This is a genomic window from Synechococcus lacustris str. Tous, assembly GCF_003011125.1.
GTDB lineage: Bacteria > Cyanobacteriota > Cyanobacteriia > PCC-6307 > Cyanobiaceae > Synechococcus_D > Synechococcus_D lacustris.
On the sequence record NZ_PXVC01000011.1, the window covers coordinates 1 to 57,671 of the forward strand.

General features: G+C 53.5%; 60 protein-coding genes, 2 tRNA genes and 1 pseudogene. 34 read left to right on the forward strand and 29 right to left on the reverse strand.

All coding sequences use genetic code 11. From position 1 onward, the window contains the following. The 4 genes from acsF to fmt all read left to right on the forward strand — a co-directional run. On the forward strand, positions 1-567 hold a 567-nt coding region (gene acsF, locus C7K08_RS04085; RefSeq protein ID WP_106499381.1), incomplete at its 5' end, for a magnesium-protoporphyrin IX monomethyl ester (oxidative) cyclase. 6 nt (positions 568-573) lie between these two features. Beyond that, positions 574-1,989, forward strand: coding sequence for a TldD/PmbA family protein (locus C7K08_RS04090; RefSeq protein ID WP_106499382.1), 1,416 nt, complete (start codon positions 574-576; stop codon positions 1,987-1,989). Between the two features lies 1 nt (position 1,990). Continuing rightward, positions 1,991-3,343, forward strand: a complete 1,353-nt coding sequence (locus C7K08_RS04095) for a TldD/PmbA family protein (RefSeq protein ID WP_106499383.1) — start codon at positions 1,991-1,993, stop codon at positions 3,341-3,343. Between the two features lie 33 nt (positions 3,344-3,376). Then, positions 3,377-4,345, forward strand: a complete 969-nt coding sequence (fmt, locus tag C7K08_RS04100) for a methionyl-tRNA formyltransferase (RefSeq protein WP_106499384.1) — start codon at positions 3,377-3,379, stop codon at positions 4,343-4,345. A 110-nt stretch (positions 4,346-4,455) separates the two neighbouring features. On the opposite strand, the gene C7K08_RS04105 is transcribed toward fmt, so the two are convergent. Next, positions 4,456-5,244: a TerC family protein gene (locus C7K08_RS04105; RefSeq protein ID WP_106499385.1), complete on the reverse strand. Its 789-nt coding sequence runs from the start codon at positions 5,242-5,244 to the stop codon at positions 4,456-4,458. Between the two features lie 55 nt (positions 5,245-5,299). On the opposite strand from C7K08_RS04105, the gene C7K08_RS04110 reads away from it, so the two are divergent. Genes C7K08_RS04110 through C7K08_RS15855 form a run of 3 tightly spaced genes read left to right on the forward strand, consistent with a single transcriptional unit; the run spans position 5,300 to position 9,793 of the window. After that, positions 5,300-5,992: a hypothetical protein gene (locus C7K08_RS04110; protein ID WP_106499444.1), complete on the forward strand. Its 693-nt coding sequence runs from the start codon at positions 5,300-5,302 to the stop codon at positions 5,990-5,992. A 39-nt stretch (positions 5,993-6,031) separates the two neighbouring features. Beyond that, positions 6,032-9,538, forward strand: a complete 3,507-nt coding sequence (gene mfd, locus C7K08_RS04115) for a transcription-repair coupling factor (RefSeq protein WP_106499445.1) — start codon at positions 6,032-6,034, stop codon at positions 9,536-9,538. Between the two features lie 51 nt (positions 9,539-9,589). Next, entirely contained in the window at positions 9,590-9,793 is a 204-nt protein-coding gene (locus C7K08_RS15855) for a hypothetical protein (protein ID WP_106499386.1), read from the forward strand. Positions 9,794-9,812: 19 nt separating this feature from the next. Here the strand turns inward: C7K08_RS15855 and C7K08_RS04125 are convergent, their stop codons facing one another. The 4 genes from C7K08_RS04125 to C7K08_RS04140 are packed head-to-tail and all read right to left on the reverse strand — an operon-like array spanning position 9,813 to position 13,403. Continuing rightward, the gene (locus C7K08_RS04125; RefSeq protein WP_106499387.1) at positions 9,813-11,171 is read right to left on the reverse strand and encodes a S41 family peptidase; all 1,359 of its coding nucleotides are present in this window, start codon (positions 11,169-11,171) and stop codon (positions 9,813-9,815) included. A 35-nt stretch (positions 11,172-11,206) separates the two neighbouring features. After that, complete coding sequence (gene ispG, locus C7K08_RS04130) at positions 11,207-12,406, reverse strand: (E)-4-hydroxy-3-methylbut-2-enyl-diphosphate synthase (RefSeq protein ID WP_106499388.1); 1,200 nt, start codon at positions 12,404-12,406, stop codon at positions 11,207-11,209. Further along, entirely contained in the window at positions 12,403-13,035 is a 633-nt protein-coding gene (locus C7K08_RS04135) for a uracil-DNA glycosylase (RefSeq protein ID WP_106499389.1), read from the reverse strand. Before C7K08_RS04135 ends, ispG begins: the two co-directional genes overlap by 4 nt. Further along, a complete protein-coding gene (locus C7K08_RS04140) occupies positions 13,032-13,403 on the reverse strand; it encodes a VOC family protein (RefSeq protein WP_106499390.1) in 372 nt (123 codons plus the stop codon). Before C7K08_RS04140 ends, C7K08_RS04135 begins: the two co-directional genes overlap by 4 nt. Before the next feature lie 29 nt (positions 13,404-13,432). Here C7K08_RS04140 and C7K08_RS04145 point away from each other — a divergent pair, with 29 nt between their 5' ends. Genes C7K08_RS04145 through C7K08_RS04165 form a run of 5 tightly spaced genes read left to right on the forward strand, consistent with a single transcriptional unit; the run spans position 13,433 to position 18,658 of the window. Continuing rightward, the gene (locus C7K08_RS04145) at positions 13,433-14,605 is read left to right on the forward strand and encodes a pyridoxal phosphate-dependent aminotransferase (RefSeq protein WP_106499391.1); all 1,173 of its coding nucleotides are present in this window, start codon (positions 13,433-13,435) and stop codon (positions 14,603-14,605) included. Between the two features lie 56 nt (positions 14,606-14,661). Beyond that, a complete protein-coding gene (locus C7K08_RS04150) occupies positions 14,662-15,528 on the forward strand; it encodes a putative selenate ABC transporter substrate-binding protein (protein WP_241537034.1) in 867 nt (288 codons plus the stop codon). After that, entirely contained in the window at positions 15,528-16,274 is a 747-nt protein-coding gene (locus C7K08_RS04155) for an ATP-binding cassette domain-containing protein (protein ID WP_106499392.1), read from the forward strand. Before C7K08_RS04150 ends, C7K08_RS04155 begins: the two co-directional genes overlap by 1 nt. Next, positions 16,274-17,848: a PhnE/PtxC family ABC transporter permease gene (locus C7K08_RS04160; protein WP_106499393.1), complete on the forward strand. Its 1,575-nt coding sequence runs from the start codon at positions 16,274-16,276 to the stop codon at positions 17,846-17,848. Before C7K08_RS04155 ends, C7K08_RS04160 begins: the two co-directional genes overlap by 1 nt. A 24-nt stretch (positions 17,849-17,872) precedes the next feature. Beyond that, positions 17,873-18,658 (forward strand): sigma-70 family RNA polymerase sigma factor, encoded by a 786-nt coding sequence (locus tag C7K08_RS04165; protein WP_106499394.1) that lies wholly within the window; start codon positions 17,873-17,875, stop codon positions 18,656-18,658. Here the strand turns inward: C7K08_RS04165 and C7K08_RS04170 are convergent. Then, on the reverse strand, positions 18,621-19,358 hold the full coding sequence (locus tag C7K08_RS04170; RefSeq protein ID WP_106499447.1) for a DUF92 domain-containing protein: 738 nt from the start codon (positions 19,356-19,358) through the stop codon (positions 18,621-18,623). The two genes, C7K08_RS04165 and C7K08_RS04170, sit on opposite strands and share 38 nt — an antisense overlap. Positions 19,359-19,396: 38 nt before the next feature. Between C7K08_RS04170 and C7K08_RS04175 the strand changes: the two genes are divergently transcribed. From C7K08_RS04175 to C7K08_RS04185, 3 genes are read left to right on the forward strand one after another with little or no spacing between them, the layout of a single operon-like run. Continuing rightward, positions 19,397-19,618, forward strand: coding sequence for a DUF3104 domain-containing protein (locus C7K08_RS04175; RefSeq protein ID WP_106499395.1), 222 nt, complete (start codon positions 19,397-19,399; stop codon positions 19,616-19,618). A gap of 55 nt (positions 19,619-19,673) precedes the next feature. Beyond that, the gene (locus C7K08_RS04180; protein WP_106499396.1) at positions 19,674-20,978 is read left to right on the forward strand and encodes a site-specific integrase; all 1,305 of its coding nucleotides are present in this window, start codon (positions 19,674-19,676) and stop codon (positions 20,976-20,978) included. Between the two features lie 57 nt (positions 20,979-21,035). Beyond that, entirely contained in the window at positions 21,036-21,428 is a 393-nt protein-coding gene (locus C7K08_RS04185; protein WP_106499397.1) for a hypothetical protein, read from the forward strand. Here the strand turns inward: C7K08_RS04185 and C7K08_RS04190 are convergent. Then, positions 21,387-22,175, reverse strand: coding sequence for an RsmE family RNA methyltransferase (locus tag C7K08_RS04190; protein WP_106499398.1), 789 nt, complete (start codon positions 22,173-22,175; stop codon positions 21,387-21,389). The genes C7K08_RS04185 and C7K08_RS04190 overlap by 42 nt on opposite strands. 11 nt (positions 22,176-22,186) lie before the next feature. After that, on the reverse strand, positions 22,187-22,630 hold the full coding sequence (locus tag C7K08_RS04195) for a DUF3531 family protein (RefSeq protein WP_106499399.1): 444 nt from the start codon (positions 22,628-22,630) through the stop codon (positions 22,187-22,189). Positions 22,631-22,669: 39 nt separating this feature from the next. On the opposite strand from C7K08_RS04195, the gene C7K08_RS04200 reads away from it, so the two are divergent. After that, on the forward strand, positions 22,670-23,320 hold the full coding sequence (locus C7K08_RS04200) for an ABC transporter ATP-binding protein (protein ID WP_106499400.1): 651 nt from the start codon (positions 22,670-22,672) through the stop codon (positions 23,318-23,320). Next, positions 23,313-24,209 carry an Hsp33 family molecular chaperone HslO gene (gene hslO, locus C7K08_RS04205; RefSeq protein WP_106499401.1) on the forward strand — a complete coding sequence of 299 codons (897 nt, stop codon included), beginning with the start codon at positions 23,313-23,315 and terminating at the stop codon, positions 24,207-24,209. Before C7K08_RS04200 ends, hslO begins: the two co-directional genes overlap by 8 nt. A 325-nt stretch (positions 24,210-24,534) precedes the next feature. On the opposite strand, the gene C7K08_RS04210 is transcribed toward hslO, so the two are convergent. Further along, positions 24,535-25,200, reverse strand: a complete 666-nt coding sequence (locus C7K08_RS04210) for a CPP1-like family protein (protein WP_106499402.1) — start codon at positions 25,198-25,200, stop codon at positions 24,535-24,537. A 332-nt stretch (positions 25,201-25,532) separates the two neighbouring features. Then, positions 25,533-26,989 (reverse strand): annotated as a pseudogene (locus C7K08_RS04220) (peptide chain release factor 3). Between the two features lie 70 nt (positions 26,990-27,059). Here C7K08_RS04220 and C7K08_RS04225 point away from each other — a divergent pair. Together C7K08_RS04225 and nrdJ are read left to right on the forward strand one after the other, a co-directional pair. Further along, positions 27,060-27,287: a hypothetical protein gene (locus C7K08_RS04225; protein ID WP_106499404.1), complete on the forward strand. Its 228-nt coding sequence runs from the start codon at positions 27,060-27,062 to the stop codon at positions 27,285-27,287. Positions 27,288-27,413: 126 nt separating this feature from the next. Then, positions 27,414-29,729: a ribonucleoside-triphosphate reductase, adenosylcobalamin-dependent gene (gene nrdJ / locus C7K08_RS04230; RefSeq protein WP_241537035.1), complete on the forward strand. Its 2,316-nt coding sequence runs from the start codon at positions 27,414-27,416 to the stop codon at positions 29,727-29,729. Between the two features lie 4 nt (positions 29,730-29,733). Here nrdJ and C7K08_RS15950 read toward each other — a convergent pair whose 3' ends face one another. Next, positions 29,734-29,907, reverse strand: a complete 174-nt coding sequence (locus C7K08_RS15950; protein ID WP_162842886.1) for a hypothetical protein — start codon at positions 29,905-29,907, stop codon at positions 29,734-29,736. Positions 29,908-30,046: 139 nt separating this feature from the next. On the opposite strand from C7K08_RS15950, the gene C7K08_RS04240 reads away from it, so the two are divergent. The 3 genes from C7K08_RS04240 (at position 30,047) to C7K08_RS04245 (ending at position 30,969) form a co-directional block, all read left to right on the forward strand. Continuing rightward, positions 30,047-30,131: transfer RNA gene (locus C7K08_RS04240), tRNA-Ser, on the forward strand. Positions 30,132-30,351: 220 nt separating this feature from the next. Beyond that, positions 30,352-30,525: a hypothetical protein gene (locus C7K08_RS15420; RefSeq protein ID WP_161955812.1), complete on the forward strand. Its 174-nt coding sequence runs from the start codon at positions 30,352-30,354 to the stop codon at positions 30,523-30,525. Between the two features lie 9 nt (positions 30,526-30,534). Continuing rightward, positions 30,535-30,969 carry an EamA family transporter gene (locus tag C7K08_RS04245; RefSeq protein WP_106499407.1) on the forward strand — a complete coding sequence of 145 codons (435 nt, stop codon included), beginning with the start codon at positions 30,535-30,537 and terminating at the stop codon, positions 30,967-30,969. 20 nt (positions 30,970-30,989) lie between these two features. Here the strand turns inward: C7K08_RS04245 and C7K08_RS04250 are convergent, their stop codons facing one another. From C7K08_RS04250 to C7K08_RS04260, 3 genes are read right to left on the reverse strand one after another with little or no spacing between them, the layout of a single operon-like run. Further along, positions 30,990-32,432, reverse strand: a complete 1,443-nt coding sequence (locus C7K08_RS04250; protein ID WP_133165154.1) for a glycosyltransferase family 39 protein — start codon at positions 32,430-32,432, stop codon at positions 30,990-30,992. After that, a complete protein-coding gene (locus C7K08_RS04255) occupies positions 32,429-33,700 on the reverse strand; it encodes an ATP-binding protein (protein ID WP_106499409.1) in 1,272 nt (423 codons plus the stop codon). The genes C7K08_RS04250 and C7K08_RS04255 overlap by 4 nt, the downstream gene beginning before the upstream one ends. A gap of 3 nt (positions 33,701-33,703) precedes the next feature. Continuing rightward, a complete protein-coding gene (locus tag C7K08_RS04260; protein ID WP_106499410.1) occupies positions 33,704-34,429 on the reverse strand; it encodes a response regulator in 726 nt (241 codons plus the stop codon). Between the two features lie 59 nt (positions 34,430-34,488). On the opposite strand from C7K08_RS04260, the gene C7K08_RS04265 reads away from it, so the two are divergent. Then, entirely contained in the window at positions 34,489-34,944 is a 456-nt protein-coding gene (locus C7K08_RS04265; RefSeq protein ID WP_161955813.1) for an EF-hand domain-containing protein, read from the forward strand. Here C7K08_RS04265 and C7K08_RS15360 read toward each other — a convergent pair. The 4 genes from C7K08_RS15360 to C7K08_RS04285 form a co-directional block, all read right to left on the reverse strand. Further along, positions 34,920-35,180 (reverse strand): hypothetical protein, encoded by a 261-nt coding sequence (locus tag C7K08_RS15360; protein WP_153062410.1) that lies wholly within the window; start codon positions 35,178-35,180, stop codon positions 34,920-34,922. The genes C7K08_RS04265 and C7K08_RS15360 overlap by 25 nt on opposite strands. 208 nt (positions 35,181-35,388) lie before the next feature. Then, the gene (locus tag C7K08_RS04275; protein ID WP_106499413.1) at positions 35,389-35,655 is read right to left on the reverse strand and encodes a hypothetical protein; all 267 of its coding nucleotides are present in this window, start codon (positions 35,653-35,655) and stop codon (positions 35,389-35,391) included. Next, on the reverse strand, positions 35,652-36,269 hold the full coding sequence (locus tag C7K08_RS04280) for a DUF4335 domain-containing protein (RefSeq protein WP_106499414.1): 618 nt from the start codon (positions 36,267-36,269) through the stop codon (positions 35,652-35,654). Before C7K08_RS04280 ends, C7K08_RS04275 begins: the two co-directional genes overlap by 4 nt. Then, the gene (locus C7K08_RS04285) at positions 36,266-36,805 is read right to left on the reverse strand and encodes a DUF3038 domain-containing protein (RefSeq protein WP_241537028.1); all 540 of its coding nucleotides are present in this window, start codon (positions 36,803-36,805) and stop codon (positions 36,266-36,268) included. The genes C7K08_RS04280 and C7K08_RS04285 overlap by 4 nt, the downstream gene beginning before the upstream one ends. A 66-nt stretch (positions 36,806-36,871) precedes the next feature. Between C7K08_RS04285 and C7K08_RS04290 the strand changes: the two genes are divergently transcribed. Continuing rightward, positions 36,872-37,405, forward strand: a complete 534-nt coding sequence (locus tag C7K08_RS04290) for an adenine phosphoribosyltransferase (RefSeq protein ID WP_106499448.1) — start codon at positions 36,872-36,874, stop codon at positions 37,403-37,405. A gap of 24 nt (positions 37,406-37,429) precedes the next feature. Here C7K08_RS04290 and C7K08_RS04295 read toward each other — a convergent pair whose 3' ends face one another. The 5 genes from C7K08_RS04295 to C7K08_RS04315 all read right to left on the reverse strand — a co-directional run bounded on the left by C7K08_RS04295 (position 37,430) and on the right by C7K08_RS04315 (position 44,513). Continuing rightward, a complete protein-coding gene (locus tag C7K08_RS04295; protein ID WP_106499416.1) occupies positions 37,430-37,639 on the reverse strand; it encodes a DUF2949 domain-containing protein in 210 nt (69 codons plus the stop codon). Positions 37,640-37,741: 102 nt separating this feature from the next. Further along, positions 37,742-38,875, reverse strand: a complete 1,134-nt coding sequence (locus tag C7K08_RS04300; protein ID WP_106499417.1) for an FAD-dependent monooxygenase — start codon at positions 38,873-38,875, stop codon at positions 37,742-37,744. A 66-nt stretch (positions 38,876-38,941) separates the two neighbouring features. Next, positions 38,942-39,205: a chlorophyll a/b-binding protein gene (locus C7K08_RS04305; protein ID WP_106499418.1), complete on the reverse strand. Its 264-nt coding sequence runs from the start codon at positions 39,203-39,205 to the stop codon at positions 38,942-38,944. A 68-nt stretch (positions 39,206-39,273) separates the two neighbouring features. Beyond that, complete coding sequence (locus C7K08_RS04310; protein ID WP_241537036.1) at positions 39,274-40,488, reverse strand: cation:proton antiporter domain-containing protein; 1,215 nt, start codon at positions 40,486-40,488, stop codon at positions 39,274-39,276. Positions 40,489-40,505: 17 nt separating this feature from the next. Further along, the gene (locus tag C7K08_RS04315; protein ID WP_106499420.1) at positions 40,506-44,513 is read right to left on the reverse strand and encodes a magnesium chelatase subunit H; all 4,008 of its coding nucleotides are present in this window, start codon (positions 44,511-44,513) and stop codon (positions 40,506-40,508) included. 68 nt (positions 44,514-44,581) lie between these two features. Between C7K08_RS04315 and dapB the strand changes: the two genes are divergently transcribed. Next, complete coding sequence (dapB, locus tag C7K08_RS04320) at positions 44,582-45,403, forward strand: 4-hydroxy-tetrahydrodipicolinate reductase (protein ID WP_106499421.1); 822 nt, start codon at positions 44,582-44,584, stop codon at positions 45,401-45,403. Between the two features lie 25 nt (positions 45,404-45,428). Beyond that, positions 45,429-46,073, forward strand: coding sequence for a hypothetical protein (locus C7K08_RS04325; protein WP_106499422.1), 645 nt, complete (start codon positions 45,429-45,431; stop codon positions 46,071-46,073). Here the strand turns inward: C7K08_RS04325 and folP are convergent. From folP to C7K08_RS04340, 3 genes are read right to left on the reverse strand one after another with little or no spacing between them, the layout of a single operon-like run. Then, a complete protein-coding gene (gene folP, locus C7K08_RS04330; protein ID WP_241537029.1) occupies positions 46,057-46,890 on the reverse strand; it encodes a dihydropteroate synthase in 834 nt (277 codons plus the stop codon). The genes C7K08_RS04325 and folP overlap by 17 nt on opposite strands. Continuing rightward, complete coding sequence (gene tpiA, locus C7K08_RS04335) at positions 46,887-47,639, reverse strand: triose-phosphate isomerase (RefSeq protein WP_106499424.1); 753 nt, start codon at positions 47,637-47,639, stop codon at positions 46,887-46,889. The genes folP and tpiA overlap by 4 nt, the downstream gene beginning before the upstream one ends. Positions 47,640-47,665: 26 nt before the next feature. Further along, positions 47,666-47,857, reverse strand: a complete 192-nt coding sequence (locus C7K08_RS04340; RefSeq protein ID WP_106499425.1) for an RNA-binding S4 domain-containing protein — start codon at positions 47,855-47,857, stop codon at positions 47,666-47,668. 39 nt (positions 47,858-47,896) lie between these two features. Between C7K08_RS04340 and C7K08_RS04345 the strand changes: the two genes are divergently transcribed. Genes C7K08_RS04345 through C7K08_RS04355 form a run of 3 tightly spaced genes read left to right on the forward strand, consistent with a single transcriptional unit; the run spans position 47,897 to position 50,209 of the window. After that, complete coding sequence (locus tag C7K08_RS04345) at positions 47,897-49,639, forward strand: ABC transporter ATP-binding protein (protein ID WP_106499426.1); 1,743 nt, start codon at positions 47,897-47,899, stop codon at positions 49,637-49,639. A 13-nt stretch (positions 49,640-49,652) separates the two neighbouring features. Then, on the forward strand, positions 49,653-49,961 hold the full coding sequence (locus tag C7K08_RS04350; protein WP_106499427.1) for a hypothetical protein: 309 nt from the start codon (positions 49,653-49,655) through the stop codon (positions 49,959-49,961). A gap of 20 nt (positions 49,962-49,981) precedes the next feature. Further along, entirely contained in the window at positions 49,982-50,209 is a 228-nt protein-coding gene (locus C7K08_RS04355) for a DUF6447 family protein (protein ID WP_106499428.1), read from the forward strand. A gap of 8 nt (positions 50,210-50,217) precedes the next feature. Here C7K08_RS04355 and C7K08_RS04360 read toward each other — a convergent pair whose 3' ends face one another. Together C7K08_RS04360 and carB are read right to left on the reverse strand one after the other, a co-directional pair. Further along, the gene (locus tag C7K08_RS04360) at positions 50,218-50,889 is read right to left on the reverse strand and encodes a DUF3386 domain-containing protein (RefSeq protein ID WP_106499429.1); all 672 of its coding nucleotides are present in this window, start codon (positions 50,887-50,889) and stop codon (positions 50,218-50,220) included. A gap of 2 nt (positions 50,890-50,891) precedes the next feature. Further along, a complete protein-coding gene (gene carB / locus C7K08_RS04365) occupies positions 50,892-54,188 on the reverse strand; it encodes a carbamoyl-phosphate synthase large subunit (RefSeq protein WP_106499430.1) in 3,297 nt (1,098 codons plus the stop codon). A 121-nt stretch (positions 54,189-54,309) separates the two neighbouring features. Here carB and C7K08_RS04370 point away from each other — a divergent pair, with 121 nt between their 5' ends. The 5 genes from C7K08_RS04370 to C7K08_RS04390 all read left to right on the forward strand — a co-directional run bounded on the left by C7K08_RS04370 (position 54,310) and on the right by C7K08_RS04390 (position 56,884). Beyond that, on the forward strand, positions 54,310-54,945 hold the full coding sequence (locus C7K08_RS04370; protein ID WP_106499431.1) for a DUF3318 domain-containing protein: 636 nt from the start codon (positions 54,310-54,312) through the stop codon (positions 54,943-54,945). Beyond that, positions 54,938-55,291, forward strand: a complete 354-nt coding sequence (rsfS, locus tag C7K08_RS04375) for a ribosome silencing factor (RefSeq protein ID WP_106499432.1) — start codon at positions 54,938-54,940, stop codon at positions 55,289-55,291. The genes C7K08_RS04370 and rsfS overlap by 8 nt, the downstream gene beginning before the upstream one ends. A gap of 3 nt (positions 55,292-55,294) precedes the next feature. Next, positions 55,295-55,786: a CGLD27 family protein gene (locus C7K08_RS04380; RefSeq protein ID WP_106499433.1), complete on the forward strand. Its 492-nt coding sequence runs from the start codon at positions 55,295-55,297 to the stop codon at positions 55,784-55,786. A 24-nt stretch (positions 55,787-55,810) separates the two neighbouring features. After that, positions 55,811-56,776, forward strand: coding sequence for an asparaginase (locus C7K08_RS04385; RefSeq protein ID WP_106499434.1), 966 nt, complete (start codon positions 55,811-55,813; stop codon positions 56,774-56,776). A gap of 31 nt (positions 56,777-56,807) precedes the next feature. Further along, positions 56,808-56,884, forward strand: a tRNA-Met gene (locus C7K08_RS04390). Positions 56,885-57,004: 120 nt separating this feature from the next. On the opposite strand, the gene C7K08_RS04395 is transcribed toward C7K08_RS04390, so the two are convergent. Beyond that, positions 57,005-57,241 (reverse strand): DUF2811 domain-containing protein, encoded by a 237-nt coding sequence (locus C7K08_RS04395; RefSeq protein ID WP_241537031.1) that lies wholly within the window; start codon positions 57,239-57,241, stop codon positions 57,005-57,007. Positions 57,242-57,671 lie beyond the last annotated feature (430 nt).

A 57,671-nucleotide genomic window follows, 5' to 3' on the forward strand; every position in this document is an offset into this window, starting at 1 on the left:
ACTTATTTATCTGAGAAAATCGGTTACTGGCGTTACATAGCAATCTATCGCCACCTTGAGCAAAATCCAGATAGTAAGATATTYCCAATCTTTAATTTCTTTGAAAATTGGTGCCAGGATGAAAATCGYCATGGTGATTTCTTTGATGCCCTGATGAAAGCCCAACCTGCCACTGTGCGGGGTTTTCAGGCAAAACTTTGGTGTCGTTTCTTTCTGCTGGCTGTTTTTGCCACCATGTATGTGCGGGATGTGGCCCGYAAAGATTTCTATGAAGCCCTTGGTTTAGATGCWAGGGAATACGACAAATATGTAATTGCTAAAACCAATGAAACCTCAGCTCGGGTTTTCCCTGTGGTGCTCAATGTGGAGCACCCGCGTTTCTACGAACGTTTAGAGCGCATCGTTCAACACAACCACGCCTTAGATGCAGCAGATCAGGCWAATGCCCTGCTGCCTTTGAAATTTGCCCGCAAGCTGCCCCATTGGCTTGGCAATGTATGGGAGATGGGCCGTCTTTTCTTTGCGGCACCGATCCCCAGCAATCGTTTTCAACCCGCCATTCGTTGAGCACCTGTGAGTTTTCTTGATTCCCAATGGCAGGGGCGCCTTGAGCTCCTGCTGGCCGCTGGCCGCAGTGCTGGCGCTGAGCTGGTTGAAATTTTTCTTGAGCGCTTTGATCGCCTCAGCGTTTTGGCTGAGCAGGAAAGGGTTACCAGTGTGAGCCCCTCTTTGGGTTGTGGTGCTGGCATCCGTGTATTCCACGGCGAAGCCAATGGTTTCAGGGATGGTTTTGTTAGCACCACCGACCTAAGCGAAGCCGGTTTATTCCAAGCCCTCGATCAAGCCCTTGGCATGCTYGGTTTAGAGCGTGGYGGCCAAAGCGGCCCTAGTTTTGCCGGCCTTGCCCCCCTAAGGGATTACGGCTCTGGCAAGCAGGAWTGGTTGGTCCAATGCCCTGGGGTGCAGGTGAGCGCCGATCGTTTGCTTGAAGGCACSGCCATGCTYRACAAGCACGGCCGTTGTTTGCAGGCACGCCGGGGTAGCTATTCCCGCGATTGGCAAGAGGTKTTGGTGGCTGCCAGCGATGGCACCTTCAGCCGCGACCTCCGTTTGCATCAAACCTTGGGCCTAAGTGTGCTGGCGGCCGATGGGGACCATCGCTCCAGTGTTGCCCGTCGRTTTGGCAGCTCCGATAACCCAAGCGATTTAAWCGAATGGGATGCCGATGCCGCCGCCCGCGACATCAGCGCCAGCAGYGCCACCATGCTTTATGCCGATTACATCGAAGCCGGTWCCTACCCGGTGGTGCTGGCAAATCGTTTTGGTGGTGTGATCTTCCATGAGGCCTGCGGCCATTTGTTGGAAACCACCCAAGTGGAGAGGGGYACCACCCCATTTGCCAACAAGATCGGTGARGCAATTGCCCACAGCTCTGTTACTGCTGTTGATGAAGGCCTTTCACCCCAATCCTTTGGCAGCCTTGCCATGGATGATGAGGGCCTTGAACCCCAGCGCACCACCTTGATTGAAAATGGCATCCTCAAGGCCTTTCTCTCAGATCGGGCTGGCGAAATGCGCACCGGCCATGCCCGCACCGGCAGTGGCCGCCGCCAAGGTCATTCCTTTGCTGCTGCMAGCCGCATGCGCAACACATTTATTGCCGCTGGTGCCCACACCCCTGCTGAATTGATTGGTTCCATTGATAAGGGTCTTTATTGCAAGGTGATGGGCGGCGGCAGTGTGGGCCCCACCGGTCAATTCAACTTCTCGGTGGAGGAGGGGTATTTGATCGAAAATGGCCAGCTTGGTAAACCAGTTAAGGGGGCAACTTTGATCGGTGATGCTGAAACAGTGATGCCACGCATCTCAATGTGCGGCAATGATCTCGATCTGGCCGCTGGCTTTTGTGGTTCCGTTAGCGGCAGTGTTTATGTAACTGTGGGCCAACCCCATATCAAGGTTGATTCMATCACTGTTGGGGGGCGTTGAGATGCTTAATCCCCARCAATTACATGACCAATTAACTGCCCTTGCTAAGCAAGAAGGTATTCAGCAGTGGGATATGGGTGCTGCCAGCGGCACCGATGTRTCGGTTCAGGTAGATCGAGGCGAGCCAAAACAACTCAAGGGTGCCCAACGCAGTGCCGTAACAGTTAGGGCCTGGACCAKTGATGGAAGGGTGGGGATCACAAGCAGCACTGATTTATCCGAGGAAGGTCTTGCCCAAGCCCTTAAGGGTGCAAAGGAAGCCAGTGCMTTTGGWGATTTGGAGGAGCCCCCTGGGCTTTCCTGCCGWTCCMTTGAGCCATTAACGCCCCTAGAGMGGCCKGTTTTGCCCCTTAGGCCGATCCAAAGCCTGTTGCAAACRTTGCTGCAGGCTGAAAAGGAGTTGTTGGATTTCCAYCCTGCGATTAACACCGTTCCCTACAACGGCCTTTCCGAGCGCAATGGCGAAAGTGTTTATCTAAATAGTCTTGGTGCCCAACGCCATCAAATCAGCAGCTCCTCCGCCTGCTACCTATACGCCAGAGCAGAGCAGGATGGCCGTAAACCCCGCAGCGCCGGTGCTGTGCGTTTGGCCTATGGATCTGAAGGCCTTGATGTGCAGGCATGTATTAAAGAAGCAGCTGAATTAACCATTAGCCATCTCGATTATTCCGCCATTGATACAGGCCATTACACCTGCATATTTAGCCCAGAGGCATTCCTTGATTTGATCGGTGCATTTAGCAATATTTTTAATGCAAGGGCCGTACTTGATGGCTTGAGTTTGTCTAACCGTGATTCCCTTGGTAAACCATTGGCGGTGCCATTCCTAAACCTTTGGGATGATCCGCTCCACAGCGCAAATCTTGGTGCTTCCAACTTYGATGGCGAGGGCACACCAACGGCACCATTAACTCTCATTGAAGCTGGTAATTTGGCCCATTTCCTGCACAGTGAAGGCACCGCCAGGCAGTTTGGTGTGGCCCCCACCGGCCATGCGGGCATGGGSGCCAAGGTGTCTGTTGGCCCAGATTGGTTTGTGGTTGCCCCCACCCCTGGTGCTGGCGTTGGTGATAGCCATCTAAATCGCCAYAAAGCCGATGGGGTGGTGTGGATCGATTCCCTATCTGCYCTCCATGCGGGYGTGAAGGCAAGCCAGGGTTCCTTTTCACTGCCCTTTGATGGTTGGCTTGTTAAAAATGGCGAGCGCCATTCGATTGAAGCAGCAACRGTGGCCGGTGATATTCGCACCGTTTTGAATTCAATCCTTGCCCTAGAGGGGGAACCATTRGTTACWCCGGGTGGAATCTGYCCCCATGTGTGGGTTGAAGGTTTATCGATAACTGGTGAAGCCTGATTTTTTAAGCAACTTGATGTTGCCTTTATTGCCGTGAAGGTGTTGTTTTGGGGCACCCCCGCCTACGCCATACCAACCCTTGAGGCCCTMTTTGATGGCGGCCATCAAATWGTTGGTGTGGTTACCCAACCCGATCGCCGCCGCGGCAGGGGTGGGGCATTGCAGGCATCAGCGGTAAAAACGCGGGCTTTGCAAYTGCAAACAACTGAGCCAATTCCWATCTTTAGCCCGGAACGGATTCGCAAGGAACCCCACACCCAGGCTGCCCTTGCTGCCCTTGGGGCAGACATAAACATCGTGGTGGCCTTTGGCCAGTTGTTGCCTCCGGAGGTGTTGGCTGCGCCCAGCTATGGCTCCTGGAATGGCCATGGTTCCTTRCTGCCCCGTTGGCGCGGGGCKGCKCCGATTCAATGGAGCTTGATGGCAGGCGACGGCGAAACCGGCGTGGGGATCATGGCGATGGAGGAGGGTTTAGATACGGGGCCAGTGCTTCTWGAGCGATCCCTTGRCATTGGTTTATTGGAAAATGCCAGCCAACTGGGGGAGCGCCTCAGCCGCCTCACAGCTGAATTAATGGTTGAAGCATTGCCGTTGATTAGCAGTGCCAATTTCAGCCTTAAGCCCCAAGCCGCTGAGGGCATAAGCCATGCCCGCCTGATTACCAAGGCTGATTATCAAATTGATTGGCAGCAACCGGCCCTGCAATTACATCGCCAGGTGATGGCTTTTTATCCTGGTGTGCATTGCGATTGGCGCGGCAAACGCATGAAATTGCTTGCTACTGAACCACTGGTGCAGCGCTTAGCTGGGCAGTTGAGCCCAGAGGCGGCTGAATTAACAAAACAGCAGTGGCCAAAAGAAACCCCTGGAACAGCGCTAAAGGCCATAAACGGCCTTGGCATGGTRATTGCCACAGGCGGTTGCCCCCTWTTGGTGCGCACTGCTCAATTGGAGGGTAAAACSCCAGCCAGTGGTTCAAATCTATTGCAGCAACTCAGCTGATCAGGCCCAGATCAACCGGCTCCAAGCCAAACAGCGGGCAATACTCACAACGCCTAGGCCAATGCAGATGGGGCAGTGCAATGGACCCATGAACTACCTCTCCAACCGCTTCAGCATAGTTTGCGGCGGTTGGTGAATCCCCATAGGAATAAAAGACCCACCAGGCTTAGTAGTAACCATTGCGGCAATTCGATAAAAGGCCAAAACACMCGCACTAATAATTGAATGCCAACCAAGCCAACGGCGATATAGCCTGCTGCTTCCAGCCTCGGGTAATTRTTTAATAGTTCAATAAATAAGTTAGAACTTAACCTAAGTGCCACCACACCAATTATRCCACCGGTTATAACAAGCCACAACTTATCGCTAACTGCAACGGCCGCGGCTACACTATCAAGGGAAAAGGCAAGGTCGGTGAGGGCAATGMTGATCGCGGTGCCAGCTAGTTTGCGATCAAAKCCAAATAAATTATCAGCGGATATTATGTTSGWGGAGTTRTTTAAWGATTCATYTATTGATTTATTCTCAAGTGATTTAGAATCTAATAATTCAGGTTCTGGTAATTCTACTTGCGATGAATTATTGATAAAATGATCAGCGCAAAGCCARAGTAGATATGCTGCACCTGCGGCCATTAATGGTTTAAAYCCTAGAACCCAGCGGGATACAAGGATCAAGCTAATTCGAAAAAACAAGGCAAAAACCAAGCCCAGATTGAGCGCTTGTTTTTGTTGGTTTTGGCTTTTTAAGCCCTTGGCGATTGCAGCCAGGGCAATGGCGTTRTCGGCTGATAGCACCACCTCCAATCCCACCAACACCGGCAGCAGCAGCAGCACCTCATGCCATTGGTCTGCTGCGGTAATTAGGGGCGTTAGGGAATCAAGGCTTGAAGCTTCCATCGCTGCAGCTTAGAAAGCATGGGTGCCGCTCCAAGCAGAAAAGGGGATCAGAAATATGCGTGCTGATTTAGCCACCCAGGTGGATTTGCTCCATGCCGATGGCCAGAGGGTGGTGGTGCGAGTGAGTTGCAGCAGTGGCGGGGTGCTGATTTCTGCCCTKGGTGAGGCCCCAGGGGCAGAGCAGGCGGAGGACCGCGCCYTAGCTCGTTTGCAGCAACGGCTTGCKAAWCCCACTGCCCCAGCGCCTGTTCAGAAAATCAGCTCACAACCTTCTTTGGCGCCAGTGGCAGTTGAACCAGCCCCCGAACCTGCTTCAGAACCAACGCCAGAACCAACGCCAGAACCTGAGGATTGGAGTGAGGAGCTCACCGCCGTTGAAATGGAATTGCAACGGCTCAATTGGGATCGCAGCAAGGAGGGTCAATACCTGCAACGGGCCTTTGGCCACAGCAGTCGCAGTCGTTTAGTGCGTTATGGCGATTTAGTGGCCTACCTAAAAGCATTGCGAATTYTGGAGCCACCCTTGGAGCCCACCGCAGCAGCCCTGCCYCTGCTGCGCCCAGCACTGCTTAAAACCAGTGATGAATTGCTGGGCCAATTGGCATGGGGRGCAGAGGAGGGGCGTGCTTTTTTGGTTGAACATTTCAGCCAAACCAGCAGGCAGCAACTCAGTGATGCCCAGTTGCAGRAGTTCAACCAATCCCTGCAGCAACTGCTGCTTAATGCCCCATCCCCCCAAACGGCTTGATCAGTTGCGAAGATCTGCAGCTGTGCAGTGCAATTTTCAATGCCTCTAACCGCCCTGGTGCGCCAGCTGGAGCAGGTGCCGCTWACGGCAGAGGTGTTGGAGCGCATCCGCAGGCCAGATCGCTTGCGKTTGCAGGGTGCCAGCCGAGCGGCTAGGGCCCTAACCACTTCAGCGCTGGCCTGCTGTGAAGGCGCCCCTTTAYTGGTGGTGGTGCCCACCCTTGAGGAGGCGGGCCGTTGGGCGGCCCTATTGGARTTAATGGGTTGGCCCACCACCCAGCTGTATCCCACCAGTGAGGGTTCCCCCTAYGAGGGTTTTGATCCCACCAGTGAAATCACCTGGGGGCAACTGCAGGTTTTAAGTGAATTGCTAGCCATTGATGGCGCCGGCAAGCGCAGTTGGCGCGGGGCAATTGTTGCAAGTGAAAGGGCTTTACAACCCCACCTGCCACCGCCTGCGGTGTTAGCCGAACAATGCCTGAGCTTGCGTAAAGGTGATTGCGTAAACCTGGAGCAATTGGGCGAAACCCTGGCGCGGCTTGGCTATGAACGGGTAGCAACGATYGAACAGGAAGGCACCTGGAGTCGCCGCGGCGACATTGTTGATCTATTTCCGGTGAGTGCTGAATTGCCGGTGCGGCTTGAATTTTTTGGGGATGATCTAGATAAGTTGCGGGAATTTGATCCCGGCACCCAACGCTCCCTMGATGGGGTGGAACTGGTGCGGCTCACCCCCACCAGCTATGGCCCCCTGGTGGCGCAAGCYCTGCGGGAGCAATTGCCAGATGGCCTTGAGCAGTTGCTCCAGCCAGARGCAATGGAGCAGTTATTGGCAGGGGGTACCCCTGAGGGTATGCGGCGCCTCATGGGTTTGGCCTGGAATGAACCCAGTTCATTGCTTGATTACCTGCCTGMACACACCCTGGTGGCCGTAGATGAACGGCGGCAACTATTAGCCCATGGCCAGCAGTGGTTCAACCATGTTGAACAACATTATCAAGATGAATCAGCGGAGCTGGCTGCATCACTACTGCCTAATTGTTTACACAAACCAATTGCTGCTGCCCTTGCTCAACTGGAGGCATTTGCTGGTTTTGACCTCGCTGAATTAGCAGAAACAGACAACCATCCAAATAGTTTYGAACTAGCGAGCAGATCGGTTACCGCCTATCCAAATCARTTCGGTAAATTAGCTGGATTGATTAAGGGTTTTCAACAAGATAAGGCGCGAGTTTGGTTGCTMTCGGCTCAACCGTCGCGGGCTGTTGCCTTATTAGARGAGCATAATTGCATYAGTAGGTTTATTCCAAACCCCCATGATTTTCCAGCYATTGAGCGTTTAATCGAGCAGAATACGCCGATTGCCTTAAAAACTAAAGCCAATGTTGAGTTGGAGGGCTTACAGCTTCCCGCCTGGCGCTTGGTATTAATAACTGATCGGGAATTTTTTGGCCAACATAATCTCACAGCCAGTGGTTATGTGCGGCGTCGGCGTAGGGCAGCCAGCCGAACTGTTGATCCAAATCGGATGCAACCCGGCGATTTTGTGGTGCATCGCAACCATGGCATTGGCAGATTTTTAAAATTAGAAAAACTTGCYATTGCTGGGGATGCTCGTGATTACCTAGTAGTGCAATATGCCGACGGTTTATTACGGGTAGCAGCTGATCAATTAGGAAGCCTTGGCCGTTTCAGAGCAAGCACAGATGCACCGCCAGAACTAAATCGCATGGGCGGTATCGCCTGGGCTAGGGCAAAGGAGCGGGCCCGTAAGGCCGTGCGCAAGGTGGCCCTTGATTTAGTGAAGTTATACGCCGAACGGCTYGAATCTCCAGGTTTTGCCTTCCCTGTTGATGGCCCATGGCAGCTGGAATTAGAGGATTCATTTCCCTATGAGCCAACCCCTGATCAAGTAAAAGCAATTGCTGATGTGAAGCGCGATATGGAAATAGCAAAGCCGATGGATCGCTTGGTGTGTGGTGATGTGGGATTTGGTAAAACAGAAGTGGCTATCCGCGCAATTTTTAAGGCGGTAACCGCCGGTAAACAATGCGCCCTATTGGCGCCCACCACCGTGCTAGCCCAACAGCACTGGCGCACCCTTAGTGAACGTTATGCCCCCTACCCATTAAAAGTTGCATTGTTAAATCGCTTTCGCACAACAACTGAGCGTAAGGAGATCCTSGCTGGCCTGCAGGAAGGCGCTATCGATATAGTTGTTGGCACCCATCAATTATTAGCYAAAGGCACACAATTTAAGCAATTGGGTTTACTTGTGGTAGATGAAGAACAACGTTTYGGTGTTACCCAAAAAGAGAAGATTAAGGTTTTACGTAAGGATGTKGATGTTTTAACCCTGTCGGCAACCCCCATACCCCGCACCTTGTATATGAGTTTATCGGGGGTGCGGGAGATGAGCYTGATAACTACGCCGCCTCCCCTGCGCAGGCCRATTAAAACCCACCTCGCCTCCTTGGATGAAGAGGCGGTTCGCAGTGCAATTCGCCAAGAACTGGATCGCGGCGGCCAGGTTTTTTATGTGGTACCCAGGGTKGAAGGTATCGAAGAAGTTGCAGGGCAGTTGAGGCAAATGTTGCCCGGTTTGCGTTTACTGGTGGCCCATGGCCAGATGCAGGAGGGCGAATTAGAAAGCGCCATGGTTGCATTTAATGCAGGCGAAGCGGATTTAATGCTTTGCACCACAATTATTGAAAGTGGGCTTGATATTCCACGGGTGAACACAATCCTGGTGGAAGATGCCCAGAAATTTGGTTTAGCCCAGCTCTATCAACTGCGGGGCAGGGTGGGTAGAAGCGGTATCCAGGCCCATGCCTGGTTGTTTTATCCAGGCGATGCTTCCCTCACAGAAGCGGCCCGTCAAMGGCTGCGGGCAATTCAGGAATTTGCCCAACTTGGCAGTGGTTATCAATTAGCCATGCGAGACATGGAAATCCGTGGTGTGGGCAATTTGCTTGGCGTGGAGCAAAGCGGCCAGATGGAAACGATCGGCTTYGATCTCTATATGGAAATGCTGCAGGAGGAAATGGCTGAGATTCGCGGCCAAGACATCCCAGCGGTAGATGAAACCCAGATTGATTTAACAATTACCGCGTTTATCCCTGCTGATTGGATTACGGAGGCAGATGAAAAACTAGCGGCCTACCGGGCAGCCGCTGATTGCATCAGCCGTGAAGCATTGCTGCAGYTAGCCAGTGATTGGATTGATCGCTACGGCGCCCTGCCGGCAGCGGTGCAATCACTACTTCAGGTGATGGAGCTGAAACTACTGGCCAAACGCTGTGGTTTTGCRCGCATCAAGCCGGAAAAACCAAATATTGCCCTCGAAACCCCCATGGAGGAACCTGCATTYMGGCGTTTGCGCCAGGGTTTACCAACCCATTTGCATGGCCGGCTTGTGTATCAAGCCGGCAGTGGCTCCACCGCCAAGGTGTTAGCCCGTGGCTTAGGGGTGCTGCCTGCCGATAAGCAATTGGAGGAGCTCAAAAACTGGCYGGAGCTGATGGCCGCCCAAATCCCTGGTAACTAATCGCCTCAGTTTCGCAAAAGTTCGTTACAATACGGCCAACGGAAAAAAGTAATGGCTGCGATTGTTGACCTCAGTGATGGCCTTGGCGCAGTGTTAGACCTTGGTGGCACTGCATCCGGCCTTGGTTTTTTGGTTTCTTTGCTCGCCTGCGCTGGCCTCGGCGTGTTCGCCCTGCTTCAACAAGATGGCAGCAACGACGACGACGACTCAAACCCGGGTGGCGGGATCATGCAACCTGTGGGAGGGGCGGCTTAAAAAGTAGTTCTTAAGCGAACTATTCTTCTCCAGCCCCTAGAGCTGCGGGAAGATTAGAGCTAGCTGGGTTATAAATTTTTGCTTTGATAACACCAGTGGAGGCAGCATTTAGCTGCTTGCTCAAAGTTGTTTCAGCAACTTTGTATTGCGGATCGCTCCTGGTTCCCAGCTGTTCAAATTTAAGGTTTCTTGCATCCTCTTCGCTGAGTTTGGCTGTGATATCTGGCTGAATGCCATATTTATGGATATCTCTGCCGCTAGGTGTAAGGTATTTTGCAATAGTTACCGTCATCCCGGAGCCATCGGATAGGCCCCTAACCGATTGCACCAAACCCTTACCAAAGGTTTTTTGACCAACTAAAACAGCTCGATTGTTATCCTGCAAAGCACCGGAAAGTATTTCACTGGCGCTGGCAGATCCTTCATTAACTAGAACAACAACCGGTGCTTTTGTGAGTGCTTTGCCGCCGGCGCGCTTTATATCCTGTACACCGTCGCGGGTTTTAGTGGATACGATCACCCCATCATCTAACCACTGGCGGGCGATTTCAACGCTCGCCATCAAGAGGCCACCTGGGTTGCTGCGTAAATCCAACACATAGCCCTGGGCGCCCTTATCCTCCAGTTCTTTTATGGCTTGGCGCATATCTTTTGTGGCATTGGCATTAAACTGCTTCAGGCGGATATAACCCACCTTGATGCCATCCGGGGTGGTATTTAATCTGCTATCAACAGCATGGATTTCGATGCGATCGCGAATTAGATCAACGCTGATAAGTTGACTTTTATTGCGGCGTAGTTGAATTGAAACTTTGCTTCCCGCTGGCCCGCGGATTAATTTCACCGCATCTTCGGTGCTCATCCCTTTAGTGCTCTTGCCATTTATTTGTGTGATCACATCTTTTGGTTTTACATCAGCCCTTGATGCTGGTGAACCATCGATGGGTGATACAACAATTAATTCTTTTGTGTCTTTGTCAAGGCTTAATTGAATGCCCACCCCGGATAGTTCACCGGAGGTGTCTATTTGCATCTCCTTGAATTCACGCGGATCTAGGAATCTTGTGTAGGGATCATCCAAGGTGGCAAGCATGCCGCGAATCGCTTCATAGGCATCTTTTGTATTGCCATAGCTTTTATTGAGCACATCCTTGCGCAGGGTTTTCCAGCGATCCTCGGTGTATTTACCAGTGGTATCGAGATAATCCCTAAATACGATCTGCCAAGCTTCATCCATCACCTCCTTGGGGCTATCGGAAATGATCGCAGCGGTGCTGCTGCCGATGATTAAATCGCTGCCAAGTACAACAACACCAGCTAAAGCGCCTGCACCAGCTAGGGCTAACAAAGCAATGCGGCGCACTCCCCTTTGGCTCATCGAGTTTTTCTAAGTCCCCTAAACGTAACGCTTATTCAGCCTTGGGGCTCTACCCAGCGGCCATCGGCTTTGATCAAGGCGATCAGTGCCTCCACACCCTCAGCCTCGGGCACGCGGCCTATCTCCTCGCGGCCCCGATAAAGGGAGATTGTTCCTGGTGTTTTACCCACGTAGCCGTAGTCKGCATCGGCCATCTCCCCAGGGCCATTAACAATGCAACCCATCACAGCAATATCCAAACCTGTGAGGTGATCGGTGGCGGCTCGCACCTTATGGAGCACCTCCTCCAAATTGAAAAGGGTGCGGCCGCAGCTGGGGCAGGCCACATATTCCACCATCGTTTTGCGCAGGCCAAGGGCTTGCAAAATGCCATAGCAAACTGGGATTTCCTTTTCCGGTGCCTCTGTTAGAGACACGCGAATCGTGTCCCCCAAACCATCGGCCAGCAGGGTGGCGATGCCAGCGGTGCTCTTGATCCGGCCGTAGTCGCCATCCCCCGCCTCCGTTACCCCCAGGTGCAGTGGGTAGTGGAAGCCCTCTTCATCCATGCGATGGGCCATGAGCCGATAGGCCGCCAACATCACTGGAGCCCGGGAGGCTTTCATCGAAATAATGATGTTATGGAAATCAAGGCGATCGCAGATCCGGATGAATTCCAAGGCGCTTTCCACCATGCCCAGGGGCGTATCGCCGTAGTTGAACAGCATCCGTTCCGCTAGTGAGCCGTGGTTAACACCAATGCGCAGGGCTTTGTCTTGCTGCTTGAGCAAACTCACCAGCGGTTCAAATGTTTCGCTAATCCGTTCGGCAATGGCTGCACTTTCAGCAGGGCTGAATTCAGTGCGATTGGGATCCGGCTTATCAAATACAAATAAGCCTGGGTTGATCCGCACCTTATCCACGTGGTTGGCCACCTCCARGGCGATCTTCATGCCGTTGTGGTGCACATCAGCCACAAGTGGAACGGGGGGGCCRCTTTTTTCCACTAGGCGCCGGATTTCWGCCACCGCTTTGGCATGGGCTAGGGAGGGCACCGTTAAACGCACTATTTCGCAACCGGCTTCCTGCAGGCGACGAATGCCGGCGCTGGCCCCCTCCACATCAAGGGTGTCTTCATTGATCATCGATTGCACCACCACGGGGTGGTCGCTGCCGATCCACACATCACCCACCCGCACGCTGCGGGTTTTACGGCGGTGGATAACCGTGTCAAAACGGGCCGGGAGGCCGGTCATGGTGTGTTGGCAGGTGTGCGAGCCAAACCATGGCACATTTCATCACCTTTGCGCAGCTGCGCGCACGCTTCGCTTAGGTCTTGGCGGGTTAAGTGCCTTGGTGAATCAGCTGCCAACGAGGCAAACCGCAGCAGATAGGAGGGGTGAAAAATTGCCCTATAGAAGCGTTCTTGCTTTTGATGCCAATGGCCCCGTTGCAGGCCAAGCTTGCCTTTRATGCCCAGCACTGCACTAACAGCCGTAGCACCAGCCAACAGGATCAGGCCAGGATTAATCAGCTCTATCTGCCCCTCTAGCCAGGGCAGGCACTGGCTGATTTCAGTGCTGCTTGGTTTGCGGTTACCGGGCGGACGGCACTTGATCACATTGCAGATGTAGAGATCGTTGTTGCTACAAAGGCCCGCCTCTTCAAGCATTTGCTCGAGCAGTTGGCCGGCACGGCCCCGAAATGGTTCGCCGCATAGATCCTCTTTTTGGCCTGGTGCTTCACCGATCAACATCAGCCTTGCTTTGGGATTACCCCGGCCCACAACAACTTGGTGGCGCTCTTTTGCAAGCGGGCAGGCTTGGCAATTGCTGCATTGCTGCGCTAATTCCGCCAGCAGGGCTTCCGTTTGTTTCAGGCTCATGGCTGGTTTTGGCTTACTTCGGCCGGCTCCAGAAGCAATAGTTTGTTGCCCTCCGGATCAGCAAGCCAGGCTTCACGGCCAAAGCTTTCCTGGCGGCTTGGCTCCAGCAATTGCCCCCCCAGCGTTAGGGCCAGAGCAATGGCTTGCTCGAGTTTCGTAACAGGAAGGCAAAGGGCGAGGCGACCCACCTGGGCCGGCTGGGGCCGCTGCCTGGAGGGGCAGTAAAACAGCAATTCGCCGGCACCAGCAAAGGCCACCAGCCAAATGGCACCTTTTTTAATTGCATTTTCATTGGCTAAAGCTGCATAAAAATGGGCCAAATCTGCTGGATTGTTGCTGGCGAGCACCCAAAAAGGACTGGCGTTCATGCACACTGGAACCGCTGGATTTTTTGCTGATGCTCTCGGTTCGGGCACAGGCCCTTAAGCCCTCCCTAACCCTGGCGATTGCCGCTAAGGCAAAGCAATTGCAAGCTGCAGGCAAGGATATCTGCAGCCTCAGTGCAGGCGAACCCAATTTTGATACCCCGGCCTTCATTCGCGAGGCGGCCACTCGGGCCCTTGAAAGTGGTGCCACCCGCTACGGGCCTGCGGCGGGGGAGCCGCAGCTGCGGGCAGCTATTGCAGCCAAGTTGGCCAGGGCCAATGGCATGGTTGTAACCCCTGAACAGGTATTGGTTACCAATGGCGGGAAACAGGCCCTCTACAACCTGTTTCAGGTGTTGCTTAACCCCGGCGATGAAGTGCTTTTGCCGGCGCCCTATTGGCTTAGCTATCCGGAGATGGCCCAACTGGCTGGGGCCAGCGTTCGAGTAGTTCCCAGTGCCGCAACGGATGGCTTTCGGCTTGATCTGCAGGCTTTAGAGGCATTGATTACGGAGCGAAGCAGGTTATTGATTCTCAATACTCCTTCCAATCCCACTGGCTTGGTGTTGCAGCAGCATGAATTGGAGGCGGTGGCTGAATTGCTAAGGCGCCATCCCCAATTAGCTGTTGTTTGTGATGAGATCTATGAATTCCTATTGGCTCCTGGCCAGCAGCACCACAGCCTGGCGGCATTAGCGCCTGATCTAGCCGAGCGGTTATTTGTGGTGAATGGTTTTGCCAAAGGTTGGGCCATGACCGGCTGGCGCCTTGGCTACCTAGCTGGCCCCCTGCCTGCGCTTAAAGCTGCCATTGCCCTGCAGAGTCAGTCCACCAGCAATGTGTGCACCTTTGCTCAATTTGGTGCCCTTGCCGCCCTTGAGGCCTCCCTGGATTGCGTTGAGGAGATGGCAAAAAGTTTTTCAGCCCGCCGCGCCCTGCTCACCAAGGGGTTGCAGCAATTGCCCGGTTTGGTGTTGGTGCCCCCCACCGGTGCTTTTTATGCATTTCCTGATGTGAGTGCCCATGGGCTTAATTCGCTGGATTTTTGTAATCAATTGCTGGATCAAGAGGGTTTGGCCCTGGTGCCTGGTGCTCCCTTTGGCGACGACAGATGTGTGAGGCTTTCCTGCGCCGTTAATAGTGCAACAATTGAAGATGGTCTGAATCGCCTGGGTCGCTTTTTAAGCAACCTGAATAAACCTTGAAACTACTTTTGTTTTTTTGGCTAGCGGCTGCAGCTGTAGGCCCGCTTACGCCAGCTATGCCATTGCAGGCTCAACAAAGCACGCCTGCCATAGCTGCAAAAAAAATATTGCGAATTAGCGCTGTACCAGATCAAAACCCAGAGAAACTGAATCGCCTTTATGGCTTGCTTGCTGAAGAGTTGGAGCAAAAGCTGGGCGTGCCCGTTAAATATGTGCCGCTGATTGATTACACGGCAGCGGTAACAGGTTTTCGCAATGGCGACTTGGATTTAGTGTGGTTTGGCGGCCTTACTGGCGTGCAGGCGCGCCTGCAAACCCCCGGGGCCCAGGTGTTGGCCCAGCGGGATGTGGATGCAGCATTTCATTCAATTTTCATTGGCAATGTAAATAGCGTTGCTGCAATCAAACCAATTCGTACTTTTAATGATCTGCAGCAGTTGAAGGGCAAAAGGTTTACTTTTGGCTCCGAAAGCTCCACCTCTGGCCGCTTGATGCCCCAATATTTTTTAGCTAAAGGTGGCGTGAAAATAACTGATTTTGCCGGGGGTGCCCCTGGTTTTAGCGGCAGCCACGACGCCACAATCGCCCTGGTGCAAAGCGGCGCCTACGAAGTGGGCGCCGTTAATGAGCAGGTTTGGCAAACAAACCTAAGGAAGGGGAATATTGATCGCACAAAGGTTGTTGCACTCTGGCGTACGCCCCCCTATCCCGATTATCATTGGGTTGCCCAGGGCAACTTAAACAAACGCTTTGGCCCTGGTTTTAGTTCTAAGTTGCAAAAAGCTTTGATTCAACTGCGCCCTTCTAATCCGCGGCAGCAACAAATTCTTGAATTATTTGGCGCCCGTCAATTTGTTGAAGCGCCTGCTTCTCAATATGGCCAAATTGAAGCGATTGGTAGAAATTTAGGCAAGATACGTTGATGTTGGAATTACGGGGGATTTGTGTGCCMGGTAGGCAGCGACCCCGTTTAAATAATTTAAGTTTTAGTTTAGCTAGTGGCGAACGGGTRGCGYTGCTTGGTGCCAGYGGTGCCGGTAAAAGYACYCTGCTGGCTGTGGCCAATGGCTYGATTAAACCCACTGCAGGGGTTGTGTATTGGCATGGAGAAGCCGCTGCAAATGGTGGCAGGCGATTGCGTCAGCAGGCTCGCATCGGCACCCTCTGGCAAGACCTGCGCCTGGTGGAGCAACTAACGGTTCAGCAAAGCCTTAATTGCGGTCGCTTGGCGGCTTGGCCCTGGCATTTGGTTTTACTAAATCTGCTCATTCCCCTTGAAACCTCAGCCTGCTCCAAGGTGTTGGCACAAGTTGAATTAACAGCTGATTTATTACCGGTGCCAATCATTCAACTCTCGGGTGGGCAACGGCAACGGATTGCTTTGGGGCGGTTGTTGCGGCAGGGGGCTGACTTGTTGTTGGCAGATGAACCATTAGCCCAGCTAGATCCACCGCTGGCGGCAAAATTATTGAACCTATTGCTCGAGCTGGGCTCTGCCCCGCGCGCTTTGTTGATGAGCCTGCATCGCCCCGATTTGTTGCAGGGTTTTGATCGGGTTTTGGGTTTGCGCTGCGGTGAATTGGTTTTTGATACTCACCCCGCTCGAATTAGCGCTTCACAGCTTCAGGATCTATATGAAAGTGATCAACATAAAAGCGACCAAACCTGATGCGTGTTCAGGCTGCTCCCGCCCTAGGCCTGCTGCTGCCAGCGCTGGTTTTTCTGCCGCTTGTTGCCCTCTTGCCAGGAGCCGTGCATGGCGGCGGTTGGCCCTTGATTGCTGCTTTTGGCATGGCGGCCCTACAGCCAAGTTTTACGCCAGCCCTTGTTGCTAATGCCTTCCATGGAATTGCGATCACCTTGGCGATTGCCCTTTGGTCGTGGTTATTGAGCATGGCGATTGGCTTAATCGCCGCTGTTTTTTCTTCTCCCACTGTTACCACCGCCCTTTGGGGTTGCCGTTGGCCCGCCCATTGGTTGCGTCGTCTGCTGGCAATCCCCCGGTCGTTGCATGAGTTGCTTTGGGGTTTGATCCTGTTGCAGTTGATCGGTTTGCATCCGGCCGTGGCGGTTTTGGCTATTGCAATTCCCTATGGCGCCCTGGTGGCAAGGGTGTTTAGTGATCAGCTGGAATCCCTAGATCAAAAACCATTTCAAGCATTGCAAGCAGCTGGGGTGGCCGCCCCTGCTGCTTTGTTTTCAGCCCTTGGGCCCAGCTTGCTGCCGGGCTTGCTCAGCTACGGCGGATATCGCTTTGAATGCGCCCTGCGTTCGGCCACCTTGCTGGGCGTATTTGGTTTGGGGGGTATTGGGGCTGATCTGCGGCTTTCGTTGCAGTCTTTGCAATTCAATGAAGCCTGGACCAGCCTATGGGCCCTGGCCCTGGTGATGTTTTCACTGGAGCAATTAATTGCCCTATGGCGAGCTAGATGTGTGCAGGGCAGGCATCTATTAATCCTGCTTGGTTGTTTGCTGCTACTGCTATTTCCAGCTGCCAATTTGCTTGATTTGCAATGGCAGGTATTACTAAATCCCTGGCGTTTGCTGCCAGCTGATCAGTTATTTCAGCTGCAGGGTTGGTGGCAACCTTGGCCCCAATTAATTGGCAGCACTGTTCTATTAACCATCACCGCTGCCTTGGCTGCCTTTGTGGCAACGCCATTGCTGCTTTTGTTGATTTGCCCTTGGCCGTGGCTCCAGCTGCTGCTGCGGGCCTTTGGTTTATTTGCAAGGTTAATGCCACCGCCATTAACGGCTTTGTTGCTCTTATTTGTTCTTAAGCCAGGGCTATTACCCGCTGTTATTGCCTTGGCTTTTCACAACGCTGGCATCCTGGGTCGCTTATTTCTAGAAGGCCTGGAATCCCAAGACCCACGCCCTGAACAGGCCCTATGGGCGGCGGGTGTGCCCAGGCGCCGGGCCCTGTTGATGGCTCGTTTTAATGGCCTAGCAACCAGCTACATGGCCTATGGCGCCTATCGGGCCGATGTGATCCTGCGGGAAACGGTGGTGGTTGGCCTGGTGGGAGTTGGCGGCTTAGGGGCTGTTCTTTTGGAGGCGCTCAGTTCTTTTGCTTGGGCTGAGCTGCTGCCGGTGTTGGTTGTTTATGCCCTGCTCACTTTGCTTGGGGAGGAATTGGCAGATCGTTACCGCCGCTCCCTTTTGTTTAACCACACCCAATTGGGGGGGGGGAGTACCCCCCAATTGGAGCTTTTGCCAAGGGGTGTGCCAGGGCCAGCTTGAAAGGGTTCCACTGCACCTGCAGCCATGGTTCCCCGCTCAAATCCCTATTCCCCTGCCACCCTTGCGGCCATGCATCGCAACTACGCCAGTAGCCGTTGCACCAGGCTGAGAAATCGTTTGGTAGAAGCCCATTTAAACCTGGTGCGCCAGCAGGCCCAGCGCCAGGCGCAACGCTGCAACCTTGGTTTCGATGACCTATTTCAAATTGGTTGTTTGGGTTTACTGGCGGCAGTAGAGGGATTTGATCCAAGTAAGGGCAATGCCTTCAGCACCTACGCGGTGCCTTTAATTTCGGGGCAAATGCGCCACTACCTAAGGGACCGGCATCAACCGATTCGCTGTTCCTGGCGGTTGCGCCAGTTGATGGCAAAACAGGAGCAGCTGCAACAGCAGCGCCAGCACCAGGGCTTGTTGCCGCTAACCGATGCTGCCTTAGCCCTACGGCTTGGTTGCACCCAGCAACGGCTGCAGCAGGCCCGGGAGCTGCACCACGCCTTGCAATGCACAAGTTTGGATGCCCAAAGTCAAAATGCTGATTCCCAGCAACAGCCAAGCCAGGAATTAGTTGATAGCAGGCCCGGGCCAGAGCAAAATTTGCTGTGGCAGGAATTAAATGAACGGGTGGCTGCCTTAGCCCCCGCTGATCAACACATAGTGCGGGCCTGTTTGATGGAGGGACGCTCCCAGCGGGAATTAGCGCGGGAGCTGCAGCTGAGCCCCTGCAAACTTTCCCGGCGTTTACATCGCCTCCAGCAAATGCTGAGGGAACAGCTCAGTGCAACAGCACCATGGCAAGCCCAGCTGCAATAACAGTTAGAAGCCCATTTACAGCTTCATTGCTAAGCCAGCTAACTCGGGGCTGTAGTTCAGCCCCGATCAAACTTTCAATTAGGCATGCAAAAAATGCCACCGCTGTTATCAGCGGAATTTGGCCTGCTGGTATCAGCTTTAGGGCCCAACCCACAGCAGAAAAAAGCAGTGAGCCCGCCAGGCTTGCCAGGGTTCCCTCCAAGCTCACTGCCCCATCGGTGCCAGGCGGCACTGGCTTCCACTGGCTCAGGCTCACGGTGCTGCGGCCCCAACGTTTACCGATTTCACTACCAAAGGTGTCGCCGAGTTTGGCGGCAAAACTGGCTATAAATCCACTTAACAGTAATTGCTTTGGAGCCCCTGGCAGCAGGGTGGCTAGGGCCAGCAGTGCGCCAGTGGCAGCGGAACCCCATACATTTTCTGGCCCCCTTCTTCCCCCACGCGCTTCGGCAATGCCGAGGGACTCTTTTTTGGCAAATCCGAGTTTGGTAACAGCTGATCCCAAGGCCAAATACAACACCACGGCCCACCAACCGCGCCAACCGATGCTTGCCGCAAGCAGGGTGCCTAGGCACCAGGCATGGAACCAACCCGCCTTAGTTAATAGGGGTAGGCGCTGCACCAAGAGGATCAACAAACCATTGATTAGGGCACTAGCTAGGGCGCCGGCGAGCCAACCCCCAACAGCTTGGCTGATCAGTTCACTTGTACTATTGTAATTCAAGTTGGTTTGCTCTGGTGAATTCCGTTAGCCCCTTGTTCCTTGCTGTGCGAGTTGGGGATGTGGTGGCGGTGGCRCCGCCGCGGCAGCAGGTTTTTTTGGCCCAGGTGATCTGCTGTGAGGGGGGTGCCCGCACGGCGGAGCCATCCCTTTTGCAGGTGCTGCGGGAAGACGACTTGGCCGTAATTACGGTAAATGCCGATTGGGTTATAGATCGCCTCGCCARCMGGYTAGTTTAAGGAAAGATTGTGCTTAAATTAAGAAAGCAGTAAGTAATGGGTTGCGCTGGGAGGGGTGAGTAATTCTGAGCCATTCATTTATCTGAAATATTCCGAGGGTTCACCCACGGGCTGGTGGTACGAACGGGTTGTGCCAAAGCTCCTAAGGCGGCCCTTGGGGCGCCGTAATTTTCGCCGCTTTCTGGGGGCCAACCTCAACCAGGCCCATTGGCGTTATCGGGAGGTGGATGAGGAGGTGCAAAGGCTATTGGGCTTAAGCACCGGCACCTTGCAGTTGCGCAAGCGGGAGGTGCGATTGGTGGCCAAAGATTGCGCCCGGGAATTCCAGCAGCAATATCCACCGGCAAGTGAATGGCAGCTTCCTGGAGAAGAGGATCTGGCTGAACTTTTGGTGAATGCTTTTCGGGCAAGGGGCCTGGTGCTTGATGCTGATTGCTTTCCTTTGGCTAGGGAAACCTTTTGCGCGCAATTACGCCAACCCTTGGATCACCACAAGCAACCGGGTGGCCCCACCACGGTGGCCGGTTGGGTGGCCCAACGCAGCCAGCGGAGCAATTCAGCCGTTGGCAGTGAATTGTTATGGCATCGGGAATTAAAACGCTTGCTCAGCTTTAGCGAAGTGAGCCTGCCGGCAGCTGTTAGTGAAGGTGCGGCCTGGCGCTGGCGTAATCACCTTTTTGCTAATGCCAGCACCAGCACTGCCCAAAAGCGCTTAACGGTGATTCGCGCTTTTTATGCCCAGGCCTATCGCCAGGGGATGGTGGCGATGAATCCCTTCGCTGGCCTTGAGCCCTTACCGCTTAGCCCAAGGCCTGAACCGAATTTGGCCCCAGCTTTTTTGCAACAGCTCGATGGCAGGTTTAAGGCTGATCCGATTTATCTAATGGTGCGGATACTCGGTTTGCGCAGCCTTGAAGTGGCCGGCTTAAGGCCGATCGATTGGGGGTTGCAACAGGGGCAGCCGGTGCTTTGGATTCGCAGTTGGGGATTGCAGAATGAAGGACGACCCTGTAGGGCTGGTCAAGAGCGCTGCTTGCCACTGCCTAATTGCCTGCATGGCCTCTGGAAGCAATGCAGCGGTTCGGCTGAAACTCCCCTCTGGGCGGAGGAAGGCGCCGATGGCATTAACCGCTTTGCCAAGCGGTGGGCCGCCGCTTTTCGCCGCCAGGGGGGCTGTAGTGCCAGTGCCTTGCGCCGCTACCGCCAAAGCCAATGGCAAATCAAGGGGGCTGATGGCCATGTTTTGAATCGCCTGTTGGGCACGCTTGCAGCTAGCCGCCAACCCGGATGGGATCAAGTGGAGGGCTTGGAGCCATGGCTGCAACTTGCGGCGGAAGAATTTGTTGTTGCACAGCCATAAGTAATTGCCAACAAAAGGCGCCTGCCCCTGATAATTAAATTCGGTTGGGCTTATCCCATGGTGTTAAACAAGCTTTTTGGCGGGCAGCGCAAGCCTTTCCTTGAAATATCGAAAGCGCCTGCCACGCCTGTGAATGTGGCGCCGGTGCAGCCTGTGGTTGAGGTGGAAGCCGAGCCTGCAATGGTGGCGGCCATTCAACTGAAGCAACCCCCATCAACCCAAAAGCAAGAGGAGCAAAAGCAAGCTGAGCAAAAGGAGAGCAAAGTACTCACCACGGCCCAGTTGCTGGCGGCTGAACGGGCCGAGGAGCAAGCAAAAGAAGTGGTTATTAGCAACGTAACTTTTGCAGCTGAACTTTTAAATCCCGCTAGTTCATTGCCGCGGGCAAGGCGCCTTCCTGGGGCGGCCTTAGCTGATTTCAAAGCGATGGCCGGGGAGATTCGCCGTTGACTTGTAGCCGTTGAGTTGCAGCCGTTGATGTTGCATCAGCGCTAAAGCGCATATCGCTGCAGTGGAGCAGCGCAACACTGTGCTGCTCAGGGTTATGGCCTTCCAGCCGGCGTTAACGGCAATTTGTAGTTCCGCTGGGCTCCATCCCCCTTCAGGTCCGCAGGCCAGCTGCCACTGCTGGGCCGCAACTGCGGCATGGCTTTGTAGCTCCTCTTGAAGTGAACAAACCCCTGCTTCTCTTGTAACACCAATCCACCTGCAAACACCTGCTGCAGCTGGGGATGCAAGGCCATCAAAGGCCAGCTTGGGCTGCTCGAGCAATGGCAACCAACACCTTTCACTTTGTTCTGTTGCTTCTTTTAAAATCGTTTTCCAGCGATCTATGCGCTGCTCACCGGGCTCCAGCAGGGAGTATTCAGCCTGCAAAGGCTGCAATTGATCCACCCCTAATTCAGTTGCCATGCGCAGCATTAAATCAAGGTCGCGCCTAAATAAACCAAACAACAAATTTATTTTTGGCGTAGCCGCTTGGATTGCAGGCAACTTTTCTAGCAGATTTGCAGATCCAGCATTACCTAAGCTGGCAAGATAGGTGCCACCACAGCCATCACAAATAGTGAAGCCCCCACCTGGCTTAAGCCTTAAAACCCTTTGCAGATAGTGCAATTCCCCTGGGTTTAAAGCAATGGAGTTGCTGGAAGTTGTTAATCGCTCTGGGGAGATAAGTAGGCGTCTTTGCTCAGCCATACAACTAAAACTTAGTTTTCAAAAAAGCGATCTTCGCTTTCTTCAACGGGCCATTCATCATTGAGGCCACCCACCTGTAATTCCTCGATTTGCAGTAGGTCGCGGTCGAGGCAACGCAGGGCATTTATCAACACATCTAAACCAACGCCATCGCTGGTGCCGAGATCAAGCCACACCCGCGCCCATTCGTTTTGATATTCAAATTCACCCATGTTGTGCATAACAGCCAGCAGGGAGGTTTCAGCTTCGTCGTTGTCGTAGGTCATCCAACTCACATCAGCCCCCTCCTCATGCACCTGCAGATTTTCGGCATTGAAGCCGCCAAGGCGGCCAAGGAAATACCAACAGTTGAAGGTTTCCTCTAGGTATTGGCGTTCCCCCTGGCCTGGCACGTTTGGAAAACGCAGCCAAAACCAACAATTGAAGGGATCGAAATCGCGGAAAGTTACCTGCATGCAGCCAAGCTAGGCACCAGTGAATGGATAGACCAGGCATTGCTGGAACTTGAAGCGATCACTTATCACCCAGCCAGCAGTGAAAAGGCGATCCTCGCTGGCTTGAATTTGCAGTTGCAGCTGGGTGAACCTGCCCTGGTGGCGGGCCGCAGTGGCAGTGGTAAGAGCAGCCTGTTGGATTTAATTGCTGGCCTTGCCAGCCCCGATGCCGGTGAGATCCGCTGGGAGGGTAGAGCTACCACTGCGCGGCAAAGGCGCTGGTTATGTGGGTTGGTTTTTCAATTTCCAGAACGTCATTTCCTTGGCCTCAGCGTTGCCCAGGAGTTGCGCATCGGCCATCGCCGGCTGCCATCCGAAAAGATTGAGGCGGTGTTAGCTCAAGTTGGTTTAGCTGGGATTTCTTTGCAGCAAGCACCAGAACAACTAAGCGGCGGCCAGCAGCGCCGCTTGGCCCTGGCGGTTCAATTGCTAAGGGATCCACCGATCCTGCTTTTGGATGAACCCACGGCAGGTTTGGATTGGTCGGTGCGGCACAACCTGTTGGAATTACTTGTTCCTTTGAGCCGTGAACGCTTGTTGCTGGTGGTTACCCATGAACCGGAGGCATTTGAAGGTTTAAGCCAACACCAATGGCACCTGGAGCATGGGCGCTGTTTACGATTAACTGATTCGAGCCCCATCCATGCCTGACCAGTTGGTGCGTGCCACGGCAGCCGGAGGTGGCATCCGCCTGGTGGCCATCAATACAACGGTTACAGCCCGTTATGCCAGGCGTCGCCATAACCTTTCCTACCTAACAAGCGCCCTCTTGGGCAGGGCGATGACCGCTGGCCTGTTGTTAGCCAGTTCGATGAAAGTTGCCCACGGCAGGGTGAACCTACGCATCCAGGGCGATGGACCCTTGAAGGGGGTGATGGTTGATGCCGGCAGGGATGGCACGGTGCGGGGCCAGGTGGGTACACCTGAGTTGGAGTTGGATCCAATTGGTGAACCAGCTCAATTTGATTTTGGTAGGGCTGTTGGGAAGGGTTATCTGCATGTGGTGCGTGATAAGGGCCAAGGCCCCCCATATAGCAGCACAGTAGAACTTGTTAGCGGTTGTATTGGTGAGGATATTGCTTCCTATTTACTTCATTCTGAGCAAACACCATCTGCGGTTTTTGTGGGCGAAACTATCGACAACAGCGGCATTCGCAGTGCTGGTGGTGTTTTGGTGCAGATATTGCCTAAGGCGGCTGAGGAACCAGCCCTGGTGGCTCTTTTAGAGGAGCGTTGCAGTGAAATAAGCCAATTCAGTAAGCGCTTGCATGCCTGCGCCGGCAACTTACATGAATTACTAGAAGATATTTTTCCTAAACTTGATCCTGTTTTAGTGGGTGGCGGCGAAGCAATTCAACCCATAAGTTTCCATTGTCCATGCACACGTAAACGCAGCCTTGAGGCGCTTAAGTTGCTTGGTTCTGAAGAGCTGGAAGATATGATAAAAGTAGATAACGGCGCAGAGCTAACCTGTCATTTTTGCAACGAAATATATAATTTTGATCGCAAGGAATTGGAGAATTTGATTAAATGTTTATAGATTGTTGGTGGTTTGCAATTAGCAACGTGGCTACCACGCGAACAGATGAAAAGGGTACGGTTTGATTTGATGTGATCAACTAAATTTGCTGCACTAGATAAGGCGCTGCTGCAGCCTCCAAAGGGCATTTGCTACCTCGGTGAGCATCAGGTCAACTGAGCAAGTGGCTTGCTTAGATCTATCAGAAAAGCCACTGCAAAGTTCTAGCAAATGTTGTGCCCATGGGTAATGCGCTAACAACATTAAATAGAGAGAGCTCAGCTAAGCAGACGGGGTTGCTTAGAAAACAGGAGTTAAATTTATAAAATGCTCACTTCGCTAATAATTAATCAAATAAAATAGCGGTTATTGCCAGCATGATTAAGGCTGGAATTGTTGCTACTTGGCTGCTGCCTATGGCTATGTAGCTGCTGGCAAGTGTTCCTAATAAGAGACCAACGGCAAGGGCGCCCACACCTAAACCAACGGCGGCGAGTAGCCGCGAACGYCTGCGTTGCAGCGCTCCGATCGTTAGCAGGCTGGCKATGGCTAGCAATAGCTCCGGGGTGCCCAACTGATTTGCAGTAAGTAAAAGCAAAAGCAACAGCACGCCATGGCCCGCCAGWGGCAGCCACAGCTGCTTGCCTTCTGCCAGCTTGATGCTCGGTTTTTGCCATTTGAATTGGGGGCGCGGCAGGCTTTGAAGCGCAGGGATGCGTGCCACCAGTGAGGGGYTRGCTGGCGCCGTATTGCCTATGGCTGCTTCCCTTTTTGATGCCGTAGCAGCAGCCCCAGTTAGTTGCCCCAATTGGCGTTCCTTCAGCCTCTGCATCAATACAGCGTCGTAGGCACTTTCAACCCGGGCTCGGCCCTGGGCATCATCGCTTGTTAGAAGGTTGAGGCACTGCTCTTTTGCCTGCTGCACCTGCTCAAAGCTGGCATCAGCGCTGATGCCAAGCCTGGCGTATGGATTGCTGCTTTCTGGGTCGGGGGGAAGGGTTCCCTGGGCCATGGGGTGAACCTGCAGTAATTGCAGCCTATTAGGGAATGGTAGAGCGCTTAAAAAACCGGTTGGCTTGGCTGATAACCGTGGGCCTCMAGTTGATGCTTTTGGTTTGGCATCGCATCGGCGCTTAACCAGCGCCGGCGCTTTAGCAATGGCATTTGAGGGGGCAGATGGGAACCTTCAATCCACTCGTATTGSCCATTGCCCTGGTTRGGGCTGCTTTGCAAGCGAACRTAGTCGCAACCGCCATCTTTTCTGGGTCTCACCCACCACTGGGTCACCATCGCTGGTTCCGGTACATCCTTTAATCATGGCGAGGCCCAGCAGCAGCTGTGGCTTCACAGGCTGATTGGTTCAAGGCCACTCACCACCGGTGCCACCGCCGCTAGTTCAAGGGCTGGATGGTCTTCTTGTAGTTGATTCAAATTCCAATCATTTTTAAATAACAACACAGGTCGATCCCAGCAATCGCGCACGGTTTTGCAATTAAAAATCCTGCCAACACTTTCGAGCACCGGCCAGCCACCGCTCACCCAACGGGCCACTGAAAATCCCAATGGTTCCAAATTAGTTGGCACACCATATTCATTCTCTAAGCGATGCTGAACCACCTCCAGTTGCAATTGACCAACGGCGGCGAGGATCGGATCGCGTTTGCTTTGATCGGTGTCGTAGAGGATTTGCACTGCCCCCTCCTCCCTCAATTCATTTACACCCTTACGAAAACTTTTAAATGCCGATGGGTTTGGATTACGCAACCAGGCAAATAGCTCTGGGCTAAAACATGGAATGCCTTCATATTCCACCTTTGCTCCCATATATAAAGTGTCGCCAATGGCAAACATACCTGGATTATTTAGGCCGATCACATCACCGGGATAGGCCTCATCTACCACCTCGCGATCCTGGCCAAAAAGTTTTTGGGGTCKCGAGAGCCGAATCGATCTACCGCTGCGGGCATGTTGAACGGTCATGTCTTTTTCAAATTTGCCTGAGCAAACCCTCACAAAAGCAACCCTGTCTCGATGACGWGCATCCATATTGGCTTGTAATTTAAATACAAAGCCACTGAAATCAGTGCGCAATGGATCAACGGGCCCCTCCCTGCTTTGCCTAGCTACTGGCTTTTGCGCTAATTCTAAAAACGTATCRAGGAATGGATGCACACCAAAGTTTGTCATCGCGCTACCAAAAAACACCGGGGTTAGGGCGCCGGCATGAACCAACTCCAAATCCAATTCWGCGCCGGCTGCTTCCARCAGCTCTAATTCCTCAATCGCCTGGGCTAATAATTCAGGYTCCACTAAATTTAYGAGGGCTGGATCATCAAGTTGYAGGCGAYTTTCCCCCGCCTGTTTACCCCCCTAAGCCKGCAAACTTCAAATAGTTTGCGGGTTTGAGGTTCTAAGCCTTTGGCTGCATCTTCAAGCATCACGGCATTATCTGCCGCCGCTAATGTTCGATAGGTGTCTTCTGAAAAATCCTGGTGGCCTGGGGTGTCGAGGAGATTGATTGTGTTGCCGTCATAATCAAATTGCAACACTGTTGATGTAATTGATATACCCCGCTGTTTCTCTATTTCCATCCAATCTGAAGTAACCCGCCGCTGCTCACCCCTAGCTTTTACAGCACCGGCCTGTTGGATTGCACCGCCATAGAGCAATAGCTTTTCGGTAAGGGTGGTTTTACCAGCATCGGGGTGGGAAATGATTGCGAAGTTGCGCCGCCTTGCTACAGCGTCGCGAAAGGCCAGCTCCTCGGGGCTGAGCGCTATCGATCCAGGGCTGCTTGTCATCGCTTCAGCCTGGCAGGTCGAAGGGCCCTAAACSCTTCTATGTAGCCTTAAACCGCTGTGGATTTTGCCCATGACTCGCCCGGATCCCAGTTTTTCAAGCCAAACCGTATTCAATAACCCCGATGGATTTGCCATGGCATTCAGCGATGCCTGGCAGGCACTTCAKAAAGAAAACCTMAGCCGTGAGCAATGCCTTGAGCAGGTGATGCAGCAGTTGGCGGATCACCCATTCCTGCTKCAGGCCCCAGCTCAAGCAAAGGAACTGGCTGCTTTTCGCATGCGCCTTTTGGGCTACTAACCGCCAGASGCCTTRGGCCAGATCAGCTACCGGCATTCGCCCCCTACCGCTACCAGTGGCGTATTAGCTTCTCTCGTAATACCAGATCTAGTACCGGTGACCTCCACCATCCAAAGGCTTGAAGAGTTGAATCCCAACGGGCTTTCTGCCAACTCCAATCAAGACCCYTACTTCCCCGTAACGGCGCCTGCTGCAAACCCGGTTTTTTATCGCACCTAYAGCCGYAAAACCCCCWTKGGTAGAGARAGCTGGCAGCAGGTGGCAGAACGCAATWTGGAGGGTTTRCGYCARTTGGGGCAGCTCGATGGCCAGGAAGTTGACCTAATTCGGCGCATGCAGCAGAAGCAAAAATCCTTGCCCTCTGGCCGTTGGCTCTGGATAGGTGGCACCGCTTGGATTGAAAAGCCTGAAAATTTCTCTGGTGCCTACAACTGCACATCAACCAATTTGGTGGATTGGCAGGCCTTTGGTTTGATGATGGACCTGGCCATGATGGGTTGCGGCACAGGCGCCATCATTGAGCCGCGCTTGATTGAGAAACTGCCCGCGGTGCGCAATAGCATCACGATCAAAAGYGTTGGTGATATYGGCCTCACCGCCCCAGCAGAGCGCCAAGATCACACCAGCCACAGCATYAATGGCCAGGAAGTTCAAATCAAAGTTGGTGATACCCGTCGCGGTTGGGTTGATAGCTATCAGCTGCTCCTAGAACTTTGCAGCAATCAAAATTTCAACCCAGCGCTTCCGATCGAAGTGTGCGTTGATCTCGCCGATGTGCGGCCAGTGGGTGAAACCCTCAAGGGATTTGGCGGCATGGCAAATCCGGTGAAACTAAAAGATCTATACACGCGGGTTGCCCAAATCCTTAATCGCGCCATCGGCCGCAAACTCACCTCGGTTGAATGTTGCCTTCTTATTGATGAGGCTGCCGTAACGATCGTTGCTGGCAATATCCGCCGCAGTGCCGGCATGCGTCAATTTGCAGCCGATGATCAGGCTGCCGCAAGTGCCAAAGACAACCTGTGGCAACAAGACGAGCAAGGTAAYTGGCGCATTGATCCCGAGCGGGATTCCCTGCGCATGGCAAACCACACCAGGGTGTTCCACAACCGCCCCASCCGTGAGGTGGTTTTTGATGCTGTGTTGAAGCAATTCAATTCAGGTGAAGGGGCGATTCAATTTGCCCCAGAGGCGATTGCCCGCTCGAACGCTGATCTCTTAACAACAGCTGAGCTGCGCACTGAATTTCAAGAYATYTATTGCGATCAAGGCAGGGAGGAGGCCGGCCGCTGGTTGCAGCTCAATCACCCGGCAATCGGTGCAGCTGAATTGGARCATCGCCTAAATCGCTATGGCYTAAATCCCTGTGGTGAAATCCTGGGCGCTGATTTTCACTGCAACTTGGCCGAGGTGCACTTAAATCAAATCGATCCTGCCGATCTGCAAGGTCAGGCTGATGCATTCAAAGCTGCAGGTTTAGCGGTAGCGGCYCTGCTCAACCACCGCTTTGAAGTGGAGCGCTATCGCCAAAGCAGGGCATGGGATCCGATTGTTGGAGTTAGTTTTACGGGCTTATTCGACTTCTTTGTGCATGCATTTGGCACCCCTTGGTTGCAATGGTGGGAGGCTGGTCGCCCYGCCAGYTCCGAGGGCCTTGTTTACAAGCAACAGGAGGCTGAATTYYTAAGCCGCTGGAAAGAAATTGTTAATCAAGCCGTGTGGGATTACTGCGATCGCCATCAATTGCGTCGYCCCAACCGTTGCACCACCGTGCAACCAGCTGGCACTAAGAGTTTGCTAACGGGTGCCTCCCCTGGCTGGCATCCCCCAAAGGCCCAACGTTTCATCCGCCGCATCACCTTCCGCAAAAACGATCCCGTAGCCCTGGCCTGCCTCGACTACGGCTACACGATCGTGCCTTCCCAAAGCGATAAGGATGAACAGGGGCGTTTGCTYGATGATCCCTTTGATCCCCGCTGCACCGAATGGCTGGTGGAAATTCCCACCCAAGTGAGCTGGGCGAATCTGCCTGGGGCAGACCAGGTGGAGATCAACAATTTTTCAGCCATGGCCCAGTTTGATTTCTACATGCAGGTGCAACAGCACTACACGGCCCACAACACCTCTGCAACGATCGAATTCCGTGAAAACGAAATCGAGCCCCTTGCAGAAGCAATCCATCAGGCGATTCAAAAGGGGGAGGGCTATATCTCTGCGGCCCTTTTGGCCCGTTTTGATGCCAATGCCACCTTCCCGCGCTTGCCGTTTGAGCCGATTGATGAGGCCACCTACCTGGAGCTGAACGCTGAAGTGCTGGTGCGCCGCCGCAATGCAGATTTCTTTGATGCCTTGCAGCGTTACGACAGCGGTGAATTGGTGGAGGCAGGGCCTGCGGGTTGTGACTCCGACAAGTGCCTGCTTCCGCTCGCCAAGAAGGGTTAAGCCCCTAGGCGCCCCGTTCCATCAGCGTGAGGGTGTCTATGGCATTTTCCAGTTGCCTTAGCAATTCCCTGCAGCAGCCCCTCTGGTGCTCAGGACAGGCTGAATCCGGCAGGGTTTGGATCATTTCCGCCAGTTGCCTGGTGCGAATAGCAAGGAAATCGGTGCAAAGAACAGCCATGGCAGCGCGTATACCCATTTCCACCATGGAGCCCACTCTCGCGAGTCTTATCTAAGACTTTTGTTGCTGCTCCGGGTTGAATGGCGTGCCAAACTCGTTTTTGTGAGTGATGGCCTGCTTGGTTCGGGTTATTGCCCCTGGAGGGGTGGTCGAGTGGTTGATGGCTCTGGTCTTGAAAACCAGCGAAGTGAAAGCTTCCGCGGGTTCGAATCCCGCCCCCTCCGTTTATTGCTGCATCTACTGCCACCGCCTGKRYCCGTTTGGCTTAGGGCCTGCTYAGATGGGGGCATTTCGGCTTTGGCAATGGCCCTTTAGATTTGCTCCGTCACAGGGCCGCACTTATACCCATTGAAAATAAAGCTGTTTCGGTTCGCTCATAGAGCCCAGCTTTTGTTTAGCCGAAGGAAGCCTTGCGGCTTAATAGGAGGGCGTATGGTTTCATCTATGCAGGCTTCCCAATCCCCAACCTCAGGCGAACCCCAAGCCGCAAATCCCCTTCCTGAAGAGCAAATCCAACAGGAGAGCGACGAGCTTGAACTGCACGATCCCGATTGGTTTGATGATGAGGCCTTTGGTGGTTCCTCCTCTGGTTTTGCTGAAGCTCCCCAGGGTTGGTGAATAGTGGCAATGCCAGCTGTGCCCACTTGGTTTATTTGGGCTTTGCTTTCGGCAATATTCACAGGGGCAACAGCTTTGCTTGCCAAGGTTGGCTTAGAGGATGTTGATCCAGACCTCGCCACCTTGGTGCGAACCCTTGTGGTTGCCGTATTTCTACCCCTGCTGATCCTGATTACTGGCAAGTGGAGCAATCCCTTGCTGCTTTCSCAACGCACTTGGTTATTTATTGCCCTCTCGGGGGTAACCACAGGCCTTTCATGGATTTGTTTTTTTAGGGCCCTTAAACAGGGTGAGGTWTCCCTGGTGGTGCCGGTGGATAGGCTCAGTTTGCTGGTGGTTGCAGTGCTTGGTTTTGCATTTTTAGGTGAGCGCCCATCGATATTTGGCTGGTTGGGTTTGTTATTGATCGGTGCTGGTGGAGTGCTGTTTTGTTTTGCTGAATAAATTCAGAGCCCCGCTTTAGTTCATTGAGCGATTGCGGCGAAGCTAAAAAATTCCATGCGCTGGGCYGGTAACCCGCCCCGGGGCATATCAACCACASCAATTGGTGTGAGTTTGCCTAGSCGTTGCTCAATCTCAGCTTCCTTATTGCCTTGARCCGGTTCGGTTAAGCGAAATAAAATGCCACCTTTRCCCCTAAATCCATCCTTGGGGCGCCAAAAGGCAAAACCCCTGGCGTCGTTGTTGAWGGTGGTGTAGGTGGCCTGGCTATCGGAGCCAAGGGCAAGGGCAAGTAAGCCAGGTTCGTAGTACYGCTGACCCACCAACAGCTTTGCTTCTTTTAGTTTTTGCCAYAGTGCCGGCTGGGCCCGCAGGGCAGATCGCAACCGCGMCGGCGGGAACAATTCCTTTGAGGTGTCGTTTTCAGGAGCCAGCAAGGRGCTAGCAAAGCCATAGCGCACGTGGCTGGCGGCAATMAGCATTAATGCAGGCGGCAGTAGAGCCGTGAACCAGATCCAGGGCTTCAGCCAGCCCACACCYTTGCGCTGGGCCTGGGCCAGCCTCTCGGCAGCCAGGGGCAGCAGTAACCACCAGGTGGGTACAAGCCAACTCACCAACACCTGCATCCGACCTGCCAGCAGCAGAAACAGCAGCAGCTGGGGCAGGGCTAGCCAGCGCAGTAGCCCACGAAAATCGCTGTAGCGATCATGCCGCTGGGGCAATAGGCCAACAAATAGCAGCGCTGCAATCGTGGGGAAAAGGGCCAGCACCTGGGTGAGGAGAAACAGGGGTGGGCCGGMAAAATTGAAACCACCACTGGCCTGGGTGCGAGCGCTATGGAAAAGGAAAGATATCCAACCATTTTGAATATTCCATATCCACAGGGGGCTTGAAACCAATAACCAGCCAGCCATAGCTAGCCCACCTTCCCAACTAAACAGGCGGCTGCRGCTGCTCCTATTGCTAAGGGCCCAGAGCAGAAGGCATAGCARCAGCGGTAAGGCTTGGTATTTGCTCAAGGTGAGCAAGCCCAGTAATAAACCCAGCCAGCCCCAATTAAGCCCAACGGCRAGGGCCCACAACACGGAGCTAAGGCTTAGTAGTAAGGGGGCATCGGGTAAGAGCATCACCCCGCCCACCACCAGCARTAGGGGCGAGAGGGCGGTTAAGGCTGCTGTCCAKGGGCCGCTGCCGGCTGCCAGGCGTTTTTGGGCGGCGAGGGCAAGCAAGCCACTGGCCAAGGTGTAGCTAATCAAGCTCGGGATCCGCAGGCCAAAGCTGTCCCCCGGCAGCTGCCAGCCGAGCCAAGCCCATAACCCCACCATGATCGGGTGGTCGTAGTAGCTAGCGGCTAGGTGATGGCCGTAGAAAAGGTAATAGGCCTCGTCGTAACCAGGCGGCAGCAGCAGAGCGATCGCAATTCTTAGCGCCAGGCCCGCAAGCAAATATCTACCGATCAGTTTCATGCCGGTAGCTCTCCGCTTGYTGATAARCARTTMAGTAAYAAACAAACGCTAAAGCCACCATTGGCTGGATCCCTTAATTCCAGCCTGCCGCCATGCARYTGGGCAACCCTGCTGGCGATTGCTAAACCCAGGCCGCAGTGGCCGCTGCCGCCCCTAGCCGYATCTAAGCGTTGAAAGGGCATTAGGGCTTGATCCCGTTGGTTTTTGGGAATGCCCTTGCCCTGATCGGTAACGCTGATAACCACCAGCGATTTCTCTGTTGTTAGCTCAACAATTAACGGTGMTTTGCCATAGGAAAGKCCATTGTCGATCAGATTCATGAGGGCTCTGCCAAKGGCCACTGGTTGCACAAGGGCTTGCAYGGGAATTAAGCGCAGTTCAATGGGTTGATCGCTGTAGTGAGCGCTTAGTTCGCCAATTAATTCCTGCAGTGGCAACAAAATTTTTTGTTCCCCYTGGCCGCCGCCGGCAAAAAGCAGAAACTGACCGGTAATTCTCTCGAGGGCATCAAGGTCGGCTTGGGCTTGGCCACTGGCACCTTCCACCGCTAGGCGCAGGCGTAAACGGGTGATCGGGCTTTTTARGTCGTGGGCGATTCCAGCCAGCATGGTGGAACGCTCCAGTTCAGTTTGTTCAAGGCGAGCCACCATTGAATTAAAGCGGCGGCTGAGCCTTTGCACCTCCCCAGCACCCTCTTGGCTTAATGGTGCTGGCCGCTCCTCCAAGCCCACCCTGGCAAGGGCCCGCTCAAGCCTTTGCAGGGGTCTTTGCACTTCCAGAAGTAGAAACAGTGCACCGGCTACAACGGTGCCGCTGAGCAATGAAAGCGAAGCCAGCAGCGGGTCGGGGGGCCACCAATGGGTGTTGGGTAGGGGCGCATGGAGCCACACCCGTTCTAGGGGGCTAAGTAACTCGATCCAWACCCCTGCTGCTTTGCTGTTACTGAGGCGCACCTCAGGGCAATGGCGCAGTYTTTTGCACAATTCCAGCCTTAATTCGCGGTCGCGATTGCCTTGTTTAACTGCTTTTATTGGCAGGTTGGTGRCAAGCCGCAGGCCGCTTTGCTGGGCGATTACCGCAGGTGGAAAACGTTCAAGGCCAACTTCGCTGAGCCTGATCACACCGGCAAGGTTCCTGCCCATTTGCTGCATCTGGGCCCGCTCAAGCCGTTGCCCCAGCAGCAGCTGCAATAAAACCAGGCTGGCCCCCCAGCTGAGCAACAGAAATAGAGAAAACCTGAGCAGCAAGGCCCCGGAGGGCGATTTCATTGGTTATTTGCTGCGGGGGGTGCCATCTGGAACAAAAACGTAGCCATATCCCCACACAGTTTGGATGTAACGCGGTTTGGTGGGGTCGGCCTCAATCAATTTACGAACCCGTGACACCTGCACATCCATGCTGCGGCTATCGGTATCACTGCTGGGGCCGCGGGCAAGTTCAATCAATCTTTCCCGCGAAAGGGGCCGATGGGGATTTTGCACAAAGGCGGCCAGCAGGCCGAATTCACCGCTAGTGATCACAATTGCTTCCCCGCAGCGCTCCAAGCTGCGGGCGGCAAGATCAAGGCAATTTTCACCAAATTGAATGATTTCTCCATCGMTGAGCGGAGTGCCGGCTGGAATGCTGCCGCGGCGGCGTAAAACGGCCTCAATCCTTGCGGTGAGCTCCCTTGGCATAAATGGCTTTGCTAGGTAATCGTCGGCCCCTTGCTCAAGGCCAATAATTCGATCTACCGCCTCGCCCCTGGCTGTGAGCATCACCACAGGTAGGTCGTCGCCGTTATCCCTAAGGCGCCTCAATAGGGTTAGGCCATCATCGCCTGGCAGCATTAAATCCAAAACCACCAGATGGGGCCGTTGAAATTCCAACCTGGCTAAAAATTGTTTGCCGTCGTTGAGGGTGCGAACTTCGTATCCCTGCTCGCTGAGATATGTGTTCAGCAACTGCCTAAGTTCAGGATCATCGTCTACCACCCAAATGGTGTGCGCCTTGCCCATGGATCTGGTAGATGCTTTACGGATTGGATTTAGCACAACTAGCACCTAGAATTAATTGCATGGTTCGTTTATTACTGCTGCTATTAATATTTTGGGGCAGCTTTGCTAGCCCTGGCAGCTGCCAAAATCCAAACCAAAATCCAAACAAAAACGAAGTTAACGATTATCGCCGCCGGCTATGGGAGTTATTTCWTCGGCTAGATCACGATGGCGATGGCAAGTTGCAGCCGGATGATCTGCGTAAATATCCCCGCCTACGCAGCCTCGATCAAAACGGCGATGGACAGGTTCTAATTAAGGATCTYCCATCCCTTAACGATGGCCCATTGGGGGAGCGAATCCAGAATGCTTTTAGGTTCGCAGATCGCGATGGTGATAACCAGTTGGATGCTGAAGAAGCAAAAAGCTTGCCCGGGATTTACTCTAGATTYAAAATGTTTGATAAAAAYTTAAATGGTAAAATYAGCATCCAGGAATTGCTCTGGTTGCATCATTCCCTGGGGCCAGGCCGCTGAAAACCCCAGCTTTTAACTGGGTTTTCGATGCCAAAAGAGTTTGAAGAAACCCTTTTTGCTATTTTTGGTGAAATAATCTTATTCAGCTTTTTGGCAGGATATGCAATTGGCATTTCAGGATTTATAAGCCGAGCTATTCTAACGAGTCCGCCTAATAATAAAATTAAACTAGCAACCACCAATCCGATTAAAACTAATGCCCCCAGGGTTTGAATAATCCCTAGGCCCAGATGCACCAGGCCAACACTGATGTTGCCAAGGGCTGTGCTGAAAAACAACAGGGTGTCGAGGCGGCTTGGCAATTGGGAAAGGCCAAATATCAGCCCYAAGCCAGCTGCCATCCAAGCCAAGGCCATCACAAGTGMYTGCCARCGACCTGGCATTGCAGGGCGCCTTCGCCGGCGGGGCCTCAGGGCGGATTGTTTTTTTAAAGCTGGCATCTGCTTACGCTATCGAGCCCAGAGGTTGGGTCAAGTAACCCGCCTGGATCATCCAGCGCACAAATTCATCGATAACAAGGGCGTTGGGGCACTGCACAAGGCTGAGGCCATCCACGGTGCAATCGCCCTGGCCCGTGTGGTGCAGGCTGATTAAAAAACCATCACCACTGAGGCCGCACACTTCTGGGTCGCTGCGCACAACCACATCAAGTTCACTGCCCAAGCGCGTTATCAGCCTCCTTAATTCACTCCAGCTCGGCGACTGGCTCATGGCTTGTTGTTTTGGTTGGTTTGCTGAGGCGAGCCAGGGCTAGTTGGCCTTGGCARAGGCAGCAGCAGGCTAAATAAACCACATAGGGCAACGGCAGCTACGGCGGCTGTGGGGGATGCCCAGCGCTGCAGCGAGGGCGCCTTTGGAAGCCGTTTTTTCTTGGCTATGGCAATTGGTTGCTCTAAGCGCAAACCCTGCCTCGGATCTAGCAGCATTTGATCGAGGCATTGGGTGAGATCTGCCAGTTCTGCATCATCTAGCTGCAAATCCARGGGYGGCGTGTTGGGTTGGCTGCTGCGCAGTTGCAACTGATGCCCCCTTCCCCTTGGACCTAAAACCACTGCCTCAGTTTTGCTTGTTTGTTTCTGGGCGGCACCACTAAGCATCAGGTTCACGTAGGGAAGCACTGTTTCCACCAATGCTTCTAGGTGTTCACGTTTGCCTTGGAGTGAGGCCCGTTGGCCAAGGTTTAATTCCCATGAGGTGAGAATTGCCAAAAGCAGCTCTGGATTGTTTTGGCCCWGGGGTGCAGCGCTCACATCGGGAAGACCCTTTAATTCCAAACGGCAACTGGATTGCTCGTAGCGCAGGGCCATACCTCCAAAGGAATTCATTTATTGCCATCCATCAAGCTGGTTTCTAACCGTTGCATGCCAGCCCCGCCTGCGCAGAAAGCAAGGGTTTGCACCACTTCCCGGCGCCGTTGCGCYCCGCTTTTTTCATCTAGCAATTGGCGCACAGCCCCTCTTTTTAAATTCATTCTTTCACCGATTAGATCGTTGTAACGCTCAGCAAAAAGTGCCCATCGCTGTTGGCTGAGTTCATCGGGTTCACCACTTGATAGCAGTTGCCTCAACATCGGATAAAGCCGTTGGGAAAGGCTGCATACCAATTGAATTAACCCCTGTTGTTCTGCGGCAGTCCATTCCCCCCTGCGGCTGGCCCGCCTTAAGGGGTTGCKGCAACGGCTTTTCCAAAGGGCAACCCTATCGGGGAAGGCCTGTTGCAGTTCCAGTTGCTCACAGCTCCAGAGCATTGCCTCGCTGCCGTGCAGGTCTAGGGCTTCAATGGCTAGTAGCAATAGATCAAGGCGCTCCATGCCCCGGCGGGGTAGGGAACGTTGCTGGGATCGGGCGAAGGAGATGGTCAATGGTTGGGGGCGATGGCTGCGATGATGGCAGTAGAGCAGGTATACCGTCACCCCCTGCCAGCAACCATGGATCTATCCCTCGACCAGCAGCTGCGAGCTTTGGTGCGGGATGTTCCAGATTTTCCGAAGCCTGGCATTTTATTTAGGGATCTAAGCCCCTTGATGCGCGATCCCCGCGCCTGGCGCCTTGTGGTGGAAGGTTTGGCTGCCAAGGTTGAAAGCCATCGCCCCGAATTGATTGTGGGCATCGAAGCCCGGGGCTTTTTAGTGGGTAATGCCCTCGCCTTTGCCATGGATCGCGGTTTTGTGCCAGTGCGTAAACCAGGCAAATTGCCAGGGCCAGTGGAAGCGATTGATTACAGCCTTGAATACGGCAGCGACCGCTTGGAAATCCAAGAGGATGCCCTAGCTGGTGCGCCGCGGGTTTTGATAATTGATGATTTATTGGCCACAGGCGGAACCGCTGCCGCCTGTGCCTCCCTGGTGGAGAAGGCTGGTGGGGTGGTTTGCGGCTATGGCTTTGTGGCAGARCTCACTGAATTAAGTGGCCGCAATCGATTACAAAAAAACCTGCCGATTGAAGCCCTAATTAGTTACTGATCTAGTTACCGATCWAGTTACTAATTATTGACGCTCTTGCCAGTCGTAYACCTGATCTAACTGGCCAAGGCTCAGCAGRCCAAAGCGCCAGAGCGTTACMGGAAGGGGAGCCTGTTCTTGCACCGATTGACGTACCCCTAGGGCAAGGGCGTCGTCGCTCAAGCCAATGTCCCTGCGGAGGTAATCCACAAGGGCAGAGGGGGGAACCGGTTGTGGCGAGGTGGTGATCACCATTGCCGAGTATTACCTGGGGARAGAAAAAATTTAGCTAGGCCAGCAGTGTGCCCCCGAAAGCAGCAGATGGCTATTAAGAAAGCCTTAAATAAAGTGATGGTCCTAWTTTGTCCAGGCTCCGCTTGCCAGCTTCAAGCTGAATTTTCTGAGCAGGCCACTGGCTTTTAACAGTTCAAGAACCCTGCTTCTAAACCAGCGCAGCAGTGGTTGTTGATTTGAAAACAACCGCACCAATGCATCGGTGGCAACCATGGTGCTGAGCAGATCAAACCAACGCCGTTGCTGATACCTAGCCAGCAGCAGAGCTAGGCCTGTGCCCCTCTGGCGCTGGCGTTTGGCCTCCTGGAGCAAAGTGCTCACATCCCGCCAGCAGAGATTTAAGCCTTGCCCGCCAACGGGATGGCAGCGATGGGCGCTTTCACCGCAAAGCAACACCTTCCCCTGCACCAGTTTTGGCGCCAAACGCCACTCCACGGCAAAGGCGCCTGGTTTGTCGAGGATGGCAATGGGCCTGATCTGGCTTGGCAGTACCTGGCTTAGTTTTTCAAGTAGGGCGGGTTCTGCTAACGCAGCCCTTTGCCTGCATTGCTGCAGTGGTGCACTCCAAACCACTTGCGCATGGCCATCGCCCAGGGGCAACACCGCCAGGGGCCCCTCCGGCCTAAACAATTCCCAGGCGGTTTCGTTGTGGCTATTGCCCTGCTGCAGTTCCACTTGAACCGTTAGGCAGCCCTGCCGGTAGGGCCAGCCATAAAAACCAATGCCAAGGGCTTTACGGCCGCTGGAGTTAGGCCCTTCCGCCAGCACCGTGAGCTGAATATCTGAATTGATGCCGCTGCTTGCTTCGCCAAGGCGCATTTGAATCGCTTGATGCTGCTGGCATTTGGCCAGCAAAAAATCCATTAGTGCAGGGTGGTTGATAATCCAACCCAACTCTTGGTTGTTTTGCCAGAAGCGCACTGTTTTTGCTGTGCTTTTGTCGCTGAGCAGCAGGGTTTTAAATGCCTGGCAGCTGGGGCTCAATTCCCCCCACAGATCCAGTTGCTCAAGCAATTTTTTACTGGAATTGGTGAGGGCATAGGCGCGGCTGCGGCTGCACAGTTCGGCGCTGGTGGAGGAATCGTGCAAAATCACCTGCCAGCCGGCCTTAACCAGGGCCAGGGCTGCAAGACAGCCCGTGGGGCCAGCACCACTCACCCAGGCCCTATCGCTATTGATGGCAGCAACTTTGGCCATAAAAAATCCCGCGGAAGAAATTCTGCCGCGGGATTTGAAACTATGGATGATCGATKGATTCGGTTATCAACCCAAACCGAGCAAGCCGTGGGTGAAGGCTTGGCCGCCAAGGGCATATTCGGTGATCAGGAGAGCAACAAAACCGAGCATTGCCATGCGGCCATTCARTTTTTCTGCCCTTTCGTGGAAACCCCAGCCATTTTCTGGGCTTACCACTTGCATGCGGGGCTCGGCTGCAAATGCATTGAGGCGACCACCGTCTTCAGTGGTAACGGTTGCACCGCGAATCGTGGCTTTAGCTGCGTTGCTGGCGGGTGCGGTAGCGGCCATGGCTTGAAGGAAACTTGAATAACAATAGCAGAATGTTTCGGAACGTAACGAAAATCCGATCAAAATGTTTAGGCGGCCTTATTGCTGTARCCGAGCTGATGCAGCAGCGGCCCTGCCATCGCTGTTGTTATCAGTGCCATGAGCACCATCAGGGTGAAGAGGGTGGGGCTGATAACCCCAATGCTCAGGCCCACGTTCAGGATTACAAGTTCGGTTAAGCCCCTGGTGTTCATCAGCCAGCCAAGGGCTATCGCTTCTTTTTGGGGCAGGCCCCCTTGGCGGGCAAGCGCCCAGGTGCCAAGGAATTTTCCAGCAATTGCCACCAGCAACACCGCCGCCAATGCCCAGAAAAGCTGGGGGCCATTGATGCTGCCCACTTGGGTACGCAAACCGCTGATYGCAAAAAATACCGGCAGCAAAAGGGTTAAAACAATTTCCTCAATGTGCAGCTGCAGCCGCCTTATCAGTGGGCCGTAGCGGGGTATGGCTAGGCCAAACAAAAAAGCGCCAAATATGTAGTGCACTCCCGTTTGTTCAGTTACCACCGCAGAAAGAATTGCTCCGGCAAACACCAATGCCATTAGTAGGGGGCCTAAACGTTTGGCTTTTCTGTAGTGGGCCTCAAGCCGTGCCATCAATGGCCTTAAAACAAAAAGGAGCGTTACGGCCCAAAGGCTGGTGTAAAGAAGGGCTGGCAGAGCCCCCAAAGGGGAGCCAGAACGGCTGAAGGAAACAACGGCCGCCAGCAAAACCCAACCCAACAGATCGTCTACCGCTGCGCAGGTGATCACCAGCTGGCCCAGGGGTTTTGTGAGTAATTGACGATCACGCAGGATTCTTGCCAACACGGGAAAGGCCGTAATCGCCATCGCTGTACCCATAAAAAGTATGCCCGCTAATTGATTTTCACCTGGTAGAAGTTCAGGTAGCCAAATTTCAAAACCTTTGGCTAAAGCGGCACCTAATAGCAAGGGGAGCAATATTCCTGCAATCGATACACGGCTAGCTAGGGGTATTTTTCCGCGCAAATGGGCTGGATTTAATTCAAGGCCGATCAAAAACATGAACAAAATCAAACCCAGCTGAGAAATAAGATCCAGCTGATGCATCACTTCAGCATTGAATAATAGGTTTTGGCTTTGGGGCCAAAGCCAGCCCAGCAAGGAGGGGCCCAAGGCAATGCCCCCAATGATTTCTCCGATTACTGGGGGTTGGCCAAACCTGCCAAYAAAGCCACCTATTAACTTGGTAAATACAATAATTAGTGCTAAATCAATTAGCACCTTGGAGAGGGTGCTAATCAATTACTGCTTTCAGCTTGATTGGTTACCCCTTCGATGCGATCTTCAATCTCCTGATAAAGCTCTTGAAGCTGCTCAATATTCTGCTCTGATGTTTCCCAATAGCCACGGCCATTAACTTCAAGCAATGTGCTAACAATGCGCCTATAGCTGTGGGGATTTAGATCCATTAAGCGCTTGCGCATTTCCGCGTCATTAATAAAAGTTTCATTTGCTTCTTCATAAACAAAATTGTCAACCGCTCCACTGGTTGCACTCCAGCCCAGGGTGAAGTTAAGCCGTTTTGCCACCTCCCTAACCCCTTCATAGCCAGAATCCAACATGCCTTCATACCATTTTGGATTTAGCAGCTTCGTACGTGAATCAAGCCTGATTGTTTCTCCTAGGGAGCGCACTTGGGCATTTGCCGTGGTGGTATCTGCGATGTAACTCGCCGGTGCTTTACCGTCCTCCCTTAAGCCGGCGATTAATTTGGTGGGATCCGAATCAAAATAGTGACTCACATCCGTAAGCGATATTTCAGCAGAATCTAGATTTTGAAAAGTAACATCTGCTGTTTTCATCACCGATTCAAAAACATCTCTGTTTTGATTCATCTCACCGGGGTTGTCGGCATTGAATGCAAATGTTTTGCGGTTTAAATACATTTCCTGAAGTTCTTCCTCCTGTTCCCAGGTGCTGTTCTCCACAGCGAGATTAACGTTTGAGCTATAGCTACCGCTCGCATTGGAAAAGACCCTTGTGGCCGCATCCCTAAGGCTGGTTCCTTGGGCTTCCGCCTGCTCTAGGGCATGGCGTCGCACAAAATTAAGCTCAAGTGGTTCATCAGCCTCGGCAGCTAATTTAACGCCTTGATCAATTAAAGCCATTTGGTTGATAAACAAATCTCTAAATACACCGGAGCAATTAACAACCACATCTATGCGAGGGCGACCCAGCTCCTCAAGGCTAATCAATTCGAGTTTATTCACTCTACCGAGGGAATCAGCCACTGGCTTAACTCCAATAAACCAAAGGATTTGAGCTAATGATTCACCGTAGGTTTTGATGTTATCCGTACCCCAAAGCACACAGGCAATGGTTTCGGGCCAGCTGCCCTGCTCTGATTTTTGACGCTCAATCAAGCGATCAACCACCACCTTCGCAGCTGCGATTGCCGCTCTTGTGGGAATCGATTGCGGATCGAGGGCATGGATATTTTTGCCACTGGGCAACACTCCTGGATTGCGAATTGGATCACCGCCGGGCCCCGGCAGCACATATTCGCCATCGAGGGCGCGCAGTAAGCTTTCAAGCTCCATATCTGCGCAGATTTGCTCTAGGCAAAAACGCAAATAGGCAAAAAGCTTGTTAAGGGCAACGCTATCAACATTGGGGAAGCCGGMCCGTTTGCAGGCTTTTTGCCAGGGGGTTGATAGTTTTACGCCAACTTTTTCTAATARTTGCTGCAGCCAAGCAAAATTTTGGCGCAGGCTCACCCTGCCATCGCGGCCGGTAACAGCTTTCACCATCGAAGCCACCGCCAGCCTGCAGGTGGCGGTGATCTTTTGATTTAGTTCCACATCAGCTAACACACCGGCATCATTGCCTTTGTAGATGCTGCTAATGCTGCGGTTAATACTTTCTGCCAGCAAACCTGGTAACCCGCGCAGGTCATCTTCGTTTCGCTCTAGGGCGGCAATGCTCACGAGGGTGGCGATCGCTTCCGCCGCCGTTGGCGGTTTACCAATGGTGTGCAAACCGCAGGGAAGTAGCCGGCTTTCAATTTCCATTAGCTGCCGATAAACAGCACCCACCACAGCATCTCTTTGGCTGAGATCTAAGGATTGTGAATCGGCTTCCGGCAGGGTTACATCCTTATCTAAATTACATAAACGAGCGGTTTCAATAATGGCATTAACAATTTGCACCCCCCTGCTGCTCTCGCGCAGCTGTTGATATGAACCCACCAGTTCACCGAGTTCCTTAAGCCCCTTATATAAACCTGCATTTTCTGCTGGAGGTGTGAGATAACTAATTGTTGAGGCGTAACCCCTGCGTTTTGCGATGGTTGCTTCGGAGGGATTATTGGCGGCGTAATAATATAGATTGGGTAATTCACCTATTAATGAATCAGGGTAGCAATTATCACTCATGCCCATTTGTTTGCCTGGCATGAATTCCAGCGAACCGTGGGTGCCAAAATGCAAAACTGCATCGGCGCCCCAAACTTTTTCTAAATAGGTGTAATAGGCAGCAAAGCCATGGTGGGGACTGGCGCTTCTGGAATAAAGCAATCGCATTGGATCACCTTCGTAGCCAAATGTTGGTTGCACGCCAACAAATACATTGCCAAAATGTTTGCCATAAATTAATAGATTTTGACCGTCGGAATTCAGTTCACCTGGCGGTTTACCCCAATTTTCCTCAAGCCGTTCCGAGTAGGGGGTGAGCTCTTCATATTCAGCCACACTCATGCGATGGGCGATCGCTAGTTCAGGGGACCCCTCCATCGCCTCTGGATCTTTGAGTATCAATTCCATCAGCCCCTTTGCTGAACGGGGCACATCACCCACTTGATATCCCCTTGCCCGCATTTCTTCTAAAACCCGATGGATCGAGCCAAACACATCCAAATAGGCTGCGGTGCCAACATTTCCCTTGTCGGGGGGGAAACTAAAAACCGTAATTGCTAATTTTTTSTCAGCCTTTGGTTTTAAACGCAAGTTTGCCCAACGTATGGCCCGGCCTGCGATCGCATCCACCCGATCCTGCAGGGTATGGGCCTTGCCTGTTGCATCATCACGGCCGCTAAGCACAATCGGCTCGATGGCGCCATCTAATTCGGGTATGGCAATTTGCAGTGCCACCTGAACCGGGTGGAGACCTAAATCACTTTCTTCCCATTCCTGGGTGGTTTGAAATACCAGTGGCAGCGCCACCATGTAAGGGCGATTAAGTTTTTTAAGGGTTTCGATAGCCTTGGGGTGATCCTGGCGGGCTGGCCCGCCAACCAGGGCAAATCCAGTTAGCGACACGGCCGCATCAACTAGGGCTTGATTTGGATTTAAGGGGTCAAAGAAGTAACTATTTACAGGCTTAGAGAAATCCAAACCGCCGCAAAATACGGGAATAACCCTGGCGCCACGGAATTCAAGTTCCTGAATAAGTGCAACATAATGGGCATCGTCGCCGGTAACGATATGGCTGCGCTGCAACACCAAACCGATCAGGGGWCCCGAGCCAAGATTGCTGCGGCTGTTGCTCCAATTAAGGTATTCTTTGAGATCTTCAAACATCCCAGTTGCAAGCGGATGCCAGATACCTAAATCGGGAAATACAACCGGATCAATAACTTCAATATCTTCCCTGTTTGTATCAGCCTTTGGGTAAACATATTTATCAGCCAGCATTAATAACAAATTTCTTAGATTGTCGGGGGTGCCGCCAAGCCARTATTGAAAACTAAGCATGAAGCTGCGGGCATCCTGGGCTTTCTCTACTGGTAAATATTTTAATACTGTGGGTAATGTATTTAGTAATTTTAGCATTGCATCTTGAAAGCTTGCGCCACCCGCCTCTTTGCGTTTGCGCATGAATTGGGCAATTGCACTTTTACTTTGGCCTAATTGGGCCATCGAAAAACTACCCAGTTTGTTTAAGCGCATCACCTCCGGCATGGAGGGAAAAACAACCGTTGCTTTGAGGCGATCGCGATGGGGTGAAACCGCATCTACCACCTTCTGGGCCAAATCTTCAATAAATATCAATGATGCAATAAAAACATCAGCTGCCGCCACATCAGAGCAAAACTGCTGATAGTTTTCTGGATCTCTTAGTTCTTCAATTAGATATCCGCACAAATCAACTGAAAATGAACCTGGTTGCGAATTAAGTGCATTAACCGCTTGGGTTAAGGAGTTTTGATATTGGGGCTCTAACACCAGATACACAACCCGCATCACCAGCCGTGAGGCATCCGGCTCGGGACTCACCCGGCGACTGGCGGAACGGATTTGGGTAAACATGCGGCTCTGGTTTAGATCAGTAAAGATTACGGAGCAGCAGTTGCTGCTGTGGTGTTCATCATTAATCCATGAGCGATTTTATTCCAGTGGTTGTTGCCGGCGCCCTAGGCCGGATGGGGGCTGAGCTGATCAGAACCCTTGCCCAAACCAGTGACTGCAAGCTCGTTGCCGCCATCGACACCACCCCAGGCCGGGAGGGGGAAGATGTGGGCATCGCCCTTGGTTTGGAACCGCTTGAGGTGCTCCTAAGCGCTGATTTTGAGGGCAGTTTGTGCTTAGCCAGCCAGCAGCATCCCGGTTCGGTGCTCGTGGATTTCACCCATCCCAAGGTGGTGTATCAACACACCAGGGCTGCCATTGCCTACGGGGTGGCACCGGTTATTGGCACCACAGGCCTTTCTCCAGAGCAGATAAATGATTTGGCGGATTTTGCCGCTAAAGCCTCCATGGGCGCAGCCGTGATTCCTAATTTCTCCGTTGGGATGGTTCTTTTGCAGCAAGCTGCCGCCGCAGCCGCCCGTTTCTACAACCATGCTGAATTGGTGGAGCTCCACCACAACCGCAAGGCAGATGCCCCCAGTGGCACCTGTATAAAAACGGCCGAATTGATGGAGGAGCTTGGTAAGGCTTTCAACCCCCAGGAGTTGGAGGAACACGAAAGTTTGGCCGGCAGCCGTGGTGGGTTAAGGGAGAGTGGCCTAAGGCTCCATTCGATCCGTTTGCCGGGCCTAGTGGCCCATCAGGAGGTTCAATTTGGTGCCCCAGGCGAGCGCTATGTGCTGCGCCACGACACCTTCGACCGTGCTGCATACATGCCTGGCGTTTTGCTTGCTGTGCGTAAGGTGCGTCAATTGCCAGGGCTTGTGTATGGCCTTGAGCGCTTGCTTTGAATAATTAACGCCGAAAACTGGGCAAATGCTTCTCCCCCTTAAACCAGGCGAACTGCAGCGTTTAATCCCTGCCGTTGCCAGTGGGCCCCAATTTAGTTTTTGCTCCGGYGGCCCCCAGCTGGTGTTGCAGCGGCTATTGGTTTCAACCCTCGGGGGGGTAATTCCGCTGTTGATCTCCCAGGGGGGGTTTGGCTCCCGCTGGAGCAGCCTCTGGCTCGTGATTGGTTTAACGATGCTGCTTTATTTCCTGTGGGGACCGATCCTCCAAGCCGGCAGTCGCAATTCCCAGCTGCGCAAATATCCAGCAGCGGCTTTATTTGAAGGTGAAATTGCCGATCTCTACACAAAGGAAAAACTGGAGGGTCGCCAAGAAACCACCGACACCAAGGGCCGCTTGGAGTTGGTGGAGAACCGCCGCACCTGGCTTTGCCTAGAGCTTGCTGATGAGGAGGGCTACCTAGGTCAATTGCGCTTTCCCTTGGATAAGGCCCATAAAGCCCTGCGAAAGGGCATGACAATCCGTTGCCTTGTGCTTTCTGAACGCTCGGATTTTTCCCGCATTGCCAGGCTTTCCGATGGTTGGGTGCCCCAGGCCAAGCTTTGGGTTGGCGACTATCCCTATCTGCTGAGGCCTGCTTTCGAGGAAATCTGCCTCAGGCGATTTCGTTAGGCCATAGGGCATCCGCCATCTGGCAAATTTGCCGCATCGAAGCCACATCGTGCACCCGCACCATTGCGGCACCACCGGCTATGGCCTTGCAAACTGCKGCRGCGGTGCCCCAACTGCGGGCCTTGGCTCGATTTTCCTTGAGGATCTCGCCAATAAAACGCTTGCGGCTGGGCCCCACCAAGAGGGGATAGCCATGGGCAGCCAATTGGGGTAAGCCCTCCAAGAGGGCAAGATTTTGACTGGTTGTTTTTGCGAAACCCAAGCCCGGATCCCACCACAGTTGTTCGCGTTTAATACCTGCATCCAGGGCTGCGGCACTGCGTTGCAGTAGTTCTGCAATTACATCTGAAACCACATCGTTGTAATTGCAAAAATTTGCCATTGTTTGGCTACTGCCACGCCTGTGCATCAACACATAGGGGCAGCCCGCTTTTGCCACAAGGGGCAGCATTGCCCCGTCGGCTGTGCCCGCAGACACATCATTTATCCAATTGACGCCAAGCTCGAGCGCCTTAGCCGCCACGGGTGCATGGAAAGTATCTAGGGAAAGTAATAAATCAGCAGGTAGCTCCCCCTCTTGGCGCGCTTGGCAAATTAATAACAAAGCAGGTAACAACCTTTTCAATTCTTGCTCTGGCGCCAAGAGCTCAGCCCCAGGCCTCGTGCTTTGAGCTCCAATATCAATTATATGCGCCCCTTGTTTCGCCAGGCGTTGGGCTGTTTTTAAAGCGCGATTTGGCTGGCAGTGTTCACCACCATCACTAAATGAATCGGGGGTAATATTTAATACCCCCATTACTTTTGTTGAGCGGATCAAACCTGAGCGGGTACTTGGTAATTAACAATTCTGGCAAACCCTTCAGCCTCCAGGGAAGCACCCCCCACCAAAACCCCATCGATATCAGACATCGCCATTAATTCATCAATATTGCCCGCTTTTACCGAGCCTCCGTAYTGAACCGTGAGGTTGTGGTGGCCCACCCAAGTACGAATGAGGCCGCACACCCGATTTGCCTCCTCCGAAGCGCAGGTTTTTCCTGTGCCGATGGCCCAAATCGGCTCATAGGCAACCACCAATTGAGCTGGGTTAATGCCATCAAGGCCCTGTTCCACCTGGCGACGAATCACCCGTTCTGTATCACCACTGCTGCGTTGTTCATCACTTTCACCAACGCAAAGAATCGGTATGAGCCCAGCGGCTTGGGCCGCCCGGGCGCGGTGGTTGATCTGTTCATCGCTTTCGCTGAAATATTTGCGCGGYTCGCTGTGGCCAACGATTGTGTAGCTCACGCCATGTTCCAGCAACATGTTCGCYGAGATCTCACCTGTAAAGGCTCCATTGCCTTCCCAATGAACATTTTGGCTAGCCAATTGCACGGCGCTGCCGGCAACTGCCCTGTGCATGGTTTCTAAGGCCGTAAAAGCYGGAGCTAAAACGATGCTGCGATCGYTTGGGGCATTGGCCACCAAGGGCAAAAATTGATCTGCGAAGGCGCGGGCCTCGCTGCAGGTCATATGCATTTTCCAATTGCCGGCAATCACCACCGGACGCGATCCTTTGCTCACGCCACCCCTCTTTTAAGCAGCTCAACTTAAGTGTTGGCCTCACCCGCCACTGTGAGCATTTCCCCCCCTAGTTYCACCTGATCTCCAGCTTGTAGTTTGCGGCCCCTGCGGCTTTCAATTTGGCCGTTAACCCGCACTTTGCCCCCCTGGATCAGCAGCTTTGCTTCACCCCCTGTGCCCACCAAGCCGTGGAACTTAAGGAATTGATCGAGTTGCATCAATCCAGGCGGTGCAGGGCTGCGGCTTAATCTGCGCCCATGGTTGCATCCTCCCCAGCTGGTTTCCGCCGGCTGCTGCCCTTGCTCAAACCCCATCGGGGTCGCCTGGCGGCAGGTGGGCTCTGCATGGTTGTGTTTGTTGCCTGTTGGCCACTGCTGGCAGCCCAAGCKGGCCAACTGATTCCAGCGATTGGTAGCGGAGATTTCAGCAGGGTTTTACGGGTAATCAGCATTGCCCTTGGCTTRTTTCTGTTGCAAAAAKTGGCCCAATTTGGCCAAGACACCCTGCTGGCCGCCCCCGCCTTGCAGGTGAGCCAGGCCCTRMGGCGTCAATTRTTTGCCCGTTTGCAGCGCCTGGAATTTGGCGTTTTAGAAAAACTCTCCTCTGGAGATCTCACCTATCGGCTCACGGAGGAYGCCGATCGGGTTGGTGAGGTTATTTACAAAACTATTCAAGACACCACCCCAAGCCTGCTGCAGCTGGTGGTGGTTTTTGGCTACATGGTTTATCTGGATTGGAAGTTGTCYYTGGCAACTTTGYTKCTAGCTCCCTTGGTGGCCCTGCTCGTGAGTGCCTTTGGTGCCAGGGTAATGGGGGCAGCAGAACGCAGTCAGCAACAGGTAAGTGAATTGGCTGGTTTGCTGGGGGAGGCGATCAACGGCTTACCGCTGGTGAGGGCGTTTGCCGCTGAGGAATGGTTGCAGGAGCGTTTTGAAACTGAAATTGATCTGCACCGCAGGGCCCGTTATCGCACCTTGAGGCTTTTGGCTCTGCAGCATCCGGTGGTGGGTTTCATTGAAGCGGCCGGCATCCTTGCCGTGCTGCTAATCGGTGCTGCCCGCATCAGTGCAGGTGGGCTCAGTGGTGCGGGCTTTAGCAGCTATGTGGCAGCTCTTTTGATGTTGATCGACCCGATCTCCCACCTAACAACGAATTTCAACGAATTTCAACAGGGGCAAGCCTCCCTGCGCCGGTTRAGGGCGATTGAGGCGGAACCGATCGAACCGCCAGATTCAGCAACAGCGGTGCCCTTGCCGCAATTGCAGGGYCGATTGGTGCTTGATCAGGTGAGCTTTGGCTACACCCCAAACCAGCCGGTGYTGCACAACCTCAACCTCAGCATTGAACCGGGCCAGGTGGTGGCCCTTGTGGGTCCATCAGGCGCAGGAAAAACCACCCTGTTCTCCCTGCTTTTGCGCTTCAACGTGGTGCAACAGGGCAAGGTATTGCTCGATGGCATTGACCTACGTAACTTGCGGGCGKCKGAATTACGGCGTGCGGTGGCCTTAGTGCCGCAGCACAGCAGCCTTTTTTCCGGCACCATTGCCGATGCCATCCGCTTTGGACGCCCCGCCAGCGACGGGGAATTGCAGCGTGCTGCCCAGCTGGCCAATGCTGCYGAATTCATTGAAGCCCTCCCGGGGGGATATCAAGCCAGGGTGGAGGAGAGGGGCAGTAATTTTTCCGGCGGCCAACTGCAACGCMTAGCGATTGCCCGTGCGGTGCTCGGCAACCCTGCCGTTTTGCTTTTGGATGAGGCCACCAGCGCCCTGGATGCGGAGGCGGAGGAGGCGGTGCAACAGGGCTTAGCCCARGCMATGGCAGGTCGCACTGTGCTGGTAATCGCCCATCGCCTTTCTACGGTGCAGGAGGCGGATTGCATTCTATTTTTAGAAAATGGCCGCATCATTGAGCAGGGCAGCCACGATCAATTAATGCAGGCTGGCGGCCGMTACCGAGAACTTTGCAATCGTCAGTTAATTCGTTCCTTTCTCCCCTGATTAAAAATCTGCCATGACATCAGGCTGCCCCCGCTGGGAATATCGGGTGATTCATATCAATGTTGACAATGGCCCCCCGCCGGTGCCCCCTACCCCCGAGGCGGCTAGYGAAAGGTTGGGGGGTGCCCTMAGCCCCGATTTCAYCGCTAGGGAATTCCCTGATTTCTATGCCAAAAATCAATCCCTGCCAAAACATCCAGCTGCCCAGCTACAGCATTTTCTCAATCTGCTGGGCCAAGAGGGATGGGATCTAACTGAAACGGCCCAGGTGGGACCCCTATTGATGTTCTTTTTTAAACGGCCCCAAACCCCGCTACATTGAGGCGGCACAAAACAATTGCAATGACCAACTCTGGTGATCAGGAAAATCCGGTTTTAACGTTTGAAAATAAGCGCTACGACTTAAACAATCTGCCAGACGACGTTAAAGAACTSGTGCGGGGCATGCAGGTGGCCGATGCCCAGYTGCGTCTCCATGAAGACACCCTGAAGGTTCTTGCTGTGGGTCGCCAGTCGATGGCGCTGCAAYTGAATGAGCGCCTAAAAACCATCGACCCCATGGCTGATTGAGTAGGGGCTCAGCTAAGCGCCTCAAGGTTCTCAAATAAAAAGCGTTGCTGGCTGGCTGGTGTGTCCCCATGGGCATCACTGGCCACCAAGCGCTCCCCTAAAACCCAAGGGCCCCCATCACCTAGGGGCACAAAGCTATCTGTGAAATAGCTTTTCCCACCCTTGGGCTCCCCTGTGCTCGGATCGCTATAGCTACTGCTGTAGCTCTTGCTGAGGTAGCCACTGCCGGTGTTTGTGGTGCTCTCAGTGAAGATTGTTACAACCGTGCCGTGGATGTGGCGGTGCACCATCGTTACAACGTTGTTTTTGATTCGATAGCGATCACCGCTATTTTTGCCGCCAACGATCACTTCAGTGCCCACGGCATTTGTGTCGCCAGCGGTGAAGGTGTTGGCGCCGTGGGTTTGCTCGAAGCTGCGGCGCACCCTGTGGATGGCCACTTCCCATAGCTGGGAGGCGATCGCCTTATGGATTTCCTCGTTAGCGATGCCATCCACGCTGGCCTTTAGATCAGCGYCAACTTGAAAGCTGCCCTGCTCGCGGCGGCCTTCCTGCTCCCAGATGCAGGTGCCCTTRTAACCACTGAAGCCCGGTTCCCAGGTGTAGCGGTTGGCATAGGCCGCTTGGAAAGCTGCTGTGCAATCGCTGCCAGAAATGATTAATTCGTTGCTGTTTGCCATGGTTAGCGATGCAAATCCTGCAGCGCATTGATTGGTAGTTCATTCTGACCCTGCAGGGCAGCCACTGCGGMCACCGCTGCCCGAGCCCCKGCCAGGGTGGTAACTGTTGGCACCTGGTAATCAAGGGCTGCCCTGCGCAGGTAGCGATCGTCGTGGGTGGCTTGGCGGCCGATGGGAGTGTTGATGATTAATTGAATTTCACCGGATCGGATCGCRTCTTCCACRTTGGGGCGGCCTTCGTGCACCTTCAGCACTGTTGTTACCTCTAAACCYTCAGCCCGCAGGTGTTTTGCGGTGCCAGCTGTGGCCACTAGGGCAAATCCTTGGGCGGCTAAATCGATGGCGATCGCACCTAGGGCTTGTTTATCGCGGTCGTGGGTGGAGAGAAAAACTGTTCCTGCAATGGGCAACACCTCCCCCGCGGCTAATTCCGCCTTGGCGTAGGCCATGCCAAAACTAGGGGCAGTACCCATCACTTCCCCGGTGGAGCGCATCTCCGGGCCGAGTAGGGAATCTGCCCCTGGGAAACGCCGAAAAGGTAAAACAGCTTCCTTAACGGCTTGAAGTGGTGGCTGTGGTTCCGARTTGAGCCCAAGTTGATCAAGGTTGCTACCCGCCATGATCAAACTGGCAATTTTGGCTAGGGGCACACCGGTTGCCTTGGCAACAAAAGGTACGGTTCTCGATGCCCGTGGATTGGCTTCAATGATGTAAACCTTGTTATCTTTAACGGCAAATTGCAGGTTTATTAATCCACGAACCTCCAAATGTTGGGCTAAATCAGCGCTCCATTTGCGAATTAATGCCAGGGCATCTGMGCTCAAGCTCACAGCCGGCAAACAACAGGCTGAATCACCAGAATGAATTCCAGCAGGTTCAATATGTTCCATTAAACCACCGATTACAACGCTGCCGCTGTTATCACAAAGGGCATCAACATCCACCTCGGTGGCATTTTCAAGGTATTCATCTATGAGCACCGGTTGGCTTGGATCTACCTTCACTGCTTCGCGCATRTAGCGATCTAATTCGCTGCTATCAAACACCACTTCCATTGCACGGCCTCCCAACACATAGCTGGGACGCACAACCACGGGATAGCCGATCTGCTCGGCAATGGCGATTGCTTCTTTTTCACTTCGGGCGATGCCATTGCGCGGTTGCAGTATCTCAAGCTTGCGTAAAACAGCCTCAAATTGTTCCCTATCTTCAGCTAGATCAATATTGCGAGGTGAAGTGCCCCAAATTTTTGTGCCGGTGAGTTTGCCCCTTTCGCTTTCAAGCCAGGCCAGCAATGGCAGGGCAAGCTTGAGGGGGGTTTGACCGCCAAATTGCACAATTACRCCCGCCGGTTTCTCAGCTTCGATCACATTCAAAACATCTTCAAGGGTGAGTGGTTCGAAGTAGAGGCGATCGCTGCTGTCGTAGTCGGTGGAAACGGTTTCAGGGTTGCTATTTTGCATAATTGTTATCAACCCCTCCCCTTGAAGTGCAAAGGAGGCATGGCAGCAGCAATAATCAAATTCGATGCCCTGGCCGATTCGATTTGGGCCACCGCCCAGTATTAAAACCTTGCTGCGGTTTTCAGGTTTCACCTCACTAGTGGRGCTTAAATACTCAAGGTTGCCACTACTATTTAGCTTTTCTAAGCGTCTTTCGTAGGTGGAGTAGTGATAGGGGGTGCTGGATGCAAATTCAGCGGCGCAGGTGTCAACTGTTTTGAACAACACATCAACCCCAAGGGATTGGCGGTAATCGCGAACGGCTAGCTCGTTGCTGGCTGTGGCATGGGCTATTTGATGGTCGCTGTAGCCCAGTTGTTTWAGTTCAAGCAATGCTTCTGCATCAAGAGCTTCCAGGCTTTTGCCCCACAACAAGCGCTTTTCACTAACTAAAAGAGCTTCAAGTTTGGCAAGAAACCAGGGATCTATGCCGCTCAGTTGATGTAATTCGGCCACGCTGCGGCCTTGGCTTAAACCTGTGCGCAGGTGGAAAATACGCTCTGGGGTTGGGGTGCGCAGGTTGCGATCCAGTTCAGCGGCGCTTTGCTCTGCTTCTGGTTGATCACAGCCCCAGCCGCTGTGGCCGGTTTCAAGGGAGCGCAGGGCCTTTTGGAAGGATTCCTCAAAACAGCGGCCAATCGCCATGGCCTCCCCCACCGATTTCATTGAAGTGGTGAGCACTGGGGAACTACCGCTAAATTTTTCAAAGGCAAAACGSGGCACCTTTGTTACCACGTAGTCGATGGTGGGCTCAAAACAGGCCGGTGTTTTTTCTGTGATGTCGTTAATAATTTCGTCTAGCCGGTAACCCACGGCGAGGCGTGCGGCGATTTTGGCAATCGGAAAGCCCGTTGCCTTGCTGGCAAGGGCCGAGCTKCGGCTAACCCTGGGATTCATTTCAATAACAACAACATCACCATTGATTGGATTTATGGCGAATTGGATGTTGCTGCCGCCAGTATCAACTCCAATTTCGCGAATAATCGCAATTGATTGATCCCTAAGCCTTTGATATTCCCTATCCGTGAGGGTTTGTGCCGGGGCCACGGTAATCGAATCGCCCGTGTGTACCCCCATCGGGTCGAGGTTTTCAATGCTGCAAACAATCACCACGTTGTCGGCGCTATCGCGCATTACCTCAAGTTCAAATTCCTTCCAGCCCAAAAGCGATTGCTCAATCAAGATTTGCGATACGGGGCTCGCTTCTAAACCGCTTTTGCAGATGGCTAAAAATTCCTCTGGGTTGTAGGCAATGCCGCCGCCGGCTCCCCCCAAAGTGAATCCGGGCCTAATGATCCGTGGATAGCCGCCGATGCTCTCGCCAACGGCCTCCGCTTCCTTGAGGTTTGTTGCAATGCCTGAGGGACAAACGGCCACACCGATGCGCTGCATCGCCTGTTTGAACAAATTGCGGTCTTCGGCCTTGTGGATCGCCTCCAGATTTGCGCCGATTAACTCCACTCCAAATTTGGCCAAGGTGCCGTTTTCGGCCAGGGCCACGGCCAGGTTCAAGGCCGTTTGGCCGCCCATGGTGGGCAAAAGCGCATCGGGCCGTTCCCGTTCGATTACCTGGCTCACAACCTCAGGGGTGAGCGGTTCGATGTAAGTGCGATCCGCCATGTCGGGATCGGTCATGATCGAAGCGGGGTTGGAATTCACCAGCACCACTTCAAAACCYTCTGCCCGCAGCGCTTTACAGGCTTGGGTGCCCGAATAATCAAATTCGCAGGCTTGGCCGATCACGATCGGCCCGGAGCCCAGTAGCAGGATGCGACGCAAATCCGTGCGACGGGGCATGGGCGGTGATTTCAGCCAAACCTTCACAGCTTCTCACCTCCTGGGCAAACMGCACCAGCARTRGGTGCGCAAGGGTGGCTACCCTGGGGGTTGTATCCGACGTTGACCAACGTCCGTGTCCATGAGTGAGCTCCAGCGCCTGAAAGGGCTGCTGCCGCCAGAAATGCAGAGTTGGGTGTTTGTGGAAGCAGCTGCTTCTGCCGATCCGCCCCTCATCAGCCTGGAAGAAATTGGAAGGGATGAGGTGGAAATCCAGCTGCATTTAGATAAATGGGATGAATTAGCCCTCGACCATCGCAACCTGCTTTTCTGGCATGAGGTGGGTCGCATCCAAAACGACGCAATCCCCCGCGATGGTTGGGAGATGGCTGCCCTTGCCATTGGCCTGGGCGGCGCCATTGGTGAGCTTTGGGTGCAAGACGGYTTGTTGCTCGTTCTTGCCGTTGGTTTGTCGGGATTTGCCGGCTATCGGCTTTATYTAAAAAATAATTCTGAAAAGCGCCTGCAAGATGCCATCGCAGCYGACGAAAGGGCCATAGGCCTYGCCACCCGTTTTGGCTACACCCTGCCCAATGCCTACAAAAGTTTGGGTGGAGCCCTAAAAGAGCGCATTGAGCAAACCCGTAAGAAGCGCCAGCGCAGTTTCTTTGAAGACCGCCTTGAGGCGTTGCGTAAAAGTGCGGGTAAGGCACGGGCCGACATGGCCCAGCAGCAGGGCAGTAGCCGTTCCGTAACCAGTGAGAACGTTTATGGATAGCGAAGGCCTAGCGCGCTTGGCAGCTGAAGCTGCCGACGATCGCAAGGCGGTAGACATCCGTTTGCTGCGGGTTGAAGACGTAACKACCCTCACCGATTGGTTTGTGGTTTGCAGCGGCCTTTCCGATGTGCAAGTGAGAGCRATTGCCCGTTCCGTTGAGGATCGCCTTGAGGCTGATTGTGAGCGGCTTCCCCTGCGCAGGGAGGGCGTTACCCAAGGGCGTTGGGTGCTGCTTGATTACGGCGATCTGATCGTTCAGGTGCTCACCCCCCAGGAGCGCAGTTACTACGATCTAGAGGCCTTCTGGGGCCATGGTGAAACCATCCACTTCAGCCATACCCCCTGATAAATGGCGATGAGCGTATGTCCTGTGCCGCCAGAGCAACGTCCGCTYCAGGAATATCAGCAGCTCTCTRATTCCTGGTTTTTTAGGTGGCCTYTGCAYTCCTTCAAGGGGTTGATTGTTGCCTTGGCAGGCGGCTGGTTGCTGCTTCTTCCCTTGGCTGTTTTAGTTGCCAGCGGCAGCGTGCCCTTGCGCCATAACCCAGCGCAAATGGTTTTAGTGGCCGCCGTTGCGGCCCTGCTACTGCCSTTGCTGCTGCTCTTGCGCCAGTGGCTTGGCTGGTGCTAYGTGCAGCGCCGTTTGCTTAGCGAAAAAATTTCCTACGAAGAATCCGGCTGGTACGACGGCCAGGAATGGGAAAAACCCTTGGATTGGCGGCAGCAGGATCTTTTGGTGGCCCAACATCAAGTAAAGCCAATCCTGGCGCGGCTGATCCGCGCCACGCTGATGGTTGCGGCATTGCTGTTGTTTGGCTCCAGCATCTGCCAGGCTTTCTGAGCCTTAACTGCAGCGCCGAWCYTTATGGCTTCATCCCTGGGCCTCAGTGGAACTAGTCGCCAGGGGCCCCCCGCCTTGGAGGTGGTGCTTTTGCGCAACGGCATGGCCGAATCCTTCCATCGGGTTCATGCGGTGGTAACGGATCAGCGGGGCAGGCTTTTGATGCGGGCTGGCGATCCCCAGCAGCTCAGTTTTATTCGTTCCAGTTTGAAGCCATTTCAGGCCCAGGTTTTTGTTTCCAGTGGAGCCTTTGATGGCCAGGGGGGCTCAGAACGGGCCATGGCGATTGCCTGCTCATCCCATGACGGCACCTTGGCCCAGGCCCGCGAGGCGTTTCAGGTGCTCTGGCGAGCAGACGTAGATGTGAGTTTTTTGCGTTGCCCTTGCCCCAARGGGAGGGAMAGTGCCCTGCAGCACAACTGCTCTGGAAAGCATGCTGCTTTYCTTGCCAGCTGCAAGCGCATGGGTTGGCCYTTGGAGGGTTACCTAAATCGCAACCATCCCCTGCAACAGGAGGTGCTCAATCGGGTGGCGGAACTGCTGGGTATACCGGCAGCTGAATTGGTTTCTGCCTGCGACGATTGCGGTGCCCCCACCCTGCAACTGCCCCTGTGCCAGATGGCGTTGCTCTATGCCCACCTGGGTGGYGGTCAGCTGCCAACGCTTGAAAGATTGGCAAGGGCAATGCAGGCCCACCCTGAGTTAGTGGCCGGCGAAGGTCGATTTGATACGGAATTGATGCGCCGCAGCTTGGGTTTATTGGTTAGCAAGGGGGGGGCAGAGGGCATCCAGTGCCTTGCCCGCATGGGCGAAGGCCTGGGTTTGGCAATCAAAGTTGAAGATGGCTCCAGCCGGGCTAAATGGGCGGTGGCYCTGCAATTGTTAAAACAATTGGAATGGTTAACCCCTTCGGCCCAAGAGGAGTTGGAGGAGCAATTCTTGATACCCATGGCGGGGCAAAGGCTCGAGGTACGTGGCGAATTGCGTTAGGTGATGGTTTATTATTAAGGCCTGGTGATGCCGCGGGGTAGAGCAGCCTGGTAGCTCGTCGGGCTCATAACCCGAAGGTCGGGAGTTCAAATCTCCCCCCCGCCACCAAATCAACCAAATTAGAAGCCACCCACTCTTAATCAAGAGTGGGTGGCTTTTTAGTTACGGGTTTCAAATTTAATTTCTATGTTTAGAATTTTTATTTTTTGAGTGTTAATTAGAAATCAGTTAGCGGCTAAAAATACCGTTWAGGTAATGCTGGGCAACGGCCTTATCGGTGCTGCCATTTTGAAATAGGAAGCTGGCAACGGCTGARCTCACCAACTGATATTGATCCCATTGGGGATGCTCCTTGAGGAAGTGGCGCATGCTTTGAAAAAGCGCTTCAGGTACCTCCGCTTCCATGCTCACCACTTCGATGCTGCTCTCGTTGCTTTCAAGCTTTGTTTCTCTACCGTTTGCCAACCTTGGAACCTCCCTTGCCTATGCATGAAGCCATAGAAGTGGCTGATGCGTCAAAGTTTGAGCTTTGGGYGGTTTGGCAYCGTCTAATCGCTGAGATTGCCTGCGGAAGCTCAGCGGCAGAKCTAAATGCTGAAGCGATTTAATTCCCTTGAACAACTTCGMGATAGAAGTCAAGCTTTGAAGGTGCTTCCCGATACTTTCCACAGGTTGAGGCCATCGGCCATGTCCTCCAGCGGATCAGCAAAGGAAATAGCCATGTTTCTGGGGAAAAACCAGGTATAAGCTGGGGAAAACCTAGGTTAGCTGGGGATAAACTTGCACTATTAGCAGRGCTAATCATTTAAAGTCTTTTTGGTCTAGGCGTAAGACTTAGACGGATGTGACCTGGGRAACATCCAAATGTTTTCCATATTGCTTCAAATTTTGAGCT

Excerpts from the sequence above, each read along its gene's own strand:
- C7K08_RS15855 (WP_106499386.1), top strand. The coding sequence starts at position 9,590 with ATGGCTGCGATTGTTGACCTCAGTGATGGCCTTGGCGCAGTGTTAGAC.
- C7K08_RS04125 (WP_106499387.1), bottom strand. The coding sequence starts at position 11,171 with ATGAGCCAAAGGGGAGTGCGCCGCATTGCTTTGTTAGCCCTAGCTGGT.
- C7K08_RS04140 (WP_106499390.1), bottom strand. The coding sequence starts at position 13,403 with ATGAACGCCAGTCCTTTTTGGGTGCTCGCCAGCAACAATCCAGCAGAT.
- C7K08_RS04145 (WP_106499391.1), top strand. The coding sequence starts at position 13,433 with ATGCTCTCGGTTCGGGCACAGGCCCTTAAGCCCTCCCTAACCCTGGCG.
- C7K08_RS04150 (WP_241537034.1), top strand. The coding sequence starts at position 14,662 with ATGCCATTGCAGGCTCAACAAAGCACGCCTGCCATAGCTGCAAAAAAA.
- C7K08_RS04160 (WP_106499393.1), top strand. The coding sequence starts at position 16,274 with ATGCGTGTTCAGGCTGCTCCCGCCCTAGGCCTGCTGCTGCCAGCGCTG.
- C7K08_RS04165 (WP_106499394.1), top strand. The coding sequence starts at position 17,873 with ATGGTTCCCCGCTCAAATCCCTATTCCCCTGCCACCCTTGCGGCCATG.
- C7K08_RS04185 (WP_106499397.1), top strand. The coding sequence starts at position 21,036 with ATGGTGTTAAACAAGCTTTTTGGCGGGCAGCGCAAGCCTTTCCTTGAA.
- C7K08_RS04190 (WP_106499398.1), bottom strand. The coding sequence starts at position 22,175 with ATGGCTGAGCAAAGACGCCTACTTATCTCCCCAGAGCGATTAACAACT.
- C7K08_RS04195 (WP_106499399.1), bottom strand. The coding sequence starts at position 22,630 with ATGCAGGTAACTTTCCGCGATTTCGATCCCTTCAATTGTTGGTTTTGG.
- hslO (WP_106499401.1), top strand. The coding sequence starts at position 23,313 with ATGCCTGACCAGTTGGTGCGTGCCACGGCAGCCGGAGGTGGCATCCGC.
- C7K08_RS15950 (WP_162842886.1), bottom strand. The coding sequence starts at position 29,907 with ATGGCTGTTCTTTGCACCGATTTCCTTGCTATTCGCACCAGGCAACTG.
- C7K08_RS15420 (WP_161955812.1), top strand. The coding sequence starts at position 30,352 with ATGCAGGCTTCCCAATCCCCAACCTCAGGCGAACCCCAAGCCGCAAAT.
- C7K08_RS04275 (WP_106499413.1), bottom strand. The coding sequence starts at position 35,655 with ATGAGCCAGTCGCCGAGCTGGAGTGAATTAAGGAGGCTGATAACGCGC.
- dapB (WP_106499421.1), top strand. The coding sequence starts at position 44,582 with ATGAGCGATTTTATTCCAGTGGTTGTTGCCGGCGCCCTAGGCCGGATG.